The 57671-nt window shown below is 65.2% G+C and carries 49 protein-coding genes and 1 pseudogene (2 of these 50 only partly in view); 28 read left to right on the plus strand and 22 right to left on the minus strand.

The genetic code is table 11. The features are described 5' to 3' along the window. Nucleotides 1-504, minus strand: partial view of a sugar porter family MFS transporter gene (locus F8197_RS03710; protein ID WP_227012045.1) — the 5' end (the start) only. 924 nt of this gene lie to the left of the window's left edge; 504 of the gene's 1428 nt are visible here — the first part of the coding sequence; the start codon lies at nt 502-504; its stop codon lies off the left edge, out of view. Between the two features lie 31 nt (nt 505-535). On the opposite strand from F8197_RS03710, the gene F8197_RS03715 reads away from it, so the two are divergent. Continuing rightward, nucleotides 536-1522 carry a hypothetical protein gene (locus tag F8197_RS03715; protein ID WP_373996776.1) on the plus strand — a complete coding sequence of 329 codons (987 nt, stop codon included), beginning with the start codon at nt 536-538 and terminating at the stop codon, nt 1520-1522. Here F8197_RS03715 and F8197_RS03720 read toward each other — a convergent pair. Further along, nucleotides 1519-2478, minus strand: a complete 960-nt coding sequence (locus tag F8197_RS03720; RefSeq protein WP_373996777.1) for a LysR family transcriptional regulator — start codon at nt 2476-2478, stop codon at nt 1519-1521. The genes F8197_RS03715 and F8197_RS03720 overlap by 4 nt on opposite strands. 176 nt (nt 2479-2654) lie before the next feature. Here F8197_RS03720 and F8197_RS03725 point away from each other — a divergent pair, with 176 nt between their 5' ends. Together F8197_RS03725 and F8197_RS03730 are read left to right on the plus strand one after the other, a co-directional pair. Next, nucleotides 2655-3428: an SDR family oxidoreductase gene (locus F8197_RS03725; protein ID WP_152880053.1), complete on the plus strand. Its 774-nt coding sequence runs from the start codon at nt 2655-2657 to the stop codon at nt 3426-3428. Between the two features lie 97 nt (nt 3429-3525). Beyond that, nucleotides 3526-5982, plus strand: coding sequence for a beta-galactosidase (locus tag F8197_RS03730; protein ID WP_152880055.1), 2457 nt, complete (start codon nt 3526-3528; stop codon nt 5980-5982). Here the strand turns inward: F8197_RS03730 and F8197_RS03735 are convergent. Next, nucleotides 5969-7114, minus strand: a complete 1146-nt coding sequence (locus F8197_RS03735; protein WP_227012046.1) for a sensor domain-containing diguanylate cyclase — start codon at nt 7112-7114, stop codon at nt 5969-5971. The two genes, F8197_RS03730 and F8197_RS03735, sit on opposite strands and share 14 nt — an antisense overlap. Nucleotides 7115-7374: 260 nt before the next feature. On the opposite strand from F8197_RS03735, the gene F8197_RS03740 reads away from it, so the two are divergent. After that, on the plus strand, nt 7375-12951 hold the full coding sequence (locus tag F8197_RS03740) for a DUF4011 domain-containing protein (protein ID WP_373996778.1): 5577 nt from the start codon (nt 7375-7377) through the stop codon (nt 12949-12951). 81 nt (nt 12952-13032) lie between these two features. Here F8197_RS03740 and F8197_RS03745 read toward each other — a convergent pair whose 3' ends face one another. Then, nucleotides 13033-14040: an aldo/keto reductase gene (locus F8197_RS03745; protein ID WP_152880057.1), complete on the minus strand. Its 1008-nt coding sequence runs from the start codon at nt 14038-14040 to the stop codon at nt 13033-13035. 206 nt (nt 14041-14246) lie between these two features. Here F8197_RS03745 and F8197_RS03750 point away from each other — a divergent pair, with 206 nt between their 5' ends. Next, the gene (locus F8197_RS03750; protein ID WP_227012048.1) at nt 14247-15860 is read left to right on the plus strand and encodes a mechanosensitive ion channel family protein; all 1614 of its coding nucleotides are present in this window, start codon (nt 14247-14249) and stop codon (nt 15858-15860) included. Here F8197_RS03750 and F8197_RS03755 read toward each other — a convergent pair whose 3' ends face one another. Both F8197_RS03755 and F8197_RS03760 read right to left on the minus strand, forming a co-directional pair. Further along, a complete protein-coding gene (locus F8197_RS03755; protein ID WP_152880059.1) occupies nt 15861-16283 on the minus strand; it encodes a DUF4019 domain-containing protein in 423 nt (140 codons plus the stop codon). A 72-nt stretch (nt 16284-16355) separates the two neighbouring features. Further along, nucleotides 16356-18563, minus strand: a complete 2208-nt coding sequence (locus F8197_RS03760; RefSeq protein WP_152880061.1) for an ATP-binding protein — start codon at nt 18561-18563, stop codon at nt 16356-16358. 185 nt (nt 18564-18748) lie between these two features. Between F8197_RS03760 and lldD the strand changes: the two genes are divergently transcribed. Next, the gene (lldD, locus tag F8197_RS03765; RefSeq protein ID WP_152880063.1) at nt 18749-19879 is read left to right on the plus strand and encodes an FMN-dependent L-lactate dehydrogenase LldD; all 1131 of its coding nucleotides are present in this window, start codon (nt 18749-18751) and stop codon (nt 19877-19879) included. A gap of 25 nt (nt 19880-19904) precedes the next feature. Further along, nucleotides 19905-20753: a MipA/OmpV family protein gene (locus F8197_RS03770; RefSeq protein WP_152880065.1), complete on the plus strand. Its 849-nt coding sequence runs from the start codon at nt 19905-19907 to the stop codon at nt 20751-20753. A gap of 22 nt (nt 20754-20775) precedes the next feature. Here F8197_RS03770 and F8197_RS03775 read toward each other — a convergent pair whose 3' ends face one another. Further along, on the minus strand, nt 20776-22074 hold the full coding sequence (locus F8197_RS03775; protein WP_152880067.1) for an MFS family transporter: 1299 nt from the start codon (nt 22072-22074) through the stop codon (nt 20776-20778). Between the two features lie 209 nt (nt 22075-22283). Between F8197_RS03775 and F8197_RS03780 the strand changes: the two genes are divergently transcribed. Next, nucleotides 22284-22571 (plus strand): hypothetical protein, encoded by a 288-nt coding sequence (locus F8197_RS03780; protein ID WP_152880069.1) that lies wholly within the window; start codon nt 22284-22286, stop codon nt 22569-22571. A gap of 16 nt (nt 22572-22587) precedes the next feature. Here F8197_RS03780 and F8197_RS03785 read toward each other — a convergent pair whose 3' ends face one another. From F8197_RS03785 to F8197_RS03795, 4 genes are all read right to left on the minus strand, one after another. Then, nucleotides 22588-24462, minus strand: a complete 1875-nt coding sequence (locus F8197_RS03785; protein WP_227012112.1) for a TonB-dependent siderophore receptor — start codon at nt 24460-24462, stop codon at nt 22588-22590. A gap of 9 nt (nt 24463-24471) precedes the next feature. Continuing rightward, on the minus strand, nt 24472-25047 hold the full coding sequence (locus F8197_RS28805) for an STN domain-containing protein (protein ID WP_227012049.1): 576 nt from the start codon (nt 25045-25047) through the stop codon (nt 24472-24474). Between the two features lie 92 nt (nt 25048-25139). After that, complete coding sequence (locus tag F8197_RS03790; RefSeq protein WP_152880071.1) at nt 25140-26111, minus strand: FecR domain-containing protein; 972 nt, start codon at nt 26109-26111, stop codon at nt 25140-25142. Beyond that, entirely contained in the window at nt 26112-26618 is a 507-nt protein-coding gene (locus tag F8197_RS03795) for a sigma-70 family RNA polymerase sigma factor (protein ID WP_152880073.1), read from the minus strand. A gap of 108 nt (nt 26619-26726) precedes the next feature. Here F8197_RS03795 and F8197_RS03800 point away from each other — a divergent pair, with 108 nt between their 5' ends. Both F8197_RS03800 and F8197_RS03805 read left to right on the plus strand, forming a co-directional pair. Then, nucleotides 26727-28190 (plus strand): pilus assembly protein TadE, encoded by a 1464-nt coding sequence (locus F8197_RS03800; RefSeq protein WP_152880075.1) that lies wholly within the window; start codon nt 26727-26729, stop codon nt 28188-28190. Then, nucleotides 28187-28762: a TadE family protein gene (locus tag F8197_RS03805; protein ID WP_373996779.1), complete on the plus strand. Its 576-nt coding sequence runs from the start codon at nt 28187-28189 to the stop codon at nt 28760-28762. Before F8197_RS03800 ends, F8197_RS03805 begins: the two co-directional genes overlap by 4 nt. Nucleotides 28763-28768: 6 nt before the next feature. Here the strand turns inward: F8197_RS03805 and F8197_RS03810 are convergent, their stop codons facing one another. Next, nucleotides 28769-29767: a GlxA family transcriptional regulator gene (locus tag F8197_RS03810; protein WP_152880077.1), complete on the minus strand. Its 999-nt coding sequence runs from the start codon at nt 29765-29767 to the stop codon at nt 28769-28771. 125 nt (nt 29768-29892) lie between these two features. Here F8197_RS03810 and F8197_RS03815 point away from each other — a divergent pair, with 125 nt between their 5' ends. After that, nucleotides 29893-30999, plus strand: a complete 1107-nt coding sequence (locus F8197_RS03815; protein WP_152880079.1) for an S-(hydroxymethyl)glutathione dehydrogenase/class III alcohol dehydrogenase — start codon at nt 29893-29895, stop codon at nt 30997-30999. On the opposite strand, the pseudogene F8197_RS03820 reads toward F8197_RS03815, so the two are convergent. The 3 genes and pseudogenes from F8197_RS03820 to F8197_RS03830 all read right to left on the minus strand — a co-directional run. Further along, a pseudogene (locus tag F8197_RS03820) lies at nt 30996-31142 on the minus strand (endoribonuclease L-PSP); the annotation flags it as partial. The gene F8197_RS03815 and the pseudogene F8197_RS03820 sit on opposite strands and share 4 nt — an antisense overlap. Before the next feature lie 11 nt (nt 31143-31153). Continuing rightward, complete coding sequence (locus tag F8197_RS03825) at nt 31154-31852, minus strand: hypothetical protein (RefSeq protein ID WP_152880082.1); 699 nt, start codon at nt 31850-31852, stop codon at nt 31154-31156. A 66-nt stretch (nt 31853-31918) separates the two neighbouring features. After that, nucleotides 31919-33289 (minus strand): acetylxylan esterase, encoded by a 1371-nt coding sequence (locus F8197_RS03830; protein WP_152880084.1) that lies wholly within the window; start codon nt 33287-33289, stop codon nt 31919-31921. A gap of 184 nt (nt 33290-33473) precedes the next feature. Here F8197_RS03830 and F8197_RS03835 point away from each other — a divergent pair, with 184 nt between their 5' ends. From F8197_RS03835 to F8197_RS03855, 5 genes are all read left to right on the plus strand, one after another. After that, nucleotides 33474-34283 carry an ABC transporter ATP-binding protein gene (locus F8197_RS03835; protein WP_152880086.1) on the plus strand — a complete coding sequence of 270 codons (810 nt, stop codon included), beginning with the start codon at nt 33474-33476 and terminating at the stop codon, nt 34281-34283. 14 nt (nt 34284-34297) lie between these two features. Next, nucleotides 34298-35722, plus strand: a complete 1425-nt coding sequence (locus tag F8197_RS03840; protein WP_227012050.1) for a DUF3526 domain-containing protein — start codon at nt 34298-34300, stop codon at nt 35720-35722. Further along, entirely contained in the window at nt 35719-37095 is a 1377-nt protein-coding gene (locus tag F8197_RS03845) for a DUF3526 domain-containing protein (RefSeq protein ID WP_152880090.1), read from the plus strand. Before F8197_RS03840 ends, F8197_RS03845 begins: the two co-directional genes overlap by 4 nt. Nucleotides 37096-37159: 64 nt before the next feature. Continuing rightward, complete coding sequence (locus F8197_RS03850; protein WP_152880092.1) at nt 37160-38740, plus strand: aminotransferase class V-fold PLP-dependent enzyme; 1581 nt, start codon at nt 37160-37162, stop codon at nt 38738-38740. A gap of 91 nt (nt 38741-38831) precedes the next feature. Continuing rightward, nucleotides 38832-41105, plus strand: coding sequence for a bifunctional diguanylate cyclase/phosphodiesterase (locus F8197_RS03855; protein WP_152880093.1), 2274 nt, complete (start codon nt 38832-38834; stop codon nt 41103-41105). 111 nt (nt 41106-41216) lie between these two features. Here the strand turns inward: F8197_RS03855 and F8197_RS03860 are convergent, their stop codons facing one another. Both F8197_RS03860 and F8197_RS03865 read right to left on the minus strand, forming a co-directional pair. Then, the gene (locus tag F8197_RS03860) at nt 41217-41945 is read right to left on the minus strand and encodes a carbon-nitrogen hydrolase family protein (RefSeq protein ID WP_152880095.1); all 729 of its coding nucleotides are present in this window, start codon (nt 41943-41945) and stop codon (nt 41217-41219) included. Between the two features lie 76 nt (nt 41946-42021). Then, nucleotides 42022-42879, minus strand: coding sequence for a hypothetical protein (locus F8197_RS03865; RefSeq protein ID WP_152880097.1), 858 nt, complete (start codon nt 42877-42879; stop codon nt 42022-42024). Between the two features lie 162 nt (nt 42880-43041). Here F8197_RS03865 and F8197_RS03870 point away from each other — a divergent pair, with 162 nt between their 5' ends. Next, on the plus strand, nt 43042-44334 hold the full coding sequence (locus F8197_RS03870) for a type II toxin-antitoxin system HipA family toxin (protein ID WP_152880099.1): 1293 nt from the start codon (nt 43042-43044) through the stop codon (nt 44332-44334). Next, nucleotides 44334-44624, plus strand: a complete 291-nt coding sequence (locus tag F8197_RS03875) for a helix-turn-helix domain-containing protein (RefSeq protein ID WP_152880100.1) — start codon at nt 44334-44336, stop codon at nt 44622-44624. The genes F8197_RS03870 and F8197_RS03875 overlap by 1 nt, the downstream gene beginning before the upstream one ends. On the opposite strand, the gene F8197_RS03880 is transcribed toward F8197_RS03875, so the two are convergent. Further along, nucleotides 44621-45592, minus strand: a complete 972-nt coding sequence (locus tag F8197_RS03880) for a YihY/virulence factor BrkB family protein (protein ID WP_152880102.1) — start codon at nt 45590-45592, stop codon at nt 44621-44623. The two genes, F8197_RS03875 and F8197_RS03880, sit on opposite strands and share 4 nt — an antisense overlap. 138 nt (nt 45593-45730) lie before the next feature. On the opposite strand from F8197_RS03880, the gene F8197_RS03885 reads away from it, so the two are divergent. The 10 genes from F8197_RS03885 to F8197_RS03930 all read left to right on the plus strand — a co-directional run bounded on the left by F8197_RS03885 (nt 45731) and on the right by F8197_RS03930 (nt 55173). Next, entirely contained in the window at nt 45731-48028 is a 2298-nt protein-coding gene (locus F8197_RS03885; protein WP_152880103.1) for an FdhF/YdeP family oxidoreductase, read from the plus strand. A 79-nt stretch (nt 48029-48107) separates the two neighbouring features. Then, nucleotides 48108-50798: an EAL domain-containing protein gene (locus tag F8197_RS03890; RefSeq protein ID WP_152880105.1), complete on the plus strand. Its 2691-nt coding sequence runs from the start codon at nt 48108-48110 to the stop codon at nt 50796-50798. Nucleotides 50799-50883: 85 nt separating this feature from the next. Beyond that, complete coding sequence (locus tag F8197_RS03895; protein ID WP_373996780.1) at nt 50884-52104, plus strand: SpoIIE family protein phosphatase; 1221 nt, start codon at nt 50884-50886, stop codon at nt 52102-52104. Between the two features lie 11 nt (nt 52105-52115). Continuing rightward, nucleotides 52116-52673, plus strand: coding sequence for a SiaB family protein kinase (locus F8197_RS03900; protein WP_373996781.1), 558 nt, complete (start codon nt 52116-52118; stop codon nt 52671-52673). Nucleotides 52674-52678: 5 nt separating this feature from the next. Next, complete coding sequence (locus F8197_RS03905) at nt 52679-53059, plus strand: DUF1987 domain-containing protein (RefSeq protein ID WP_056145803.1); 381 nt, start codon at nt 52679-52681, stop codon at nt 53057-53059. Next, nucleotides 53056-53790 (plus strand): GGDEF domain-containing protein, encoded by a 735-nt coding sequence (locus F8197_RS03910; RefSeq protein ID WP_152880107.1) that lies wholly within the window; start codon nt 53056-53058, stop codon nt 53788-53790. The genes F8197_RS03905 and F8197_RS03910 overlap by 4 nt, the downstream gene beginning before the upstream one ends. Before the next feature lie 13 nt (nt 53791-53803). Beyond that, the gene (locus F8197_RS03915) at nt 53804-54085 is read left to right on the plus strand and encodes a hypothetical protein (protein ID WP_152880109.1); all 282 of its coding nucleotides are present in this window, start codon (nt 53804-53806) and stop codon (nt 54083-54085) included. A 92-nt stretch (nt 54086-54177) separates the two neighbouring features. Next, complete coding sequence (locus F8197_RS03920; RefSeq protein ID WP_152880111.1) at nt 54178-54450, plus strand: CopG family ribbon-helix-helix protein; 273 nt, start codon at nt 54178-54180, stop codon at nt 54448-54450. Next, nucleotides 54450-54725: a type II toxin-antitoxin system RelE/ParE family toxin gene (locus F8197_RS03925; RefSeq protein WP_152880851.1), complete on the plus strand. Its 276-nt coding sequence runs from the start codon at nt 54450-54452 to the stop codon at nt 54723-54725. Before F8197_RS03920 ends, F8197_RS03925 begins: the two co-directional genes overlap by 1 nt. Nucleotides 54726-54972: 247 nt before the next feature. Next, nucleotides 54973-55173: a hypothetical protein gene (locus tag F8197_RS03930; protein WP_152880113.1), complete on the plus strand. Its 201-nt coding sequence runs from the start codon at nt 54973-54975 to the stop codon at nt 55171-55173. 49 nt (nt 55174-55222) lie between these two features. Here the strand turns inward: F8197_RS03930 and F8197_RS03935 are convergent, their stop codons facing one another. The 4 genes in view from F8197_RS03935 to F8197_RS03950 are tightly spaced (each overlapping or abutting the next) and all read right to left on the minus strand, a layout consistent with a single transcriptional unit that may run on beyond the window. After that, complete coding sequence (locus F8197_RS03935) at nt 55223-56185, minus strand: class I SAM-dependent methyltransferase (protein WP_152880115.1); 963 nt, start codon at nt 56183-56185, stop codon at nt 55223-55225. After that, a complete protein-coding gene (locus F8197_RS03940; protein ID WP_227012051.1) occupies nt 56182-56946 on the minus strand; it encodes a glycosyltransferase family 2 protein in 765 nt (254 codons plus the stop codon). The genes F8197_RS03935 and F8197_RS03940 overlap by 4 nt, the downstream gene beginning before the upstream one ends. After that, nucleotides 56943-57569: a bifunctional 2-polyprenyl-6-hydroxyphenol methylase/3-demethylubiquinol 3-O-methyltransferase UbiG gene (locus tag F8197_RS03945; protein WP_152880117.1), complete on the minus strand. Its 627-nt coding sequence runs from the start codon at nt 57567-57569 to the stop codon at nt 56943-56945. Before F8197_RS03945 ends, F8197_RS03940 begins: the two co-directional genes overlap by 4 nt. After that, nucleotides 57566-57671, minus strand: partial view of a PIG-L family deacetylase gene (locus F8197_RS03950; protein WP_152880852.1) — the final stretch only. 698 nt of this gene lie beyond the right edge of the window; 106 of the gene's 804 nt are visible here — the last part of the coding sequence; its start codon lies beyond the right edge, outside the window; its stop codon occupies nt 57566-57568. Before F8197_RS03950 ends, F8197_RS03945 begins: the two co-directional genes overlap by 4 nt.

Consider the following 57671-nt stretch of genomic DNA (forward strand, 5'->3'; position numbering starts at 1 on the left):
CGCGCCGAGAATGCCAAGCACGATGGCGATCTGGTTCAGGCACACCATCCTGCCGCGGATCGCTGCGGGCGCAATCTCGGCGATGTACACCGGTGACAGCCCGGCTGCCAGGCCGATGGCCACGCCGCCGATCATGCGCCAGGCGATAAAGCCGTCGAACGAGCCGGCCCAGCCGGTGCCCACCGACGACACGGCAAAAATCACCGCTGCAATCAACAGGCCGCGCCGGCGGCCCAGGCGGTCGCTGATCCAGCCCGAGCCGATCGCGCCCACCAGGCAGCCGACCAGCGCGCAACTGACGGCCCATGCTTGCTGCGCTGGCGACACCAGCTGGAACCACGCCTCGTAAAATGGCTTGGCGCCGCCGATCACGACCCAGTCGTAGCCGAACAGCAGCCCGCCCAGGGCAGATACGGCCGCCGCCAGCCACAAGGTGGTGGTGGAGGCGGGCGGTGTGGCGGTGGTCGTGCTGCCGGCAGCCGGCTGTTCTATTCCATGCATCATTCCTCTGTCCTTTGCTGTTTGTCTCTTTATTGTGGGAATTGTCGTCGTCTGCGATTTTACAAAGGAAAGCGGGGCAGCAGCGACCCTCGGCCATGCCATTCCTGCTGCGAAGCATGACAAAGCAGCATGGCTCGCGGCCCGATGCCGACCGTATAATCGACCGATCCCCCATTATTCGAAAGGTTTTGTCCTGGAAGCGATCGAACTCCACTGCGGCGACAGTACCGCGCTCTTGTTTCCCGGTCATGGTGCGGCCATCGGCGCCTGGCAATGGCGTGGCGACGCGCTGCTGCATGCGCCCGACGGCCAGATCGCGTGTTTTCCCATGGTGCCGTACGCCAACCGCATCGCTCACGGCCGCTTGCCGGGGGAAGAACCGTTGCCGCCGCACCCGGGCGAGGCCCACAGCTTGCACGGCGTGGGCTGGCGGCGGCCCTGGCGCGTGATCGAACAACATACCGCGCATGTCGTGCTGGGCTTGCAGCACCAGGCCGACCGGCACTGGCCGTTCGATTTTGCCGCCACGCTGTCGATCGCGCTCGGCGACAACTGGCTCACGCAAACGCTGTGGGTGACCAATACCGGCATGCGCACCATGCCGCTCGGGATGGGTTTTCACCCGTTTTTTCACAGCGCGGGTGCGACGCTGAGCGGCAACTGGGCGGGCCGCTGGGGCGTGTCGGCCGACCATTTGCCTACCGGCGTGGCGCCGCAGCCAGTCGCGCCGGGGCCGCTGGCCGTGGGGCCGTGGCAAGTCAACAATTGCTATACAGGCTGGGATGGCAAGGCGGTGCTCAGCTACCCCGATTACGCGCTGCTGCTCAGTGCCGATCCGCTGTGCAGTTTCATGCAGTGTTACCGGCCCGGGGCGGACAGTGATTTTGTTGCTATCGAGCCCGTCACCCAGATTCCCAACGCCCACCAGTTGCGGGCCGAAGGCGTGGCCAGCACGGGCCTGCGCGACCTGGCGCCGGGCGCTGTCATGTCCACCTGGATGACCTTGCAGGTCTTGGGTTAGGGGACTTGGCGCAGCTTGCGGCTGGCCGCCAGTTCGACTGCCGCCGCTTCGCGCAGCGCATCGACCAGGATTTCAGCGCCTGGCGACAGCACGTGGCCCTGGCGCGTGATGATGCCGTACACGTCCATGCGCAGTTTCAGGTCGAACGGCAGCGCCACCAGTTCGCCCGCTGCAAGCTGCGCCTGCACCAGCTCTTTCGGCAGTGCCACCAGCATGTCGGTATTGGTCACCAGCGACACCACCAGCGGCACCGACAGGGTTTCCACGGTTTCCACCGGCGGATCGAGGCCCTCGGACAGGAACAGCGCCGTCAGCCGGTCGCGCAGGATGCTGCCGGCCGGCGGTACGATCCACGACTGCTCCACCAGCTCGGCCAGTTGCAGGTCGGCGCGGCCCACCAGCGGGTGGGTGGCCCGCACGATCAGGTGGTGGACTTCGTCGGTGATCGGTTCGAAATTGAGCAGTGGCACGGTCGAGGTATCGAGGATGCGGCCAAGCACCATGTCGAGCTGGCCGTCGAGCAGGCGCTCCACCATCGACTTGCTGGTGCTGAAATCGACCACCAGGCTGGCCTTTTGCGACCGCGCCTTGAACAGCTTGATGGCCTGCATCAGGATATTGGTCGCCGGTGTGAGCACGCTGCCAATCGCCACCCGGCCACCGATACCGGACAGCAGGGTGGAAATTTCGAAGTGCGCCGCATCCATCTCGGCCAGCGCCACGCCGGCGCGGCGGATCAGCATCTTGCCGGCCCAGGTCGGTACCACGCCGCGCGCCATGCGTTCGAACAGTTGGATGCCAAGCACGTGTTCGAGGTCGCTGATCAGGCGCGACGCGGACGGCTGCGTCAGGCGCGCGGCGGCGGCGGCATTGGCGATCGACGCGTGGCGGCCCAGCTCGACCAGCAGGATCAGGTGCCGCATCTTGAGATGGCTGCGCACAAAACGGTCGGACACGGTATGACTCATGAATGATGGCAAGAAAGATGGTCGTCGGATTATACCCGCCCCGTTTTTTCGGTCCGGCAGGCGGTCAGCCATGCCAAATCCGGTCATTGCTATGCCAAATCAGGATAGCCGCGCCGGCCTTACCCGTAAGACAATGTAGCAAAAACCTGCAAGGAATGGAGACTATGGCAGACAGAGTAAAAGACAAGGTGGTGATCGTCACCGGTTCGACCATGGGCATCGGCCGCGCAGTAGCCGCGCTGTTGCTGGAAGAGGGCGCCCAGGTGGTGCTCAACAGCCACCAGGACGATGCCCACGCGGCGTCCGTGCGCGATGAATTGGGTGGCCCGAACAGCCTGTACGTGCAGGCCGACATCGCCGACCGCGCCCAGGTGGAGGCGCTGGTGGCGCAAACCCTGGCCCGCTTCGGGCGCGTCGATGCAGTCATCAACAACGCCGGCATGAACGTGTTCACCGATCCGCTGGAAATGACGGCCAGCGACTGGCAGCGCTGCTTCGCGGTGGACCTGGAAGGCGCGTGGAACGTGATCCGCGCGGTGCTGCCGTCGATGCTCGAACGCAGCTACGGCAATATCGTCAATATCGCCTCGGTCCACGGGCACAAGATCATCCCCGGCTGCTTTCCGTACCCGGTGGCCAAGCATGCGCTGATCGGCCTGACCAAGTCGCTCGGCATCGAATATGCTGCGCGCGGCATCCGCGTCAACTCCATTTCACCGGGGCTGATCCTGACCGAGAGCGCCGAAGCCTGGCTGGCCTCGTGCCCCGATCCGGCCGCCGAACGCGCGCGCCAGGAACAGTTGCTCCCGGTGCGCCGCATCGGCACGCCGCGCGAAGTGGCCTACACGGCGCTGTTCCTGGCCAGCGACGAAGCCCGCTTCATCAACGCCACCGATATCCTGATCGATGGCGGACGTTCGCAGCTGTATTGCGATTAGATGCTGCCGGCCGCACTGCGGCCGGATAATTGCGACCGGTTCGCAGCAGCTTCGACCCGCTGCCACCGGAATTCTCTATCTCTTGCACAAATAAAAAATGACCGAGACCTTCCTGCGCGCGGCCCTGGCTGCGCTGATCTTTCCTGCCACCCTGGCGCAAGCCGACACCGTGCTGAGAATCGACGCCACCGCGCCGGTGGCCGCACCGCTGCTGGGCCACCTCAAGCAGGGCACGGCCGTATCGCCGGCCGGCGTGCGCCTGGGCGCCAACAACCAGTACCTCACGCGCGACGGCCAGCCGTGGTTTCCGGTCATGGGCGAATTCCACTACACGCGCTCGCCCGCCAGCGACTGGGAACTGGAACTCCGCAAGATGAAGGCGGCCGGTATCACGGTCGTCGCCAGCTACCTCATCTGGAACCACCACGAGGAGCAGGCCGGCAAGTTCGACTGGAGCGAGCGCCGCGATTTGCGCCGCTTCCTGCAACTGTGCAAAAAAGTCGGACTGGAAGCAGTGGTGCGGATCGGCCCCTGGGCCCACGCCGAGGTGCGCTTCGGCGGCGTGCCGGACTGGGTGGTGTACGCCATGCCCACGCGTGGCAACGATCCGCAGTATTTGCACTACGTCGAACGCTTTTACGCGCAGATCGGCCGGCAACTGAAGGGATTGATGTTCAAGGACGGCGGCCCGGTGATCGGCGTGCAGCTGGAAAACGAATACAACCTGCGCGGTCCGGGCAAGGGCGCGGAACACATCAGCACGCTCAAGCGGCTGGCGCTCAAGGCAGGGCTCGATGCGCCGCTGTACACCGTCACCGGCTGGGACGGCGCGGTGTATCCTCCCGGTGAAGTGACGCCGGTTTTCGGCGGCTACGTCGATGAACCGTGGGCCACCAGTACGCGCGAACTGGCGCCGAAAGAAACCTACGCGTTCCGCTTCGATACCCGCGTCAGTGGCGACCTTGGTGCGCAGACCGTGACGCACGAGCGCGGCACGGCCGATGACGAAATCGGCAAAACGCCGTTCTTCGGCGCGGAGTACGGACCCGGCGTGCCGTTCATGTACCGCCGCCGTCCCGTGATCGGCGCCGACGATGTCGCCTCGATGGTGCCCGTGCAGCTCGGTTCCGGTGTGAACCTGCTTGGCTACTACATGTTCCACGGCGGCCGCAACCCGGCCGGCCGCACCTGGCTGCAGGAGAGCACCGGCAGCGGCGGCTACAACGATGTCCCGCTGATCAATTACGACTTCCAGGCGCCGCTGGGCCCGGACGGCCAGCAGCGGCAAGTGCTCACGCGCCTGCGGCCGTACCACTGGTTCCTGCAGGATTTCGGCGCACGCCTGGCCACGATGACCGTGCGCAAGCCGGCCGCCGTGCCCGATAACGCCGCCGATCTGAAAACCCCGCGCTACGCAGCGCGCAGCAACGGCGACAGCGGTTTTGTCTTCGTCAACAACCACGTTCGCCAGTATGCAATGGCCGCACATCAGAACGTGCGCTTCGAAATTGCGCTGCCCGGCGGCAAACTGACTTTCCCGAGTACGCCGGTGGATATCGCCGATGGCGATTATTTCATCTGGCCCTATAACTTCGACCTTGACGGCACGGTGCTGAAATCGGCCACCGCGCAACCGCTGGCGCGGCTCGACCTGGGCGCCGAAGGCGTGGTGTACGTATTTGCCGCGCACAAGCGGATTCCCGTCGAACTGGCGTTTGACCGCGCCATTGCACCGCAATTGCAGGCCGCTGGCGCGCGCGTGGCCGAGCGCGACGGCAAGCTGGTGATCGATCAGCTGCAGCCCGGCACCGGCGCTGCCGTCACCATCGCCCGCAGCAAGGGCGGACCGGTGCGCGTGGTAGTGTTGACCGCTAGCCAGGCCGAACAACTGACCATTGCCGACGTGGCCGGCAAGCGGCGCCTGCTGTTGAGCGAACAGCAACTGGTGGTCGATGGCGGCGCGCTGCAACTGCGCTCGGTGGGCAGCAGCGCCTTCCGCGTAGCCGTGTTCCCGGCGCTGACCAAGGCGCCGACCGCTGCCGGTACCGTGCAAAAAGGGACTGACGGCATTTTCCAGACCTTCGCGGCCACGCTGCCCGAACGCCAGCTGACTGCCAGCATCGCGCCGTTGCGCGCGGCGCAAGCGGTACCGCCGCTGCTGATCGGCGGCAACGCCAAGGCAGCCCAGGAGCCGGGCCCGGAAACTTTTGGCGCAGCGGCCTCGTGGCAGGTGACGGTGCCGCCGGCCCAGCTCAAGGGCCTTGACGACGCCTTGCTCAATATCGATTTCGTCGGCGACATCGGCCGCCTGTATGCGGGCGTGGAGATGCTCGACGACTGGTATTACAGCGGCTATGGCTGGCAGTTCGGTCTGCGCCACATCGGCGAGCGCCTGGCGCAGCCGCTGACAGTATCGGTGCTGCCGCTGCGCGCGGACGCACCGATCTACCTCGACAGCAAGGCCCGGCCCGACTTCGGCGGCCAGGCCCAGCTTGCGCAACTGCGCGCAGTGACGGTGACGCCGGTGTACCTGCTCAGGCTCAAGGTGAAGTAAGCGGCCGCTGGAAGATCTCGAACGATCCATCGCCGCGCGCCTTGGCCGCATACATGGCGCTGTCGGCGTCTTGCAGCATGCCGGCCGTGGTGGCTGCGCCGCCCCGGGCCAGGCTGATGCCGACGGCGGCGCCCACGTTGACCAGCGTGCCATGCACGCGGAACGGCGCTTTCAGCGCGTCGATCAGGCGCAGGGCGATGGCGCGGGCGTCGGCGCTGTCGCTGCAGACGGCGGCCACCACGAATTCATCGCCGCCCAGCCGGGCCACCGCGTCGTCGGGCCGCATGCAGTGCTTCAGGCGCGCGCTCACCAGTTGCAGCAGCACGTCGCCGGCCGCGTGTCCCATCGTATCGTTGACTTCCTTGAAGCCGTTGAGGTCCATGAACAGGATGGCGGTCAGGCTGTCGCCTGTGTTTGCCGCCAGCAGCCGGTCCACGTGCTGGTTCAGCCAGGCGCGGTTGGGCAGGCCGGTCAGGGCGTCGTGCGTGGCCCGCTCCTCGAAGTCGCGCAGCATTTCCTTGTCGCGCGTGATGTCGCGCGAGACCATGACGGCGCCCACGCACTGGCCGGTCACCGGATCGATGATGGCGCTGGCCTTGGTGCCCAGCACGATGTAGTGGCCGTCGCGGTGCCGCTTGCGTACCTCCACCACGTTGGGCAGCACACCGCCGCCGAGCACGCTGGACAAGGCGGCGGCCGAGTGCTGCCGGTCGTCCGGGTGCAGGAACGCGATCACGGGCTGGCCCACCACGCTGGCCGGATTCCATCCCATCATCGATTCATATGACGGCGAAATCGACAGGTAATTGCCGGCGGTGTCGGCATGGGCGATCAGATCCGTGGTGTTTTCGATCAGCAGGCGGTATTCCCCGGCTTCGCGGCGGGCGCTGGCGAGCGCCTCGTGGTGAGCGCTGAGGTCGGTGATGAAGCCGTGATAGCAGCCCGGCGCTGCAGGCAGCCCCGACAGGCGCACCTGGCGCGTGACGCCGTCGCGGCACCGCAGCGCAAACTCGGCCTGGAACGGCGCGCCGAGGCCGATGGCGGTGGCGATGGCTTCCCGGTCATGCGCCATATCGCCGGCGTGCACCGTTGCCACCCAATCGGGCAGGGACAGTCGTGCGGGGACCGCCAACACCGCGTCCGGGACGAGTTGTAAAATAGCAAAAGTGCCCGACTGGTCGGTGGACGAGAGAGCGGAAAGCGGAAATTGGCTGGCGATGTGCATGGACCGGCCGCACAGCGGGTGGCGCTGGCGGACTTTGGCGAAATGTAAAGGGGGTCTTCTGGGGACCACGCTAAACTGCTCGGCATGGGCCATCGGGCGCAGTATAACGCGATGATTGAATGATTGTCGCACAGCATCACTATTATGTTAATAGCATGGGAAAACAAGTGGAATCAGTCGCAGCACCGGCAATCGATGCCGCCATCAACCCGGTCGACGTCGCATTGCATGTGGCGCATGGCAGCAAGCTCAATCTCGCCGACTTCCAGAATTCGGTGCCGCTGCTGCGGGAACTGGCGGTGGTCAACGACAGTGCGCATGAGCTCGTCGATTTGCAGCTGCGCCTGACGTCGTTTCCACCGTTCCTTAAAGCCAAGACCTGGCTGATCGACGCCAGCGGCCCTCATTCCCGCTACGGCATCGTCGATTGCGACGTCCAGCTGGACGGCATGTTGCTCGGCAAACTGACCGAAGCCGAAACCTCGACCATCACGTTTACGCTGGTGACCAAAGCCGGCACCGGGCACGAGCGCGTGCTGGCCACGTTGGAGCGCCAGGTCGAGCTGCTGCCGCGTAACCAGTGGGGCGGCTTGTCCCATCTGCCCGACCTGGTCGCAGCTTTCGTGCAGCCGAACGAGCCGGCCATCGATCGCCTGCTCAAGCAGGCTGCCGAGGTGCTGCGCCAGGCCGGCAAGAATCCTTCGCTCGACGGTTACGAAGGCGGCGCCCGCCGCGCCTGGGAACTGACGTCCGCGCTGTGGACGGCCGTGGCCGGGCTGGGCATCGATTACGCCTTGCCGCCGGCGAGTTTCGAACACCGTGGCCAGAAGGTGCGCAGCGCGTCGCAGTTGATGGATGGCCGCATTGCCACATGCCTCGACCTGACCTTGCTGTTTTGCTCGGCGCTGGAGCAGGCCGGCCTCAATCCCGTCATCGTGTTCACCAAGGGGCATGCGTTTGCCGGCGTCTGGCTGCGCCAGGAAGAGTTTTCCACGGTGGTGGTCGATGATGTGACAGCCATCCGCAAGCGCCTGCGCTTGCAGGAACTGGTGTTGTTCGAGACCACGCTGGCCGCCGCCCGGCCGGCGCCCGCGTTTACCCATGCGACGCAGATTGCCGCCGGCCAGCTGGCCGAAGCGGTGCAGGACCAGTTCGAACTGCTGGTCGATATCCGCCGCGCGCGCATGCAGCGCATCAAGCCGCTGGCCAGCGCGGAAAGCCACAGCTTTGCGGCGCCAGACGGCAACGCCATGCAGGCGACTGCCGCCACCTTCGACGACGGCGCCCCCGATCTGCCCGACGATGCGCCGCAAGATGCCCCCGCGCTCGACCCCAGGGACCGGCTGGCGCGCTGGCAGCGCAAGCTGCTCGACCTGTCGCTGCGCAACAACCTGCTCAATTTCAAGAGCGGCAAAAAGACCCTGCGGCTCGACGCGCCCGAACCGGCCGCGCTGGAAGACGCGCTGTCGGAAGGCGCGCCGATCCGGCTGGTGCCCCGGCCCGACTTGATGGAAGGCAGCGATCCGCGCAACCAGGCCTTGCACGAGCAGCGCTCGCGCGAGGACGTGCGGCGCGAACATGCGCTCGATGCGCTGGCGCGGCGCGAAGTGTTCGTCAGCGTCGATGCCCCGGAACTCGAGGTGCGGCTGGTGGAGCTGTATCGCAGTGCCCGCACCACCTTGCAGGAGGGCGGCGCCAACACCCTGTTCCTGGCGCTGGGCTTTTTGAACTGGACCCGCGACGACAAGGCGGGGCAGGTGTACAAGGCGCCGCTGATCCTGGTGCCGGTGTCGTTGCAGCGCAAAAGCGCGCGCTCGGGTTTCACGGTGAGCCTGCACGAGGACGAGCCGCGCTTCAATCCCACCCTGGTCGAGATGCTGCGGCAGGACTTCCAGCTCAACCTGGGCGTGCTCGATGGCGCGCTGCCGCGCGATGGCGCCGGGCTCGACGTGGCGCAGATCTGGCGCACCGTCTCGCACGCGGTGCGCGACATCAAGGGCTGGGAAATCTCGGACGAAGTGGTGCTGGCGCCGTTCTCGTTCGCCAAGTACCTGATGTGGGTGGACCTGGCGCAGCGCACCGACCAGTTGCGCGAGAGCCCCGTGGTGCGCCACCTGATCGATACGCCGCGCGAGCCGTATCAATCTGGCGCGCAGTCCACCCTGGCGTTTCCATTGCCCAGGCGGCTCGATGCGGACTACGCGCCCGAGCAGACCTTCTGCCCGCTGCCGGCCGACTCGTCGCAACTGTCGGCCGTGATGGCCGGCGCCAAGGGCAAGGACTTCGTGCTGATCGGCCCGCCCGGAACCGGCAAGAGCCAGACCATCGCCAACCTGATCGCCCAGTGCCTGGCCGAAGGCAAACGGGTGCTGTTCGTGTCGGAAAAGATTGCCGCGCTCGACGTGGTATATCGCCGCCTGCGCGAAGTGGGGCTGGGCGAGTTCTGCCTGGAACTGCATTCGAGCAAGGCGCGTAAACTCGACGTGATCAACCAGTTGCACCGCGCATGGGATGCGCAGGGCGATGTCGATCCCGAGGTATGGCGCGCCCAGGCGTTGAAACTCAAACGACTGCGCGATGAGCTGAACCAGTACGTCGAACGGCTGCACCAGCGCCATCGCAACGGCCTGACGATATTCCAGGCCATCGGCAACGTGGTCGATGGCGATGCCGATGCTGTACCCCGGGTCGAACTGAGCTGGCCAGATGCCGACGCCCACGACCAGGCCCAGCTTGACGCCCTGCGCGAGCTGACCGAACGCCTCAAAGTGAACGCCGCAGCCGTGGGCCAGCAACATTTGCAGGGCGGCCCGCTGATGGCGATCGGCCAGACCGACTGGACGCCGTCATGGCAGCAGACCCTGATCGGCGCCGTGCGCGCCACGGCAACCGCAGCCGAGGCAGCGCAACAAGCGCTGTCTCAGGTGGAAAACGTGACAGGCCTGGCCGGTTTGCCGACCGGCCGCCGCGCCAGATCGGCGCTTGCCGACCTGGTGCAGGTGCTGCCGCAGGCATTTGGTCACCAGTGGAGTTTCGTGTTTCTGCCGGAAGCACGCGCGGCGCTTGGACGCTTGCGGCAAGCGATGGCGGCGTTTTCCCAAGCGCCTAAGCCGGCTGGCGCCGCGCATGCAACGATGCCAGCGATGGCGCTGGGTACCCAAGCGTCCCCGCAAGCGCGCGGTTCGACATCCCGCAGCAACCCCGCCTGGCTGCAGGCGATCATCGCCCGCAGCCGCAAGGCGCAGGTGCTGCTGACCGAACGCGTGGCGTTGCTGAACGCGCTGGGCAAGCCGTGGGCGGTCGACATCGTGGCCGAACTGGAACGGGGCTTGCAACTGCTGGACGAACTCAAGTCCAGCGAGAGCGCCTTGTCCGTGCGCTACGACGAGCAGATAGAACAACTCGACGTACGGCAACTGCACCGGGCGTGGAACGACGCCGAAGCCAGCATCTGGCCGCTGTCGTGGAATCGCAAGCGCCAGCTGACCAGAACGCTGACGGACTGCATCTCCGGCGACACCGAACCGGACGTCGCCAGGGATCTCGGCCTGCTGGTGCGCATGCGAGAGCTGCGCGCCGCCATCGACGATGCCTGGACCGAGCTGGATAACAGCGAGGCAACGGTGCTCCGCGTGCTGGCGTTCGAGGCGGCAGTGTCAAACGCGATTGCCGATCTGGCCGAGAGCGAAGACGACGCCGCCGTGCTGCGCCAGGCATTCGACATGCTGGCGGGCGACGGCAATACGCAACTGGCGCCGGGCGGGGCGGTCGTTACCGCCGGCAACCGCTACCTGGCCGCCATTGGCACCCTGCAGGCCGCGCTGGAGCACCTGGCGCAGGCCGGCATGTTCAGCGTGGGCGTGGCGATGCAGTTCGACGAACTGGCGCTCAGCGACCTGGCCGCGCGTTGCGCCCGCATCATGGCGGCCGAGCCGCGCCTGAAGTCGTGGTGCGCCTGGCGCAAGGTGCGCGCCGAAGCGCAGGCGCAAGCGCTGGGGCTGCTGGTCGGCGCCATCGAAACCGGCCTGGTGGCGCCGGTGCAGGCGTTGCGCACCTTCGAGATCAACTATAGCCGCTGGTGGCTCAACCGCGCGGTGGACAACGAGGATGTGATCCGTAACTTCGTTTCGGCCGAGCACGAAAAGCGCATCGGCGACTTCCGCGCGCTCGACCGCCAGTTCACCGACGTCACCCGCGCCTGGGTGCGAGCACAGCTGTGCGCCGGCATGCCGCGCGCCGACGAGGTCACCCGCAATTCCGAATGGGGTGTGCTGCGCCACGAGATCGGCAAGAAAAAGCAGCACATGCCGCTGCGCGAACTGATGCACAGCATCCCGACCGCGCTGGCCAGGCTGGCGCCATGCTTGTTGATGAGCCCGTTGTCGATCGCCCAGTACCTGGCGGCGGACACCAGCGCCTTCGACCTGGTGGTGTTCGATGAAGCATCGCAAATTCCCGTGTGGGATGCCATTGGCGCCATGGCGCGCGGCAAGCAGGTGGTGATGGTGGGCGACCCCAAGCAGTTGCCACCAACGTCGTTCTTCGACCGCGCCGATGCCTCCGAAGACGACGAGGACGTCGAAATCGACCTCGAAAGCATCCTCGACGAATGCATGGGCGCCAACCTGCCCACCATGAACCTGTCGTGGCACTACCGCAGCCGCAACGAATCGCTGATCGCGTTTTCCAACCACCGCTACTATGGTGGCGCCCTGGTGACGTTCCCGTCGCCGGTGGCCGAAGACAAGGCGGTCAGCTTCCACCACGTGGCGGGCGTGTACGACAAGGGCGGGGCACGCATCAACCAGCTGGAGGCCAAAGCGCTGGTCGCGGACATCGTCGCCAAGCTCCGGTCGCCGGGCTTTCGCGAGTCGAAGCTGACCATCGGCGTGGTCACCTTCAATACCGAGCAGATGCACCTGATCGAAGACTTGCTCGACGAGGAGCGGCGCAAGGACCCGGCGCTGGAACCGTATTTCCTCGAATCGGAACTGGAGCCGCTGTTCGTGAAAAACCTGGAATCGGTGCAGGGCGACGAGCGCGACATCATTTATTTCTCGGTTACCTACGGTCCCGACCAGGGCGGCGGCGTCTCGATGAATTTCGGCCCGATGAACCGCGATGGCGGCGAGCGTCGCCTGAACGTGGCGATCACGCGTGCACGCCAGGAGTTGCGGGTGTTCTCCAGCCTGAAAGCGGAACAGTTCGACCTGTCGCGCACCCACGCCGCCGGCGTGCGCGATCTCAAGCACTTCCTGGCATTTGCCGAACGCGGCCCGCGCGCGCTGGCCGAAGCCACCAAGGGCAGCCTCGGCGGTTTCGAGAGCCCGTTCGAGGCAGCGGTGGCCAGCGCCCTGGCCGCGCGCGGCTGGCAGGTGCACACGCAGATCGGCGCGTCGTCGTTCCGGGTGGACCTGGCCATCGTCCATCCCGATGCGCCCGGCGTCTATTTGTGCGGCGTGGAATGCGACGGCGCCACCTACCACCGCTCGGCGACGGCCCGCGACCGCGACCTGCTGCGCGAACAGGTGATGCGCGGACTGGGCTGGGAGATACTGCGGATCTGGTCGACCGACTGGTGGATCGACCGGGAGGGGACGTCGGACAAGGTGCATGAGGCGCTGGAGCGACTGCTGGAAACCAGCCGGCAGCAGCGCGGCGAGACGGAACAGCGTGCCGAAGCCGCTGCCAGCGAGGCAAACGCTGCTACAGCCGCCGCTGCGCAAGCATCGCCACAACCTTAACTGTGCAGCGGCGTTGCCGCTCTGCACGCATGGCGCCGTCGTCCGCGTCCGCGCTTGACGGCGCCGCTCTGGGGCGCTAGGTCACGCCACTGGCCGCACCGGCGTGCCCTCGGCCCACGCCACCGACAAGCGCGGCGCGGCAGTAGGATCCAGACTACTTACCGTATCAAGCCGGGCGATCTGCTCGGCCGTCAACACCAGCGCCACTGCGCCCAGGTTGTCCGCCAACTGTTGCAGCGAGCGTGGTCCCAGGATCGGCACCGCGCCATGGGTGCCGGCCCAGGCGATGGCCACCTGGCCCGGCGTGGCGCCCAGTTCTTCTGCGACCGCGACCACGGTATCGAGAATGCGGCTGCGCTGTGCCGAGTCTTCGGCCTGGAATACCTTGCCGCCCAGCGCCTCCGCGCGTCCCGTTTGTCCTTGCCGGTATTTGCCGGTCAACATGCCGCCGCCCAGCGGCGACCACGTGACCACGCCCAGTCCCAGCGCGTGCGCAGCGGGCAGCAGGTCCGCTTCGTGCTGGCGGTGGACCAGGCTGTGTTCGAACTGGGCGGCGGCGATCGGCACCGCGCGGGTCAGCTCGGCCATGGTGGCGGCGCGGGCCAGGCGCCAGGCCGGAAAATTCGACAGTCCCGCATACAGGATCTTGCCGGCGCGGGCCAGGTCGTCGAAGCCGCGCACCAGTTCGTCCAGCGGCGTGTTGGCGTCGGGGTGGTGGGCCCATAACAGGTCGATGCGGTCGGTGTTGAGGCGCTTCAGGCTCGCTTCCACCGACGCCACCATGGCCTTGCGGCTGTTGCCGGTGACCAGGCGGTTGGCATTCGGTACGGCGCCATTGGTGTACTTGGTAGCCAGCAGGAAATCCTCGCGCCGTCCTTGCAGCAGCGTGCCCAGCAGTTCTTCGGACTGGCCGAACTGGTAGATGTCGGCCGTGTCGATGAAATTACCGCCGGCTTCGGCATAGGCGTTGAAGACAGCGGCACTGGCGTCGGCATCGGCGCCATGGCCCCAACCGGTGCCGAAATTGGCCGTGCCGAGGGCGACCTGGGAAACCATCAAGCCGGTCGTGCCGAATGCGCTGTATTTCATCGTGCTCTCCAAAGTATGCGGTCAGGGATTTATATGATGATCGTCATCATATTGCTTGTCAATGGTTTTTATGATGATCGACATGAATATTTGAGGAATGGATTCTCGTCAACAGTGCGTGGTCGGGGCAGCCCGAATGCTAGACTTTGCAGCCTAACTCAACGTGCCAACGTGCTGTTGCGCCCCCACTCAGCAAAGAGGTTCATTTGCCCAAGCGATTCTTCCAATCTATCCTGCTGTGCCTGATGCTGGCGATGAGCATGCCCGCAGTCATGGCCGCCGCACCCAAGGCGCCAGCGCCGGCGGCGGAAACCCCTACCGACAACCTGGGACGCGAAACGCCGCGTTCGGCCGTGGCCGGCCTGATCGGCGCCTTGGCCGAGCTCGACTACGACCGGGCCGCACAGTATTTCGATGTGCCCGATCCGGCCAACAACCGCCAGCAACTGGCGGTCGCCACCCAGGCCCGCACCTTCCACGCCATGCTCGACGACAGCGGTTCGCTCAAGCCGTTTGCGACGCTGTCGAACCAGGAGACCGGCAAGCTCGACGATGAGCTCGATGCCGACAAGGAAGACATCGGTGAAGTCACCCTGCAAGAAAAGAAAATCCCGATCGTGATGACGCGCAGCGCCGACGGCGAGCCCAGGATCTGGCGCATCTCGAAAGAGACGCTGAGCCAGATCTCGGCGGCGGCCCGCCGCGTGCCGGTCCCGGCCGCCCCGGCGGAAAACGAGGTGCTCATCGGCGGGGCGCCGCTCAAGGACTGGGCCACGCTGCTGGGTCTGGGCGTGGCGATTTTCGGTGGCTTGTGGCTGCTCTCGGTGGTGCTGGTGGTCGGCACCCGCCGCTTGCTGTCCGATCCGGCAGCCAGCAGCCCGTTCCGCTTCTTCGAGGCAGCGTTGCCGCCGTTCAGCCTGCTCGTGGGCGTGTTCGTGTTCTACAACTGGGCTGATCAGTTGCCGGTGTCGATTGTGGCGCGCCAGACCTTGCTGCGCTACACCGGCATCGTTACAGCCATCGCGGTGGTGTGGTTCAGCCTGCGGCTGGTCGATGGCATCGCCGACCTGGCCATTACGCGCATGCAGCGCCACCAGCGCCGTCAAGTTGTTTCCGTGATTATCCTGGTGCGGCGCGCCGTAAAATTCCTGCTGCTGGCGTTTTCCGTCATCGCCATCCTCGACACCTTCGGCATCGATGTCACGACCGGTATCGCCGCGCTTGGTATCGGAGGTATCGCGCTGGCGCTGGGCGCCCAGAAGACCGTGGAAAACCTGGTGGGTAGCGTGACCCTGATCGCCGACCGGCCGCTGCAGGTGGGCGACTTCGTCAAGGTGGGCGACGTGGTGGGCACGGTCGAAGACGTGGGCATCCGTTCTACCCGCATCCGCACCGGCGAGCGCACCGTGGTGACGGTCCCCAACGGCGACCTGTCGGCGCGTCAGATCGAAAACTACGCCGACCGCGACCGCTTCCTGTTCAACCCGATCATCGCGATTGCCTACAGCACGCCGTCGGCCAAGCTGCGCGAGGCGATATCGATCGTGCAGCAGATCATTTCCGGTAATGTGAACATGGCCGAAGGCGGCCGCGCGCGGCTGGGCAATATCAGCGACCGCTCGTTCAATATTGAAGTTTTTTCCTACATCAACGTGAAGGAATTCGACACCCAGGTCATTATCCGCGAGGAGCTGCTGCTGACTATCTACGAGCAGCTCGAAGCGGCCGGCATCGAGTTGGCATTCCCGACCCAGACTGTGGTGTATCTGAGCAAGAACCCGGAAGAGGGCGACGACGCGCCGGTGCTGGTGCGCCCCTGATTACCGTTTGACGAAGTAACCCGATACACGCCACGTCCCGTCCGCGTCCAGCATCGGCGTCACGGTCTCGACCACGCCGGTCTTGTTGGTGTACTCGCTGGTGTAGCGGATCACCACGTACTCACCCTTGGGGGCGCCGGGCAGGCTTTGGGTGTAGTCGGCGGCGGCGACAGTACGGCTTTTCAGCGGGCCGAGCGGGCTGCGTACCGACTTCAGACCATTTTCCCACTGCGCCTTGGTGACAGCCTTCTTGAAGGCGCTGGCGCTTTCCTCCCAGTTCTTGTCGTACTGGCCGGCATCGGCTGAAGCCAGCCATTGCTCTGCCGCGCTTTTCGCTTTCGATACCGCGTCGGTATTGTCGGCGTGGACTGGCGCGCAGAGCAGGGCGGAAGCGACGATGAATAGCGGGGCCAGGTGACGCATGGAAAGTCCTTGTTGAAAAGTAAGTAATCAGCAAGCTTAGCATATCGGCATGGCGCAAAAATGCGCGCTTTGTCACCGTGGTGCGTGGCTGCTAACGGCAATATCCGCCAGCGTTTGCCCGAGCTCCTGCCGCAGCGCCGCCAGGTGCTGATCTATGGCCTCCGTTGCACCCGCGTCGGCCAGTTGTTCGACCAGGTGGCAGCGTTGCGACAGCGCGGCGGCGCCCAGGAAGGCGGCGGCGCCGCGCAGGCTGTGGGCCGCCAGCGCCACCGCTGCCGTATCGCCTTGCGCCAGGCCCTGCTCGATGATCTGCAACAGGCGTGGACCTTCGGCCTGGAACGCGGCGCGCAGGGCGCGCTGCAAGGTATCGTCGGCTGGCGCCAGGTCGGTCACGCCGAACATCGTGTCCAGTTCCCGCCGCCGGTCGGTTGCGGTTTGTGCGCCAGCCAGGGGCTTGCCCAAGGACAGTAACGTCGCCAGCTGGCGCGCGATTTCGGCGTGCAGGTCGGCCTCGTCCACCGGCTTGGCCAGGAAGCCGTTGGCGCCTGCCGCCAGGAAGTTCCGGCGTTCTTCCACCGTGGCGTTGGCTGTCAGCGCGATCACCGGCACCTGCGAATCGCGCACGCCGTCCATGCCGGCGCGCAGGCGCCTTAAAGCGGCAATGCCGTCCATGCGCGGCATGCGCCCGTCCATGATCACCAGGTCGTAATCGCGCGCGGCCAGTTGCTCCAGCGCTGCCACGCCGTCCTCGGCAATGGTGATCGCGTGGCCCATTTCGCCCAGCAGTTCGCGCAGGATGATCTGATTGGTGCTGCCGTCTTCGGCGCACAGTACCGCCAGGCGGGCGCCATGCGGCGTGCGTGGCGCGACGGCCGATTGCGGCGCCGGTGTGCCGGGGGCCAGCGGCAGGTAGACGCGGAACACGCTGCCCACGCCGGGCTCGCTGCCGGCTTCGATGCGACCGCCCATGGCGGCGGCGATATTCTTGCAGATCGCCAGGCCCAGGCCGGTGCCGCCGTACCTGCGGGCGGTGCCGGCGTCGGCTTGCGCGAATTTCTGGAACAGGCGGTCGAGGGCGTCGGCGGCAATGCCGATGCCGCTGTCGCGCACGCTGAGCACTATCCCTTCGCTATCGGCGGCGGCGCCCAGGCGCACCTCGCCGTGGTCGGTGAACTTGATGCCGTTGCCCACCAGGTTGACCACGATCTGGCGCACCCGCGTCGGGTCGCCGCGCCACCAGGCGGGCAAGCCGGGGTCGAGATCGGCGATCAGCGAAATGCCCTTGGCCTCGGCACGGTCGGCCAACAGGTCCACCACGTCGTGCAGCAGGGCCGGCAGGTCGAAGTCGAGCGTTTCGAGCGGCATCTTGCCCGCTTCCAGCCGCGAGAAATCAAGGATGTCATTGATGATTTGCAGCAGTACTTCGGCATTGCTGAGACCTACGCGCAGCTTGCCGACGGTGTCAGACGGCAGTCCCGCATCCTTCAGCGCCGAGCGCAGCATGCCGATCACACCGCCCAGCGGGGTGCGGATCTCGTGGCTGATCATGGCCAGGAAATCGCTTTTAAGCTGGTTCGAGACTTCGGCCGCCCGCTGCGCAGCCAGCGATTCGGCCTGGCGCACTTGCGAGGCCTGCAGGTCGGCTTCGCGCTGCTGCAGGGCGAGGATGTGGGCACGCTGGCGCGCCAATGCACCGTCGAGCCCGTGGAGCAGGTAGGTACAGGAAATGGTCAGCACGGCGGCGACCAGCAAGAAGTTAATTGTAAGCAGGATCCAGTGCGCCAGCGGGCTGATCACCAGAACGGCCACGCCGGTTTCGATGCCGCCGGCCACGCCGGCCACGAACAGGGTGGCGCTGCACCACAGCAAGGCGCAGATGGCTGCCCGGCTGCCGATCAGCACCGTGCACAGCACCGGCACCGCCAACAGGTAAATCTGCGACAGCGGGCCGATGGAAAACAGCACTGCCACCGCAATCAGGTAGGCGATCGCCAGCAGCGAGCCGGCGCGCCAGTGGTAGGACAGTCCACGCCGGAAATTGAGCACGGCCATGCCGGTGACGGCAACGATGTCGGCCACGACCAGCGTCCAGTGGCCCTGCCTGGCGCCGCCCCACATGCTGGGCAGCATGACCAGCAAACCGAGCCAGAAAGCAGCGCTGCACAGGCCGTCCAGCAGACGGGCGCGCCAGCCGTGCAGGTCAAGGTCGCCCTGGTCGAGCGCCGCCACGCGCCGTTGCAGGGCGTTGCGCAGGGCGCGTGCCGGAAAACTGTCTAACAAGGGGAACTCGCGTATTGAGGTGGTCAGCGGGGAATTCTACTACTTTTTACGCATGGAAATTAACAGCTGATAACCGGTAACACCATGAGTAATGCGCATCTTGGTGATTGATGCTGATTGCCAACGATTGCAAAAGAGTAGCAATGATACAATCGGGCAACCCCCGCCAACCCGTCTGCCAGCTCATGATCGTTTCATCCGCAACCGATTTCCGCGCCGTCGCGCAACGCAAGCTTCCTCCCTTCCTGTTCCATTACCTCGACGGCGGCGCCGGCGCCGAGCAGACCTTGCGCGCCAATGTCGATGACCTGCAACAGATCAACCTGCGCCAGCGCATCCTGCAAGGGTCGGAAGACCTGGACCTGACCACCGAGTGGTTCGGCAACACCTACGGCATGCCGATCGCGCTGGCGCCGGTGGGCCTGACCGGCATGTATGCGCGCCGGGGCGAGGTGCAGGCTGCGCGCGCAGCCAGTGCGCGCGGCATTCCGTTCATCCAGTCCACCGTCTCGGTGTGCCCGCTGGCCGAGGTGGCCAAGGCGATCGACAAGCCGCTGTGGTTCCAGCTCTATGTACTCAAGGACCGCGCCTTCATGCGCGACGTCTTGCAACGCGCCAAGGCGCTGGGCGCCACCACGCTGGTATTCACCGTCGATATGCCGGTCCCGGGCGCACGCTACCGCGATGCCCACAGCGGCATGAGCGGCCCCAACGCCGCACTGCGTCGCATGCTGCAGGCAGTCACGCACCCGGGCTGGGCCTGGGACGTGGGCCTGCACGGCCGCCCGCACGATCTGGGCAATATCTCGGCTTATCGTGGCCAGGTGACCGGACTGGCCGACTATATCGGCTGGCTGGGTAACAATTTCGATCCGGCTATCGGCTGGAGCGACTTACAGTGGATCCGCGACGAGTGGGACGGCCCGATGGTGATCAAGGGCATCCTGGAAGCGGACGATGCGCGCGCCGCGCTGTCGTTCGGTGCGGACGGCATCGTGGTCTCGAATCACGGCGGCCGCCAGCTCGACGGCGCGCTGTCCACCGCGCGCGCGCTGCCGGCGATTGCCGAGGCAGTTAAAGGCCAGATGACCATCTTTGCCGACGGCGGCGCCCGTACCGGCACCGACATCTTCCGCCTGCTGGCGCTGGGAGCGGACGGGGTGCTGCTGGGCCGGGCGTTCGTGTATGCGCTGGCGGCGCAGGGCCAGGCTGGCGTGGACAAGCTGCTGGCCATCCTGGAAAAAGATATCCGGACCACCATGGTGCTCACGGGCGTAAAATCGGTGCGCGAGATTGGCCCGCACTTGTTGGCCTGAAACCGGGCCTGAACCTGGAGTATTAATGAAGGTACGTTTGTGGACCGTGGTGGTGATGTCTGCGGTGGCAGCCCCGGCCGTCGCCCAGCGGCTGGAACCAGTCCCGGTTCCAGCTTCAGCGCCGGACTTGCCGCTATGGGAAGTCGGCCTGTTCGGCGGCGCGGCCAGCACGCCGGCCTATCCGGGCGCCGATGACCGTTCGCAGCGGGCACTGGTGCTGCCGATGGTGATTTATCGCGGCAAGGTGCTGCGCGCCGACCGTTCCGGCATCGGTGCGCGGTTGCTCAACACCGACCGGGTGGAACTCGACGTCGGCTTCGCCTTGTCGCTGCCGGCCAAGTCGGACGACGTGGGCGCGCGCGCCGGCATGCCCGACCTCAATTCGTTACTGGAATTCGGCCCACGCCTGAAAGTGCGCCTGGCCGAGACCCAGATGTCGCGCCTGCGGCTGGAGTTGCCGCTGCGGGTGCCGCTGGAACTGGGCAATGGCTTCAAACGCCAGGGCCTGGTGTTCGAGCCGCGCCTGGTGGCAGAGACCGGCGACCGCGGCGGCCTGTGGCAAGCCGACGCCAACCTCGGCATGGTCTTCGGTAACGCCCGCTTGAACCAGTACTTTTACGACGTGGCGCCGCAATACGCCACCGCCGAGCGACCCGCCTACCAGGCGGGCGCCGGCCTGATGATGACCCGGCTGGGTGTGAGCCTGTCGCGCCGCGTATCACCCGACTGGCGCCTGTTCGGCTTTACCCGCTACGACAACCTGAGCCACGCGGCCAACCGCGACAGCCCCTTGCTGCGCAAGAACAGCGGCTGGTCGGCCGGTATCGGCTTTACGTGGACCATCCACCGGTCGGCGGCGCGGGCCTGGGAGTAAATCGCAGGCCCGGCGCTGCCGGTCAGTGATCGGTATGCAGGTACGACGGCGTCTTCGGCAACCTGGTACTGAAGATAAAGGCAACCACCATCATCACGGTGACGTACACGAAGAACCAGTTTTCGTGGCCCAGGTTCTTGAAGGTCAGGCCCACGAATTCGGCCGAGCCGCCGAAGATGGCGTTGGCGATCGCGTACGAGAAGCCCACGCCCAGCGCGCGCACTTCTGGCGGGAACATTTCCGCTTTCACCAGGCCGCCGATCGACGTGTACAGGCTGACGATGGCCAGGGCCAGCGTGATCAGCAGGAACGCCAGCACCGGGCTGTCGTTACCGCGCAGCATGGCCAGGATCGGGAAGGTGGCGATCGCGCCCAGCGCGCCGAACAGCATCATCGAGTTGCGGCGGCCGATGCGGTCGGCCAGCATGCCGAACAGCGGCTGCATGCACATGTAGAGGAACAGCGCGCCGGTCATGACGATACTGGCGGTCTTGGCCGGCATGCCGGCGCTGTTGACCAGGTATTTTTGCATGTACGTGGTGAAGGTGTAGAAGATCAGCGAGCCGCCGGCCGTGTAGCCGATCACGGTAATAAAAGCGGCGCGGTGGTGCTTGAAGATGTAGGCCAGGGTGCCGGCTTCCTTGTTGTTCATGTCGGCGGCCTTGCTGGTTTCGTGCAGGGTGCGGCGCAGCAGCAGCGACACCACGGCGGCAATCGCGCCGATCACGAACGGAATGCGCCAGCCCCAGGCTTTCAGTTCGGCTTCGGTCAGGAACACTTCCAGGATCACCACGGTCAACACGGCCAGCAACTGGCCGCCGATCAGGGTCACGTACTGGAACGACGAGAAGAAGCCGCGCTGGCCGCGCAGCGCCACTTCGCTCATATAGGTGGCGGTGGTGCCGTACTCGCCGCCCACCGACAGGCCCTGGAACATGCGCACGATCAGCAGCAGGATCGGCGCCGCGACGCCAATGGTGGCGTAGGTCGGCAACACGGCAATCGCCAGCGAGCCGCCGCACATCATCATCACCGAGATCATCATCGATTTCTTGCGGCCCACGCGGTCGGCAATGCGGCCGAACAGCCAGCCGCCGATCGGACGCATCAGGAAGCCGACCGCGAACACGGCGGCGGACTTCAGGAACTCGGTGGTGGGGTTACCGCTGGGGAAAAACTGGCTGGCAAAATAAATCGAAGCAAACGAATAAACGTAAAAGTCGAACCATTCGACCAGGTTGCCGGAGGAGGCGCTAATGATGGCAAACACGCGTTTGCGTTTTTCCTCGGCGGTGTAATGGGGTTGTGTTGTGGCGGTCATGCTGCTCCCGTTGCTGTAAGTAGATATCACGTTCCTGAAGATGTTTCATTCATGAACAATGTTTCTGATTGTAAAGCATCTTCGACAACAAGGTGTGCCGCGTTGGTCAAGCCTGCTCTTTCAGACAGTGTGGCCAGGGTTAGTAAGCGCACGTTGAACGGGCTCCTGCGCGTGTATCTTTTAACAAAACCAACCGAAGGAGCATTGCCATGAATTTGGATAAGCCTGTCAACAAGCCCGTCGCCAACCCCGACCTGGTCACAGACCACGAGCCGACTTTTGTTGACAACCTGCCGCAGCGCGTCAAGCAACTGCTCGATCAAACCAGCTCCAGGCTGGCCCACAACGAACTGCGCGAGTGGGGCAAGCTGCTGCTGACGCAGGCGCCGGCCATCCAGGCCGGCATCGCCCGCCGGGTGGACAAGCGCACGGTCAAGAAGACCGCGATTGCGGCGGTGGCGCTGGGCGTGGGCTACTATCTGTTCAAGCGCCGCTAACACCACCGCCTGCTGATTACAGATCGAACTGCGCGGACAGCAGCAGGGTGCGCGCAGCGGCAGCCGTGCTCACCGTCAGCAGGGTGCTGCTCGACAGCCAGTAGTTCTTGTTGAACACGTTCTCCACGCTGGCGCGCAGCGCCACCGGTTTGCCCATGATCACGGTGTGGTAGCGGGCGCCCAGGTCCACCCGGGTCCACGACGGCAGTGCCAGCGTGTTGGCCACGTCATACGGCGTGGCCGACGTGTAGATCGCCCGCGCATTCACGCTCAGGCCGGTTGCGCCCGGCACATCCCAGTCGGCGCCCGCGTTGTAGGTGCGCTTGGGGACGCCGATTGCATCCTTGCCCTGGTTGACGGCGCTGGCCGAACGCTGCAGCGTGGCGTCGTAAAACGTTGCGCTGGCCATCAGGCGCAGGTCGCGCGCCGCTTCCCCCACGGCCGACAGTTCCAGGCCGCGATTGCGCTGGGTGCCATCCATGCTGTAGATATTGGTGGCCAGATCGGTAATTGCATTCGGGCGGTCGATCTGGAAGATCGATACGCCGGTGATCACCTGGTTGCGGTCCACTTTCACACCCAGTTCGTATTGCTTGGACTTGAACGGCGGGAAGATGTCGCCGCGATTGGCCGTGCCCACCGGCGCCTCGGAGCCGCGCGTCAGGCCCGAGGTGAAGTTGCCGTACACGGACACGTCAGCCAGCGGCCGCACTACCACGCCGGCAATCGGCGACACCGCGCTTTCGCTGTACGACGGCGTGACGGCGCCATTCGCGCCGATGTTGCCTGCTTGTACGATCTGCTTGCGCAGGCCGCCAGTGAGCATCACGCGGTCGTCGGCGAACGACACGGTGTCCGTCAGCGCAACGCTGGTCAGGCGGGTGCGCGACGTATCGGTCGGCGAACGGCGGTCGCCCGTCATCTGGTACACCGGTACCGGGTGATAAATATTCGAGTCGACGATGGCGCCGGCGGGCGCGGCCAGGTAGAAGCTGCCATTGACCTGTTGCAGGCGCGAAGCCGACAAACTCATCAGGTGCTTGACGCCGGCCGTTTCAAACCGCGCGCGGGCGCCCACTTCGCCGGTCTTGCTGCGCGAGGCGGCATCGTACCAGGCGCTGCTGACGCGGATATTGCCCTGCTCGTCCATGGCGTCGTTGGTGCGCGCCGAAGGGAAGTCCTGCTCGCTGGCGCCGTAGTGATAGCCGCCCGCCGCGTACACCATGATATTCGATGACAGGTCGTATTCGAGGCGCGTGGCCAGGGTGGAATCGCGGATGGTCAGATCGGCGCCTTTATAAATGGCGCGGTGGCCCGACGGGGCGGCCGGCAGGCGCGTGATGTTCGGACGGAAGCCGGTCTGGGCGCGGAAATTGTCGGTGTCTTCGCGCTGGGCAAAGGCATCCACCGACCAGCGCAGCGTGGCCGAGCGGTAGTCGAGCGCCAGCGCCGCCGTGCCGAATTCCTGCTTGCCTTCGTCGATATTGGTGTCGCCTTTGCGGTACAGACCGTTAAAGCGCAGGCCCCAGGCGTTGTCGGTGCCGAAGCGGCGGCCCACGTCGAGCTGGCCGCCGAACAGCGCCTTGCTCTCGTAGGTGGTGGTCAAACGCGTGATCGGCTGATCCCTGGCGCGCTTGGTCACCACGTTGATGTTGCCGCCGATGCTGCCGCTCGGGCTGATGCCGTACATCAGCGTGCCCGGTCCCTTCAATACTTCCACCCGCTCCATGAAGGCGGTGGGCATGCGGTTCGAGGAGGTCAGTCCATACAGGCCGTTCAGGCCCACGTCGCCGCTGGTGACGTTGAAACCGCGGATCTGGAAGTCTTCCGAAAAGCCGCCGGTGGAGGTCATGGTGCGCACCGAGGCTTCGTTGACCACCACGTCGGCCAGCGTGCGCGCCTACTGGTCTTCGAGGATTTGCGCGGTGTAGTTGGTGGTGCTGAACGGCGTGTCCATCACGTCCGCAAAGCCCAGCACGCCGAGGCCGCCGGCGCGCGCCACGCGGCCGCCTGCCAGCGTGTTGTCACCCTTGGCGCCGGTGATGATCACGCGGCCCACGCCCGGCGTTTCCGCCTCGCTGGTCACCACCACTTCCGGCAGCGCACTTGCCTGCACGGGAATGGCCTTGCGCAAGGCATAGCCGCCGTCGGGTTGCGCTACCGCTTCCAGGCCGCTGCCGGCGAGCAAAGCAGCCAGCGCTTCCTGGCGCGTGTAATCGCCGTTGATGCCGCTACTGGTTTTGCCGGCGGTGAGCTTGCCGTCGATGGCAAGCAGGATGCCGGTGCTGCTGGCAAAGCGGTTGAGGGCGCCATCGAGGGTGCCGGCGGCGATTTCAACGTGGCGGCGGGCGTCGGTCGGTGCGGCCGACTGGGCCAGCGACCAGCCGGCATTAAGTGCCAGGCCGGCCAGCAAAACGGCTTGCGCCATGCGGCGGCGGCGGAACGGCAGGGTTGCAGGCGAGATCGAATACGACATGGGCGGTGTTTCCTTTTCAGTTCAAATCAGGGAGTGATATTGGTATCCCGAACGAAAAGCAAAAAGCGCTACTCAATATGCAAAATATTTTTTCAGCGCGGCTGTATCTGCACCCAGTAACGGGTCAGATAGCTGACCCGCAGCGGCAGCGCGCGGGCCAGCGCGGCCAGCACCTTGTCGGTATCGGCCAGCGGATAAATGCCCGACACCCGTTCGCCGGCCAGCGCCGCATCGCAGTGGATCACGCCACGGCGGTAGCGCGCCAGCTCGGCCAAAAAATCGGGCAACGGCATTTGTTCTGCTTCCAGCACGCCGCGCACCCAGGCCGGACCGTCGGCCGCCAGCGCGTAGACCGGCGCGGCATTGTTGGCGTCGAAGCGGGCGGCGTTGCCGGCGGCCAGGCGGCGCGCCGGCGCTGTGGCGCGGCGCGGCTGCACTTCCACCGCGCCCTCGTACACCGCCACTTCGGTGCGTTGATCGTGCTGGTACACCGAAAACCGCGTGCCCAGCGCGCGCGCCGCGCCGTGCACCGTGTGGACCACGAACGGGCGGTAAGGCGCGCCATGGTCCTTGCCGGTGGCGATCATGATTTCGCCGCGATGCAAATCGATGCGGCGCTGGCCGGCGGTAAACCGCACATCGAGCGCGGTGGCCGTGTTCATGACCAGGCGGGTGCCGTCGTCCAGCACCAGTTCGCGGCGCTCGCCGGTGGCGGTGGCATATTGGGCAGTGGCCGCCAGCCACGGTTCGGTATCGCGCACCAGGTGCATGGCCAGTCCGGTGCCACCGGCCAGCGCCAGGCCGCGCAGTACGGCGCGGCGGCTGCGCTGCTTGCTACCGGTTGCGGTGCGCAGCACCTGGCTGGCGGTAGCTGCGGGCACATGGCGCAGGCGCTGGTCCATCTGCTGCACGGCCAGCCATGCCTGTTCGTGGGCGCCCGACTGCTGGCGCCATGCTTGCAGGGCACGCTGCGCGTCGGCCGAGACCTCGCCCGACCACATGGTGACAAGCCAGTCCAGTGCCTGTTCATGCAGGTCGCCGGAGGTTTCGGGCAGCGGCTTCACTCAGGCGGCCATCACGGCAAAACACGCTTGCGCCGCTTGCAGCATGTATTTGCGCACCGAGCCGAGCGACACGCCCATGCGGTCGGCAATCGCCTGGTAAGTCAGGCCGTCGAACTGCGACAGCAAAAACGCCTCGCGCACGCGTACCGGCAGGCGGTCGAGGGCGGCGTCGATCTGGACCAGGGTTTGCAGCGCGATGGCGCGCTCTTCCACCGATGGCAAGTGCGCATCCGGCAGCAGCGCCAGCGCCTCCGTGTACGCGTATTCGAGGCGCCGGCGCCGGTGCAGGTCCACCACCAGATGCCTGGCAATGCGGGCCAGGTAGGCGCGCGATTGTTCCGCTTGCTCCGGCAGGCGGCCGGTATCGATCACCCGCACATAGGTGTCCTGAGCGATGTCGGCGGCGTCGAACGCATTGCCCAATTTGCCACGCAGCCAGCCCAGCAGCCAGCCATGGTTATGCCGGTACAAGTCGGAAATACGGGTGGATGCACTGCCTGCGGCCATGAGGAGGGAGCTGAATTCGAGCTTTGATTGAGAATTATTCTCATTATTGTACCAAAGCTCATTGAGTTGTCGCAATCCCGTATATTTCCCGTGATCTACAATTTCGCAATGGAAATATTTATCGCCTTTTCTCGTCGTCGCCAGGGCGGCGTTACCGCGCTCATGTTCATCATGATGGTGCTGGGCCTGCTGGTGTTCAGCGGCATGGCGCTCGACCTGGCGCTGGTGCAGTATCGCCGCCAGGAGCTCGATCTCGCCGCGCGCACGGTGGCGGTGGCCGCTGCCCAGCAGCTCAATGGCAAGGCCGGCGGCATCGACAATGCCTTGGCCAAGGGCGCGGAGGCGCTGGCCGACCTGCACTATCGCTATGGCTCGCGCACGCTGGCGTGGCGCGACGACATGCTGTTGTTCGGCGCCACGCCAACCGGCGGCTGGCAGAGCGCGGATGCGGCCAGGGCGGCGGCGGCGGGACTGCTGTTCGTGCGCGCCGATACCGGCCAGCTCGATGCGGCGGTCGGTTCGGTCACGCTGTTCATCATCAGGATGCTCCACTCTTCCATGCAATCGGTGGCAGTGGCCGCCACCGCCGTGGCGGGCCGCTCCGGCATCGACGTCATGCCGCTGGCGGTGTGTGCGATGTCCGGGGTGGCCGGTGCCAAGCGCGTCAATGCCGGTCCGCCGGCCACCGAGGAGCTGGTGGAATACGGCTTCCGGCGCGGCGTCGCCTACGATCTCATGCAACTCAATCCGGACGGCGTCGCTCCCGTCAGCTTCGTGATTCATCCCACGCTCGCAGCGGGGCAAGCCGGCGGCTCTGGCGTTGCCCCCGGACTGAGCGATGCCGTGGTGGGGCCGCACGTATGTACCGGCCAGCTGGGCATCATCACACTGCAGGGCGGCAAGGTGATGGTGGCGCAGCCGTTTCCGCTGGCAGCGTTGTATCGCCAGCTCAACTCGCGTTTCTCCCAGTACGAAAACAACCTGTGCACGGCCACGACAGCGGTGGTGGACCGTAACTCGCGGCCGTATCTGCGCGACGGCGGCGTGCCGTGGATGGCCGCCACGCCCAATGAGCAAGGCGCGCAGGTCACCACCACCGGCGGCAAGCGCCGCACCATTGCCGACCTGTCGCCAGCGCCCGCCGGCACCGATCCTAAAGCATACGGGCCGTTGTGGGCCTATGCCAGGGCGGTGCCGTTCAGCGAATGGAAGGAGGGCGTCGATGAACCGGCGGCCGGTTACGCGACCTTTGGCGCCGGCGACTGGGCCAGCCTGTACGCACCGGGCGCACCCGCAGCCAAGAACTATCCCGGCACCATCCCCTACCAAAGCACGAGCGGGACCAATTTCCAGGCGCCGCCGGTGACCCAAAAGGGCGTGACCAATCGCCGGGTGCTCAACGTGCCCTTGCTGGCCTGCCCGGTGGCGACCGGCGGCCCCGAGCCGGCCACCGTGCTGGCCATCGGCAAATTCCTGATGACGGTACCGGCCACGCCCACCGCGCTGTATGCGGAGTTTGGCGGCCTGGCGCCCGAGCATACCCTGGGCGGCCCGGTGGAGTTGTACCGGTGAGCGCCGTGCGCAGGGCGGGCGGCCTGGTGACGGCGGAGTTTTCGCTGGTGCTGGTGGTATTCCTGACCATCGCCTGCGGGGTGCTGGAAGTGGGACGCGCCATGTACCTGTACAACGCCTTGTACATGGTGACGCAGCGCGCGGCGATTGCCGCTGCCAGCGCCGATTTCTCCAACCCGCAAGCGATGGCGGCGGTGCGCCAGCGTGCGGTGCTGCGCACCGTGCCCGGCAACCTGATCATGGGCGCGCCGGTCGGCGATGCCCATGTGCGCATCGACTACATGTCGTTGTCTGGCGCAGGAACGGAGGTGATGCAGCCGATCGCCGCCGGCAACATGCCAGCGTGCCCGGTGAACAACCGCATCGCCTGCATGAAGGATCCCAACAGCGCCGCGTGCATCCGGCTGGTGCGGGTGCGGATCTGCGATCCCGCCGTCACCGCCGAGTGCGAGCTGACCGCCTATCGCGCCATGTTCCCGCTGGTGAAGCTGCCTCTGCAACTGCCGATGTCCACCACGATTACCCCTGCGGAGACCCTGGGAGCCGCGCCGGGTGACGGGCCTTGTCCGTAACGCGTTTCAGCCATCGACCCCTGTGGTAGCGAACCGCTCGCGGTACACGCGCGGCGTGATGCCGAGCTTTTTCATGAATACGCGCCGCATATGGGCTTCGTCCGTGAAGCAGGCGCGCGCCGCCACCGTCTTGAGCGGCAGCGCCAGGTCGGCCAGCAGTTGGGTGGCGCGCTCGAACCGGCATAGCTCGATGAACTCTTGCGTGCTCAGGCCCACCTCCTGCTGGAACACACGGGCGAAATGGCGCTCGCTCATCATCGCGCGCTGTGCCAGTTGTGCCACGGTGAGCTTCTCGTCCAGGTGCTCGAGGATCCAGTTTTGCAGTTCGCGGATGGTGGGGCGGGTGGTACGCTCGCTGAGCAGGTGGGCGCTGAACTGCGACTGTCCGCCCGGGCGTTTCAGATACACGACCATCTCGGTGGCCACTTCCAGCGCCAGATCGCGGCCATAGTCTTCCTCCACCAGCGCCAGCGCCAGGTCGATGCCGGCGGTGACGCCGGCCGACGTCCACACATTGCCGGAGCGCAGAAAGATCGCGTCGGCATCGACTTCGATGGCCGGGTACTCGGCTTGCAGCCGCTCGGCCACGCTCCAGTGGGTAGTGGCGCGCTTGCCATCGAGGACGCCGGCGGCGGCCAGGAAAAAGGCGCCCGAGCACAGCGCGGTCAACGCCTTGATGCGCGGCGCCACTGCCGCCACCCAGGCGATGATGGCGGCGCTGTCCACCAGCGCTTCCCGGATGTGGCGCGCGCCGACGATGATGGCGTTGTCTGGCAATGCCAGCGGATCGAGGGCCTTGGTGGCGTCGAGCGACATCAGGGTATCGGAACGTACCGGGCCGGCCTGGCACGAGGCGATGCGCACGTCGTAGCCGGGCGGGTGGCCGCGCCGCTGCAAATGCAGGTTGGCGTACTCGAAAACGGACATGGGGCCGACGGCTTCCATGGCCTTGAAGCCGGGGTAGACCACGATGTCGATGGTGATTGCTGCGGGTGTGACTGTCATGAAGCGCTGGTGTCAGGAGAAAATCCGGTCATTATTGCACCAAATCCTGCCATTCTCCGCGGCGCCGCCCCACGCGCAGGCTTGCGGGTGCCAGAATCGCGCATCTTCAAGCAAAGGGAAACACCATGAAAACCAAAGCAGCCGTAGCCTGGCGCGCAGGCGCGCCGCTCACCATCGAGGAAGTGGACCTGCAAGGCCCGCGCGCCGGCGAGGTGCTGATCGAACTGAAAGCCACCGGCATCTGCCATACCGACTACTACACGTTGTCCGGCGCCGACCCGGAAGGCATTTTCCCGGCGATTCTTGGCCACGAAGGCGCAGGCATCGTGGTCGATGTCGGCCCCGGCGTGACCACGCTGAAAAAAGACGACCACGTCATCCCGCTGTACACCCCTGAATGCCGCCAGTGCAAATTCTGCCTGTCGCGCAAGACCAACCTGTGCCAGGCCATCCGGTCCACGCAAGGCCGGGGCCTGATGCCTGATGCGACCAGCCGCTTCTCCCTGGACGGCAAGCCGCTGTTTCACTACATGGGTACCTCGACCTTCTCGAACTACATCGTGGTGCCGGAAATCGCACTGGCGAAAATCCGCGAAGACGCGCCGTTCGATAAAGTTTGCTACATCGGTTGCGGCGTCACCACCGGCGTGGGCGCCGTGGTGTTCTCGGCCAAGGTGGAAGCGGGCGCCAACGTGGTGGTGTTCGGCCTGGGCGGCATCGGCCTGAACGTGATCCAGGCGGCCAAGATGGTTGGCGCCGATAAAATCATCGGTGTCGATATCAACCCGAACCGCCAGGAAATGGCGCGCAAGTTCGGCATGACCCATTTCATCAACCCGAAAGACACGCCGAACGTGGTTGACCACATCGTGCAACTGACTGACGGCGGCGCCGATTACAGCTTCGAGTGCGTGGGCAACACGCAACTGATGCGCGAAGCGCTCGAGTGCACCCACAAGGGTTGGGGCCAGTCGTTCATCATCGGCGTGGCGGCGGCGGGCCAGGAAATCTCGACCCGGCCGTTCCAGCTGGTGACGGGCCGCGAGTGGAAAGGTTCCGCTTTTGGTGGCGCCCGTGGCCGTACCGACGTACCGAAGATCGTTGACTGGTACATGGACGGCAAGCTCAATATCGACGACCTGATCACGCACCGCCTGCCGCTCGAGCGTATCAACGAGGGCTTCGACTTGATGAAGTCCGGCGAGTCGATCCGCTCGGTCGTGCTGTATTAACTGGCGACGGGTAGCTTCGCGATCACCTTGATCTCGAACTGAAACCCGTACAACCACGTCACACCCACGCCCGTCAGGGTCGGGTGTGGCGCCTCGCCCCAGTACTCCGGTACCACCTGCCACACCTTCTCAAAATTCTCTTCCATACAAACGTTTATTCAATACACGAATCAATTGTATGTTGTCGAAAAAAATCAAACCACCTGTTGGATTTTTTGATCAGACGCTCCACCTCCAACCAATTCACAAAAGATTCTCCCAACTTATTTTTTCTGGAAAAATTATCATTCTCTTCCGAATAACCCACCTCGTATTGACAAAAACTTATTCCAGGCGCATCTGCTAACCACTGGCCACCAAACTGCTTTCCCGCATCTATATCAAAAGGAAAAACAAGAGGAGAATTTGCCGATACATAAAAACCACTTCTGAACCTGCACCTGGCCGAGTAGCTCTCAGATGGACTCATTGCACTATCAAAGTTTGAAAAAATAAGGTTCTGCTCATCTGTCGTTCGATATTTGACAAAAGCCAGATAATTCTTTCCGGGAGAAAATAAACCAACTCTTGATGGCATAAAAAAATTAAAATTATCGGAACCACCCTTGAATGACTGAATGACTTTTGCACCATACAGAAACCCGCAAGCAGGCTTTTCCTTTAAAGCTTCATCCAAAACAGGAGAAATTGAGGTAACCTGTATTTTCGCCACAATCGATGATTTCGTCACAGCCTGCCTCAGTGTGGACAGGCCGGATACTAAATGGATCTGTATCAAATCTTCAGCATGAGATTGAAAAGACAGAAACAAAAACGCGGCCAGATAAAGACTCTTGGCGCTGACCCTTACCATTTCTTTCCCCCATCAATTTAGTTAGTCGCATTTGTGTCGAACTTTATTGTTCGACTACGGTAACACCTACGGCTTTGCCCCAACCTGTTGCGCCAGCCAGCGCTCGATGGTGGCTCGATGCTCCGGCGTAGTCAAGTGTACCTGCTGCGGATCGAGCACCAGTTCGCGCGGCGCGGTGATCACGTTGAACACCGCCAGCGTGGACGTAGGCGGCGTCACCATGTCGTTGAAACCGGCGTAGTACAGCACCGGCGCGCGCAGGCGGCGGGCGAAGTTGACGGTGTCGTAGTAGGCGCTGGTCGTCACCTTGGCGTCCACCGGCTGGTCCTGCACGCGGCCCTGGGCATCTTGCCGGAACAGTCCCGGCCAGCCGCCCGCGCGCCCGTGCAGGTAGCCGGTGACATCGCTGTAGGCCGGGTACGACGCGACGGTGGCGGTCACGCGCGCATCGAGCGCGCTGGCCATGATCGCCAGCTGGCCGCCCTGGCTGCCGCCTTGCGCCACCAGGTTCCTGCCGTCCCACTTCGGATGCTGGGCCAGGTAATCGAGCGCGCGCAAGGCGCCCAGGTACACGCGGCGATAATAATAAGCGTTGGGGTTGTCGAGGTTGTAGCGGTTGTAGCTTTCCAGCGCGCCGAAGTTGAGCTGCTCGTACAACTCGTCGGGCAGGTTGACGGGAATGCCGTGGATGCCGATCTGCAGCGTGATGTAACCCTTGGCCGCCATCTCCGCCGTGCCCTTGTAGCCGCGCACCCCGGCGCCCGGCACTTGCAGCACGGCCGGATACAGCCCGGCGCCGCGCGGCACCGACAGCACGCCATAGATGCGCGTGGGGCGCCCGCCCGGCGGCTGCGCCACGTTCTGGAAAGTCAGGTACGACACTTCCACCTGATCGGTCGACAGTGCTGGCGCCGCCGTGAGCGTGAACTGCGGCGGGACGGCGGCCAGCGCGCGCTTCTGCGCCTGCCAGAACTGGTCGAAGTCCGCCGGCTCCCTTTGCACCGGCACGATGTTCTGCGGACTGAACGCGGCCGTGGCCCGGCCTTCCTGCACCTTGTCCTGCACCGTGGCCTTGACCAGCAGCCGTACGAAACCCGGTTGCGCGAGCGCTGGCGCAGGCAGACTCAAACCCTGTTCCGGCACGGTCGCAGTACGCTCGGCGCCTTCCAGCATGTCCGGCCCCAGGCGATAGGTAATGGCGACGCCATCGACCGGGTAGGGCGTGAGATTGAATTTGACGCGAAACGTCGCAGCCTGCCCGACCGCGTAAGTCCAGTCCGCACGGTCGAGACTCACTTGCAGCACCGCGTCGGACGGGGCCACGGCGACCGTGCCGATTTTGGCGGGAGCACCGGCCAACGCCGGTGCGGCCATGGCTAGGTGGGCGAGCGCCAGCAACGTGGCGGCGAGGGGCTTGGTAAAGGTCAGAAGTTTCATGCCGAAATAGTAGCGGGTGCTCGCACTACGCTTGCCTGAGCGACGATAACAATCACCACTTTGAGCACAACCCGGCACATCTTTGGACTGGCATAACAATGCGCTAATGAGATATTATTCTCATTAATAAACGCAACCATGTTGCGATTGCAGTGTTTCTACCCCATCCGACCAGGAGAATTGCTTGACCATCGACAGTCTTCACCCGCCCGTGCAGGGCATTCAACCGGGCGGCCGCCCCGTGCTTGACGCCACCGCCGTGGTGGCCGGTTATGGCGGGAAGATCATTTTGCAGCAGCTCGATTTGCAGGTGCGCGCTGGCGAGATCTATGCGCTGCTGGGCGCCAATGGCGCCGGCAAGACTACCAGCGTCAGCCTGTTCCTCGGCTTTGTCGCGCCCACTGCCGGCACGGTCAAGGTGAATGGCTTCGATCCCGTGAGCGAACCGGCGCAGGCGCGCCGCCACCTCGCTTATATCCCGGAGAACGTCGCCCTGTACGAACATTTGAGCGCGCGCGAAAACGTCGGCTACCTGCTGCACCTGGCCGGCCAGCACGAAGACGCTGCCGCCATCGACCAGGCCCTGGGCGCAGCCGGCCTCGATGCGGCGGCGTTCGACCGCCGCGTGGCCGGTTTCTCGAAGGGCATGCGGCAGAAAGTGGCGATCGCGCTGGCCCTGGCGCGCAAGGTGCCGGCGCTGCTGCTCGACGAACCGACGTCCGGCCTCGATCCGCAAGCGATCTCCGAATTCAATCGCCTGCTGGGCGTGTTGCGCGCCCAGGGCGTGGCGATCCTGATGGTGACCCACGATCTGCTCAGCGCCGCCGACGTGGCCGACCGCATCGGCTTCCTGGAGGCAGGCCGCCTGCGCGAGGAGGTGGCCGCCACCGGCGCCGACCGCTTCGACGTGCGCGCGCTGCACCGGCGCTATGCCGCCCAAGCTGCACCAGCCGCACCAGCCGCACCAGCGGCGCAATCCGGCCGGGCAGCGTGACCATGGCCGCTTCCATGACCAAACGCATCGCCTTCGAGGAATGGCGCGCACTGGCGCGCGACCGCGCCGCCGTGGTCGGCCTGCTGCTATTGACGGTGCTGATGCTGGTGGCCGCGCTGACCGCGTACGAACAGCAGCGCGGCGCCAACGCCGAACGGGCGCGCTACCAGGCGCAGTCGAACCACGAATTCCAGGCCCAGCCCGACCGCCATCCGCACCGCATGGTCCACTACGGCCATTTTCTGTTCCGGCCCGTGAACCCGCTGGCGGCGTTCGATCCGGGTATCGACGGTTACACCGGCAGCACACTGTTCGTCGAAGGGCACCAGCAGAACAGCGCCAACTTCGGTGACGTGCGCCAGACCTCATTGTTGCTGCGCTTCGGCCAGTTGACGCCAGCGTTCGTGCTGCAAGTACTGGCGCCGCTGCTGCTGGTGTTCTTCGGCCACGCGGCCGTGGCGCGCGAACGCGAATCGGGCACCTTGCGGGTGCTGCTGGCGCAAGGCGTGGCCAGCCGCCAGCTGGTGCTGGGCAAGCTGCTGGCGTTGTGCGGCTTTACCGCATTGATGCTGCTGCCGGCGCTGGCCGGCCTGGCCTGGATGGCGGCCAGCGGCCACGCGCCGTGGCTGCCGGTGCTGCTGCTGGCGGGCGGTTATACCGGCTGGCTGCTGCTGTGGTCCGTGGGCGTGGTGCTGGTCTCGACCTTGTTCGCGCGGGGCCGCGATGCCTTGCTGGTGTTGCTGGCGGTGTGGACGGTAGCGGTGATCCTGCTGCCGCGCTGGATTCCTGATCTGGCCAGCAACGCCGTGGCGCTGCCCACCCGTTACGAAAACGTCATCAACGTCCAGCGCGACTACCTGGCGCTGGGCGACTCGCACAACCCGCAGGATCCCAAGTTCGCCGCCTTCCGCGACGGCCTGCTCAAGCAGTACAACGTCACCCGCGTGGAAGACCTGCCGGTCAACCTGAAAGGGCTGGTGAGCATGGAAGGCGAACGCCGCTCGACGGAACTGTTCAACCGCTACGCTGCCGCCGGCATGGACCGCCAGCAGGAGCAAAGCCGCCTGATCGATCACGCCGGCTGGCTCAGTCCCGCGCTGGCGCTGCGGCGCCTGTCGATGACAGCCTCCGGCACCGACCTGGCCAGCTTCCGCAGCTTCATCGAGCAGGGCGAAGCCTATCGCTACGCGCTGATCCAGGGTCTGAATAAACTGCATGCGGAAGAAGTGCACTACGCCGACGAAGGCAAGGCCGGCAAGGAGAACCGCATCTCGAACAGCCACTGGCAGGGCTTCCCGCCATTCCATTACCGCCAGGCGCAGGTCGATGAAATCCTGCTGCGCGCGGCGCCCGCCGGCGCCGCGCTGATCCTGTGGATACTGGCCCTGACGGGGCTCACCTGGTGGCTGGGCGGCCGTTTGGGGAGGGCCGTGCGATGAATTATTCCATACATTGGCTCATTTTCGAATGGCGCCTGATCGCCCGCTCCCGGCTGTCGGTGGTGGCCTTGCTGCTGTTGCTGGTGTTATCCACGCTCTCGGTGTGGTCCGGCGTGCAGGAAGTGGCGCGCCAGCGCGACACCATCGCCCAACTGGCGGCCTTGCAGGCGCAGGACGCCGCAGTGGCGACCACGCGCAATGCCACCGGCGGCAACGCCGGCAGCGCCGCCTACTACACCTTCCACCACACCTGGGACGCGCCGACGGACGCCGCCTTCCTGGCGCTGGGCCTGCGCGACGTGGCGCCATACGCGCTGCGCATCCGCGCGCTCGGCCTGCAGGCGCAGCTCTACGAAGGCGAGACCTTCAACCCCGAGGTGGCGCTGCCGGGCCGCTTCGACTTTGCCTTCGTGCTGATTTACCTGTCGCCGCTGTTCGTGATCGCGCTGCTGCACGACCTGGTGTCGAGCGAGCGGCAGTCCGGTCGGTTGCGTATGCTGGCGGCCATGCCCGATGGCGGCCGCCTGTGGCGCCGCCGGGTGGCGCTGCGCTTTGCGCTGCTGCTGGCCTGCCTGGTCTTGCCGGTGCTGGCTGGCGCCGGGTGGACCGGGCTTGACATGGGGGCGAGCGTGATCGTGCTGGTGGTGGCGGCCAGCTACCTGGCGTTCTGGATCGGCGTGTCGCTGCTGGTCGGGGCGCACGGCCGGCGCTCGGTCACCAATGCCACGGCGTTGATGGGCGTGTGGGCGGTGCTCACGCTGGTGTTGCCCACGCTGGCCAACGTGGCGCTCACCCGCGCCATTCCCGTGCACCAGGGCGTGGACCTGATGCTGGCGCAGCGCCAGGTGGTACACGGCGCCTGGGAAGTGCCGCGCGACGAGACCATGCGCAAGTTTTATCTCGGCCACCCGCAATGGCAGCACAGCGCGCCGCTGCCGGAGGGGTTCCACTGGAAGTGGTATTTCGCGTTCCACCAGCTGGGCGACGAGAGCGTGGCCGGGCAGGTGCAGCAATACCGTGCCGGGCTTCTGGCGCGCCAGGCCTGGACCGACCGCCTGGGCTGGGTGCTGCCCGGCGTCGGTGTGCAGGCGGTGCTGCACCGGCTGGCCGCCACCGACCTGCCGGCGCAACTGGCGTACCAGCAGCGCATCAGCAGCTTCCACGAGGCGCTGCGCAATTTCTATTATGGCTACCTGTTTACCGACCTGCCGTTCGGACCGGCGCAGGCGGCCCAGCAGCCGGTATTCGCGCCGGCGCCAGGCGCGGCGCCGGCCCCGTGGCGTGCGGCAGCAGCGGTATGCCTGCTGGCCTGGCTGGTATTTGCGGCCGGTGCGTGGCGGCTGGCGCGCCTAAAAGGCGGTGGCGAACGCTGATCTGAAGCACTTTTTTGCCACTTTGTTTTATACTGCCACCCCGCATTGGGTTGAAGGGTAGCAGATGAGTGACAGCGACTTGCGCGAATTGCTGAATCGGCATTTCGCGGTCGAACAGGTGGATGCGGACGTGCTGCAGCAAATGGCAGGCATGGTGCGCGACTGGCTGACGCCCGAGGGCAAGTCGCCGTATCCGGTCACGCCCATCGACCAGTTGCTGCCGCTGTTCGCCGAGCTGGCGCCGCCCCCGGACGGCATGGCGCCCGCCCGGGTGCTGGAAGAGCTGCAACGCAAGCTGCTGCCCCATACCGCGCGCCTGAACCACCCCAAGTTTATCGGCCACATGACCCAGGCGCTGCCCTGGATGACCGTGCTGGTGGAAGCGCTCACCGCCGCCCTGAACCAGAACCAGGTCAAGATCGAAACCGCCTACGCGTCCACGCTGGTGGAAAAACAGGTGCTCGGCTGGATGCACCGCATGGTCTATCGCGCGCCCGACGCCCTGTACGCGGACGCCATGCGCGCCAAAAACCACGCGCTGGGCAATGTCGTCAACGGCGGCACCATGGGCAACCTGACCGCGCTGGCGGTGGCCCTCGAGCGTACGCTGCCCGGCGTGCGCAAGCACGGCATTTACGCGGCGATGCAGCAGTCCGGTCATCGCGGCCTGGCGGTGATCGCCTCGGCGCGCGCCCACTATTCGCTGAAAAAGGCGCTGGGCACGCTGGGCCTGGGCGAGGACGCGCTGCACCGCATCCCGGTCGATGCCGACAACCGCATCGACCTGGCCGCCCTCGAAGACACCATTGCCGCGCTCAAGCGCGACCGCATCCGCATCGTTGCCATCGTCGGCATTGCCGGCACCACCGAGACCGGCGCCATCGATCCGCTGGCGCAACTGGCTGCCATCGCGCAGCGCGAGCAAGCCTGGTTCCACGTCGATGCCGCCTGGGGCGGGGCGCTGCTGATGGCCGAGCGCTTCCGGCCGCTGTATGCCGGCATCGAAGCGGCCGATTCGGTGGTGATCGATGGCCACAAGCTGTTCTGGGTGCCAATGGCGCAGGGCATGGTGCTGTTCCGCGACCCGGCCAGTCTCGACCTGCTCAAGCACAACGCCAACTACATCATCCGCAGCAATTCGGGCGACCTGGGACAGACTTCGCTGGAAGGCTCGCGCCGTTTCGATGCATTGAAGCTGTGGGTGTCGTTCAAGCTGCTGGGGGAGGGCGGATACGCCACGCTGCTCGGCCACGCCGCCAGCCTGACTGCCGCCATGCGTGAGCTGATCGCTGGCCAGCCCGATTTCGAACTGACCAGTAATTCGGACAATTTCATCCTCACTTACCGCTACCTGCCGCCGGCACTGGGGCAGCGCCTGGCGCAATTGCTGGCTGCCGGCCGCGTGGATGAGGCGACCATCGTCAACCGCCACGTTAACGAGCTCAATGCGCGCTTGCAGGAGCGGCAAAAGGCCAATGGCCACAGCTTTGTATCGCGCACGGTGCTCGAACGCGCGCCATTTGCCGATGGCATCACGGTGCTGCGCGTGGTGCTCAGCAATGTCCACACCACGCCGGCGCACCTGCGCGAAATCATCGCCGAGCAGCGGCAATTGGGCGTGTCGCTCGATCAGTCGCAACCGTGATTAATCCTGCTTTTGGGAAATAAAATTAACACCAAGTTCATAGTGTGATTTACAATCGTTTGCGCTAACCACCACGCGAACCGGCGTCCAGATGAATGTAGATTCACAGATTTTTATCCTCTTTTCGCTCGGAGTCGATCTCGTCCTGTGCATGGTGCTGGTGTTTTTGTGGTGGCGCCACAACGATGAAAAGCACGCGCTGGCGTGGGCCGTCGGCCAGTTTGCGCTGTCGTTCGGCATCGTGTGCTGGAGCCTCGGCCCCGATTACCTGCCCAAGACTGCCCTGGCCGCGCTCACGCTGACCGTCAGCGTGGCCGGTTTCTGGGCCGGTACCGAAGCCTTTCTTGGCACCTTGAACCCGGCACGGCTGAGGCGGGCGGCCGCTGTGTCCGTCGGGCTCGGTTTTGCCTGCTATGGCGTTTTTATCGCCATCGGTGTTCCCTGGTCGATTGCATCGGTGACCGCCGGCCTTTACGGCCTCACTTTCCTGTGGATCGGCTGGCGTCTGTTAAGCCAACGTACCGGCTACCACTTGCTGGCGGTGATATTCGTGCTGCGTGGCGTGTTCAACCTGGCCAATGGCATGTACCTGGTGCCGCAGCTGATCGAGCTGTGGCTGATCTGGTCGCTCCTGGTCAAATCGGCCTCGATGCTGTGCCTGATCCACGCGGTGCAGGACAAGATCCAGCGGCGCTACACCCACGCCATCGACAGCCTGGGCAAAGGCTTCCTGGTTTATGACCGCGACGGCGTGATCCGTACCGCCAATGAACGCTGCGTGCAGTTGCTGGGCGCACCCGGCATGCGGCAACTGATCGGCAGCAATATCGGCGACTGGATGACCGGCGTCACCCGCACCACGGTGGCCGGCCATTTCCAGCGCTTTGCCAGCGCCGCGACCTATCCCTACGTGGAGACCACGGTATTCCGCGCCGGCACCGAAGTCGAGCTGCCGGTGGAGCTGATCGCCTCGCCACACTACGAGCGCGGCCAGCTGTTTTGCATGATGCTGGTGATGGACATCACCGACCGCAAGAAAAAGGACGACCAGCTCTACCGCGCCGCCCACTACGACAATGTCACCGGCACCCTCAACCGTCACGGCCTGGGCATCGAGCTGGACAAGGCATTGGCCCGCGCCCGCGACGCCGGCCAGCAGTGCGCGGTGCTGTTCATCGACGTCGACAAGTTCAAACGCATCAACGATTCGTTCGGCCACGCCACCGGCGACCAGTTGCTGCGCCAGCTGGCGGCGCGGCTGCGCAGTTGCGTGGGTGAGGGCGATTTGCTGGGCCGTTTCGGCGGCGACGAATTCGTGGTAGTGCTGCCGGGACTGGCCGCCGGCATGGCGCCGACGCAGGCCGCTGCCTGTGGCGAGCGGGTGCTGCGCGCGCTGGGCGTCAGCTTCGAGCTGGCGCCGCACGCCATCACGGTTTCGGCCAGCATCGGCGTGGCCTGCCAGGGCAGCGACGGCGACGAGGCCGATACCCTGGTGCGCAATGCCGATATCGCCATGCACGACGTCAAGAAGTCGGGACGGGGCGCGTTGCGCTTCTTCGACGCCGGCATGAGCGCCTACGCACGCGAAGCGCTGGTGATCGACGGCGCGCTGCGCGGGGCGATTCCCGCCGGTGAGCTTCGGCTGGTCTATCAACCGATCATCGATGCCCGCACCGGCCGCATGGACAAGGTCGAAGCATTGCTGCGTTGGCATAGCGCCACCCTGGGGCACGTGGGTCCCGATCGCTTCATCCCGGTAGCCGAGGACAGCGGTCTGATCATCGACCTCGGCGCCTGGGTGCTGGCCGAAGCGTGCCGCCAGCTGGGCGCCTGGCGCGACCAATTGCCGCACCTGGCGGTCAGCATCAATGTCTCGGCCCGGCAGTTGCTCGATCCGGCGTTCCTGGTGCTGGTGGAGCAGGCGCTGGCCGAACACGGCCTGGCGCCGCAGCGGCTGGAACTGGAGCTGACCGAGCGGGTACTGATCGGTAACGGCGAACAGGTACGCGCGGCGCTGGGGCGGCTGCGCGAGCTGGGCGTGAGCATTTCGCTCGACGACTTCGGGACCGGCTATTCGTCGCTCAGCTATCTGACCCAGTTCGAGATCAACACCCTCAAGATCGACCGCGGTTTTGTGACCGGCATGGTGGACAGCCCGCGCAGCCACGCGCTGGTGGCAACCATCGTCGCCATGGGGCAGAGCCTGGGCCTGCAACTGGTGGCGGAGGGCGTGGAGACCGCCGGCCAGGCCGACGCGCTCGATGCGATGGGCTGCCACTACCTGCAGGGCTACCATATCTCGCGGCCGGTGGCAGCCGCCGACCTGCTGCGGTTTGCGGCGGTGCGCCGCGAGAGCGACCGCTAATAACCGTCCGCGATGGCACTGGCAACCGGTTTGGCGGCAGTCCTTGTCATCCACGTGGAGGTAAGAGGTGGAAACGGGGAAGGGGGCGCCGCCATCGTAACGCACAACGAGCTATAACGCGACCAATTCACCTGAGCCGGTTATAAAATTATAAATCAGCAGTGCCTCGCCGGTCGCCTCTGCGCTAATGACCAGTTCACCGGCGGTATTCCAGATACCCGATTGTCCGGCACCCACGAAGTTATCGGCCGGGCCCACGCAATTGGCCATGCATACCGTCATCGCGTGCTGCCTGGCGATAGCCGGATAATGGGCATACGCGGCAGCCACGCCGCGTGCGGACTTGGCCACGCTGGCGAAATAGATGTGCGCGCCCGCGTCTGCCGCCTGCTGTGCATGGTTCGGTTGCAACGATTCGTAGCAGATGGCCGGCGCCAATAACTGGTCACCGCAAGAGAATATCTGCTGCCGCGCGCCCGGAATGAAAAATGGCAGTTCATCGGCATGCAATAGCTGCTTGGCATAGACGCGGCGCGCCACGCCCGGTTGAAAGGCGATCATGCCGATCTCGATGCCGTCGTTGCCGCGCATGGGCGCGCCGACGGCAATCAGCATGCCGAGGCGGTCGCTCAGGCGCTGAAATTCATCGAGGCGCGGGTCGGACGGCAGCATCGCCAGCATTTCGGCCAGCCCGGGCTCATAGCCGGTCAGCGACAGCTCCGGAAAATAAATGCCATTGGCGCCGTGGTCGGCAGCGCGTTCGACCAATTGCACATGCTTGACCATATTTTGATCGATATCGCCAGCCATCGACGCGATTTGTGCAGCAACGAGCTTCATAAGGAGTCCTCTGTATCCGGTTCGACGACGTTGCTGCCGCGCGGGCCATGCATCCGTCTATAGACGTGGAAATGAATCACGGTGCGACGGTTGAAGATTGTGCCAGCTTCCAGCGTCGGCTCGGATAATCGATGGTAATCACCCGGTCCCCCAACGGCTTCAAACCGAGCACGCCGATCAGCCGCACTGGCGCGTCAAACCCCTGGTTCACGCAATACGCGGCCGTTACCGCGCCCACCGCCACGGCACCCACGATAAAGTCGCCATCGGCCCCGGTCTCGTAGCAATCGACCTCGCGGCCCCAGCTCTTGACCGAGTATTTGCGCACCTTGTCGCTGGCCTGCAGCGGCGCGTTGCCGGTGAGCGCGGCCCATTCTTCGGCCCTGGTGGCGGTAAGGCCGAAGCGGGTGGCGCCGGTGTCGAGCAGGGCGTAGCCGGGTGGCCGGCCGTGCTGCGCGACCTCGACCAGCGGATGGCCGCCGGTGCCGGTCCAGCGCGCATAGAACAGCGGCTGGGCGCTGGCGTCGTTCGCCAGCAGCGGTTGCGGCGCATAGGCCAGGCGGGCGCCGCCCAGGTCGAGCGTGAGCGTGCCTTGTTCAAAAAAGGCGTTGCCCAGGCTGGCGATCACGGTCTGTTTGCAGAGCGCGGTGGTCAAGCGCGCCAGGATGGCCGGTTCGGCACTGGCATATGCGCGGGCGCCCGCGATTTCCACCAGCACCTTGCGTGCCTCGGCAGCGGCCGGCGCCTGAGCGGCGTCCGGCTGCGCGTGCCAGATCACGCCACCATTGGCGCCCGTATCGAGCTGGGCGTAGCAGTCGATGCCGTCGATGGTGACCGGCAGCACCACGCCCAGCCGCTCCACCGGCCCACCTTGCAGGCTGCCCATTTGCCAGTGGAATGCTTGCCAGTCGGTGGCGCGGGCGGGCAATAGCATGCAGGACAGCAGCAGGGGGAGAGCAAGGCGCATAGACGGGATCTACAGATAAAGGACGATGTTAGCAGCTATTTATCTCGGCCACCCAATACGGTCATTTGGGAGCTTTAATAGCCTGATTATGCTTGAAATTGCGCTTATTAATGCTACTCTTCTGCCTATATGAAGCCCACGTGTAACCTCGAACTCTACCTTGACGGCGCCTGGCGCGATGCCGCCGCAGTCGATCTGACCGGCGACGCTGGCCGCGGCATCGACACGTCCACCGTGCTGGCCTACACGTCCGCCCACGCCATCGGCTGCCTGGACAGGCGCGACGCGGCCGCCTTGTCGGCCGCGCTGCCAGTGAGCCTCACGCTCGACACATTGCCCGGCTGGCCGGCCTTCCTGGTGGACTTGCTGCCGCAAGGCCATGGCCGGCGCGAGGTGCTGAAACAATTGCAGCGTCCCGAGTATGCCGAGCGCGAAGCCGACTGGGCGCTGTTGTTGGCTGGCGCCGGCAACCCGGTAGGCAATGTACGGGTGCGCGAGGCGCACCACTGGGCCATGCAGCGTACCGGGGAAAACCCGCGCGGCTTTACCATGGACGAGGTGGCGCGCCGCGCGGGCGACTTCAACGAATACCTGGCGCAGCACGGGCTGTTCCTGGCGGGTTCGTCGGGCGTGCAGGGCGAGTGGCCGAAGATACTGCTCACCCGCGCCCGCGACGGCCTGTTTTATCTCGATCACACTTTGCCGGACCACGAGGCCGACGAACATTTCATCGTCAAGTTTGGCCGCGGCGACGATCCGCGCCTGGCCGATATCCTGCGCCTGGAAGCGCCGTACATGCAGTTGGCCGCCATGCTGGGCCTGAATGTGCACCGGCCGTTGACGCTGGTGGACCGGGCGTTGTTCATTCCGCGCTTCGACCGTGCGGTAGCTGATGGCATCGTGCTGCGCCACGGCCAGGAAAGCGTGGCGGCGTTCTGCGAACTAACCGGATTCGGTGTGGCGCCCACCCATAACGAGGTGTGTCGCCGGCTGGGACTGTGGGCCACCGACCCGCTGGCAGACGTCATCGAATACGTCCGCCGCGACCTTGCCAATATCGCGCTGGGCAACAAGGACAACCACGGCCGCAACACGGCAATTCAGCGCCGCCAGGATGGTACGGTGGTGCTGGCGCCGCTGTTCGACTTCGCGCCGATGTGGCTGCACCCGGACGGTATCGCGCGCAAAATGCGCTGGGAACGGGACGATGGCGGCTCGCCGCAATGGGCCAGCGCCATTGCCCAGGCGGCGCAGGCGGCCGGTCTCGATGAGGCGGCGGTGAGGCAGGGTGTGCGCACCCTGGCCGAGCCGCTGGCCCGGGTGTATCAGGCCGCACTGGACCTTGGCATCGATGAACAGGCTTTTCTGAAGCCGATCGAAAAATTGCTGCTGCACGTGCGTGCGCAGCTGGAGGCGTTGTAATGGACAAGCGCTACCTTCCGCACAGCCCTTCCGAGCAACTGGCGCAGCGGCGCGCGCTGGCCGCGGAACTGGCGCAGCAGCCGGCCATGCCGATCCCGGACGTGCTGCGCAAAACCCGCACTGCCTTGCGCCTGACGATTGCCGAATACGCGGGCCTGTGCGGCGTCTCGAGCCGCACGCTGGCCGATATCGAACGCGGGCACACCAGTCCCACCCTGTCCAGCGTGGAAAAGCTGCTGCGTCCGGTGGGGTTGACGGTGGGGGCGGTGACCGCGCCTAAAAATCTTTAGCGCACGCCCGAACCGCCATCCTTGCCCGGCCCGCCGTCGATGCGGCGGCTGCCCAGCGTGGTCGCGTATTCGTGGGTGAACAGGGCGCCGAAAAAGAAGATCTGCGCCGAATAGTAAATCCACGTGATCAGCGCGACGATGGAGCCGGCCGCACCGTACGAGCTGCTGAAGTCACCGTGGCCGAGGTACAGGCCGATCAACACTTTACCGACCAAAAACAGCAGCGCGGTCAGGATGGCGCCGACGATCACGTCGCCCCAGGCGATGCGGGTGGCGGGCAGGTACTTGTACACGAACGCGAACACCACGGTGATGATGATCATCGACAACGCCGAAAAAGCGTACTGCAAGATCTTGCCGGGATCGGTGGGATCGGCCCAGCTGCTCTGGAATGCCGCCAGGCCGGCATTGATCGACAGCGACATCATCAGCATCAGCGCCAGCACCATCAACAGGCCGAACGACAGGAAGCGTTCGCGGATGAACAGCCACACGCCCGAGCCTTGCGAAGGTGGAATCTGCCACAGCTCGTCCAGGCTTTCCTTGAGTTCCGCAAACGCGCTGGTGGCCGTGACCAGCACGATCACGCCGGAGATGATGCTGGCCGCCAGGCTGCCATCGGCCTGGCGCGCGCCGGCAATGATCACCTTTAGTGCCTCGCTGCCCTGGGTGCCCGTCAGGCCGCCCAGTTCCGTCAGCAATGCGGTGCGCACCACGTCTTCGTCAAAAAACAGGCTGGCCAGCGCCACCACCAGCATCAGCATCGGCGCCAGCGAAAACAGCACATACAAAGTCAGAGCCGCCCCCTTGCTGGCGGCGCGGCGGTCGAGCCAGGCCATGGCAGCCGACTTGGCCATCTGCGCGACCGCGTACAGCCACGCAGACAGGCCACCCTGCTTGACACGCAGGGCGATCTGGCGGCGGTTGCGGGCGACGGGGTCATCCTGATCGATGGTGGTAGTGGTCATGGATTTAACAATTGGTGGCAATAAGCGCATCGTCGCCGCCAGCGCATTCTGTGGTCGGTGCGCACGCGCACGGAAGCGGAAAGGGCGGTACAGCACACTGAAGTCCAACCCAAGCCGACCACCATGCCAGGAACCCCGATGACCAAAGTAACTCAAGCCGAACCCTATCCCCATCCCGCCGGCGGCTGGGGCTCCGTCAAGGAGGTCGGCACCATACTGCTTGAAGAAGGCGTGCTGCTCAAGGGCGGCAACATCATGCTGCACCAGAACAAGACCGAAGGCTATGCCTGCGTGGGCTGCGCCTGGGCCAAGCCGGCCAATCCGCACCCGTTTGAATTTTGCGAAAGCGGCGCCAAGGCCACGGCCTGGGAAATCACCAGCAAAAGCATCGGCATTGATTTCTTCCACCGGCATACGCTGACCGAACTGCGCACCTGGTCCGACCATCAGCTCGAAGCCGTGGGCCGATTGACCGTGCCGCTGCGCTGGGACCCGGCCAGCGACCGTTACGTGGAAGTGGCGTGGGAATCGGCCTTCGATGAAATCGGCCGTGAGTTACAGGCGCTCGATCCGAAGAGCACGGTGTTTTACGCGTCCGGCCGCGCCTCGCTGGAAACCTCGTATATGTACCAGCTGGCCGCGCGCCTGTACGGCAACAACAACCTGCCGGACAGCTCGAATATGTGCCACGAGAGCACGTCGGTGGCGCTACCGAAGACCATCGGCGTACCGATCGGCACGGTCAATCTCGACGATTTCGAACAGACCGACTGCATCCTGTTCTTCGGCCAGAACGTGGGCACCAACAGCCCGCGCATGCTGCACCAGTTGCAGGCCGCGCGCAAACAGGGCGTGCCCGTGATTACCTTCAATCCCTTGCGCGAGACCGGCCTGCTGTCGTTCGCCAACCCGAAATCGCCGGCCGAGATGCTGAGCACTGCCGAAACGCAGATCAGCACCCAGTACCTGCAAGTGAAAGCTGGCGGCGACAGCGCTGCGTTGATGGGCCTGTGCAAGGTGCTGATCGAGCGCGATGACGCGGCGCAGGCAACCGGCGGCGCGCGCGTGCTCGATGCCGCGTTCATCGCCGAACACACGGCCGGCCTCGACGAATTTGCGGACAAGGTACGCGCCACGTCGTGGGCCGCCATCGAGAGCGAGTCGGGCCTGACGCGCGCGGCGCTGGAAGAAGCGGCAGCCACCTATGCCGCTGCCAAGCGTGTGATCGCGGTCTATGGCATGGGACTCACCCAGCACCGGCACGGTGTGCAGAACGTCGAGATGGTATCGAACCTGCTGCTCTTGCGCGGCAATATCGGCAAACCGGGCGCCGGCATCTGCCCGGTGCGCGGCCACTCCAATGTGCAGGGCCAGCGCACGGTGGGCATCACCGAGAAACCGAAGCTGGCGCCGCTCGATCAGCTGGAAAAACAGTACGGCTTTGCGCCGCCGCGTGACGAGGGCTTGAATACCGTGACCGCCTGTCGCGGCATGATGGATGGTACTGTCAAGGCGTTCATCGGCCTGGGCGGCAATTTCCTGCGCGCCGCACCCGATACCGACCGTCTGGAACCGGCCTGGTCGAAGCTGCGCCTGAACGTGCAGATTGCCACCAAGCTCAATCGCAGCCACGTGGTGCCGGGCGCCGTCAATTACCTGCTGCCATGCCTGGGCCGTATCGAGATCGACCGGCAGGCTGGTGGCGAGCAGTCGGTGGCGGTGGAGGACAGCACCGGTTATATGCACGGCTCGCGCGGCCGCGCCGAACCGGCTGCCGGCACGCTGTGGTCAGAACCGGCCATCGTGGCCGGACTGGCGCAAGCGATGCTGCCGCCCGAACGCGCCGCGCTGGTGCCGTGGGCCGACTGGGTGGCCGATTACAGCCGCATCCGCGACGCCATCGCCGTCACCTTCCCCGACATCTTCAAGGATTTCAACGCGCGCATGTGGGAGCCGGGCGGCTTCCGGCGTCCGGTGCCGGCCGCGCACCGCGAGTGGAAAACTCCGAACGGCCGCGCCAACTTCATCGCCCCGGCCACGCTGGACGAAGACCCGGACCAGCCGCCAATTGACGGCGATGTGCTGCGCCTGTTTACCATCCGCAGCGACAGCCAGTTCAACACCACCGTGTACAACGAGGACGACCGCTTCCGCGGCATTTATGGCGGCCGCAAGGTCTTGCTGGTCAACCTGGCAGACCTCGCTCGCCTGGGCCTGGCGGAAGGAGATATGGTGGACGTGCACGGCGTGACCGACGACGGCGTGGTCCGCACCGTGCCGGGCCTGAAGCTGGTCGCCTACGACGTGCCGCCGGGCTGCATCGCCGGCTATTACCCGGAATGCAATCCGTTGCTGCCGCTTGAACATCATGCACTGGAAAGCATGGTGCCCGCTGCCAAGGCGATTTCCGTCCGGTTGATGGCAGCGGCGGGATAACCGTCGCAAAATCACACAATGTCACGCGGCTGACATACTGCTGCGATAACATCAGGAAACTTTTGTTCCCCTGGATGTTATGTTGCGCTCGTTCGCCTCCCGATATTGGCCCTGGGCCTGGCTGTTGCTGGCCTTGCTGGCAGCGGCCGCCTGCTGGAATCACGCCGTGGTCAGCGCCGAACGCACCCGCCGCGACGTCGAGCAGACCGCGCGGCGCGAGCTGGCCGCCCACGTCGATGCGTTCGAGCACTACCTAACCCGCAGCATCGCCCAGATGGACCAGGTCACCATGCAGCTCAAGCATGGCTGGGAGCAGAGCGGCGGTACCCTGCAGCTCGATGCCTTGTACCGCGACGGCATGTTTACCGATCCCGCGTTTGCCGAGGTCGCCATCTACGACGCCAACGGCCGCCTGCTTAGCCGCGCCGGGCGTCGCCGAGCCGGACGCACCCACAGCGCCCAGGGCCGCGTGCCGGCCTCATTCCCTTTTCATCAGACCAATAATTCATCGGCGCTGCGCATCATCGTGCCGGACGGAACCTTGCAAGCCAACCAGGAATTCGTCCAGTTCACGCGCCGCCTGGACCAGCGCGACGATGGTTTTGCCGGCGTGCTGGCACTCACGCTCGACGCCCACTACCTGACCTCGTTCTACAACCAGCGCCTGCTGGGAGGCAATGGCGTGGTTGCCGTGCTGGGCGACGCCAGCACCTTGCGCATGGAAGAACATGGCAATACGTTGACGCTGGCGCCCGGCGCTTCGCTGTTTGCCACGGCGCCCGAACTGGGGAACGGCGTTGGCACCCGCCTGATGCCGGGCGCCGCCTTTTACGATCACGCCGAACGGCTGGTGAGCTGGCGCCACTCCAGCGCCTACCCAGTGCTGGCGGTGGCCGGCATGACCTCGCTCGAAGCGCTGGCGCCGGCCGCCACCGACTGGACCCGGCGCCGTAACCGTGCGTTCTGGCTCGGCTTGCTGACTCTCCTGCTGGGCGCGCTGGCCACGCACTACAGCCGCGGCATCCAGCGCCAACGCGTGCGCCGCAAGGCTGCGCACCAGGCCTACCGCATGGCCACCGAGCACGGCAGCGACGGCTTTTACCTGGCTGCTGCCGTGCGCGACGGCGCCGGCGCGGTCATCGATTTCGACATCATCGACTGCAACGCGCGCGGCGCCTATTTCTATGGGCTCGAACGCGACCAACTGATCGGCCGCCGCATCTCCGCCCTCGACCAGGGCGTGTTCGGCACGACGCTGCTGCCGGTCTATCTGAAGGCGCTACAGGACGGCAACTACGAAGACGAGCGGCAGATGGCCGGCGATGGCCGCCTGAATATCTGCTGGGGCCGGCGCCGCATCGTGCGCGTGGGCGATTGCCTGGCCATCACCTTGCAGGACGTGAGCGAGCGCAAGCTGCACGAACGCGACATCGAACACCTGGCGCTGCACGATCCGCTCACCGGCTTGCCCAACCGGCAATGGCTGGTGCGCGAGCTGCCGCGCCGCCTGGCTGCCACGTCCGACCGCTACGGCGCGCTGGCGGTGCTGCTGGTGGACCTGGACGACTTCAAGCATGTCAACGACACCCTAGGCCACGGCGTGGGCGACCAGTTGCTGCAAGTGGCGGCGCAACGCCTGGCGGCCCTGATGCGCACCGGCGACCGCGTGGTGCGCATGGGCGGCGACGAATTCCTGTTGCTGGTGGATCCTGCTGGCGAAGGCAACGACCTCGCCGAGCTGGCCCTGCTGGCCGAACGCGTGTTGGCCGTGCTGGCCGAGCCGGTATCGTTGGGCGTGGAATCGCACCGCATCGAAGCGTCGATCGGCATCAGCTGCTATCCACGCTATTCCGGCGAAAGCGCCGACCACGAAGCCCTGCTGCGCCATGCCGACATTGCCCTGTTTTCCGCCAAGAGCGAGCAAAAAGGCCATTACCGCTTCTTCGACGCATCGCAATACGTGCTGCTCAGCGCCCGCGCCCATCTGAAACACAGCCTGGCCAAGGCCATCGACGCCGGCCAGTTGAGCTTGCACTACCAGGCCCGCGTGGACGTGGTCAGCGGCCAGCCGGTGAGCATGGAAGCGCTGCTGCGCTGGCAGCATCCCACGCTGGGCATGGTGCCGCCGGTGCAATTCATTCCGCTGGCCGAGGCGAGCGGCTTGATCAACCGCCTGGGCGAGCTGGTGATGCGCCAGTCCTGCGCACAATTGGCTGCCTGGCGCGACCAGGGGCTGCCGCTGGTGCCGGTGTCGATCAATGTATCGCCGCGCCAGTTCAGTTACGGCAGCGTGGCCGCCCAGCTGGCGCGCCACCTGACGCAGTACGAACTCGAGGCCGACCTGCTGGAAGTGGAAATCACCGAATCGGCGATGGTGGCCGACCAGGTCGATGTGCAGGCCGAGCTGACCGCGATCCGGGCGCTGGGCGTGCGCGTGTTTGTCGATGATTTCGGCACCGGCTACTCGTCGCTGTCGCAATTGCAACGGCTGCGGCTCGACGGCCTCAAGGTCGATAAAGCGTTTACGCGCGAACTCGACCGTTCGCATGAGGGCCGGGTGTTCTTCCAGGCCATCGTCTCGATGGCGCGCGCGCTGGGCATGACGGTCGTGGCGGAGGGCGTGGAAACCCCGGCCCAGATGGCCTTGCTGCGCGAGCTCGGTTGCCACCAGGCCCAGGGCTATCTGCTGGGTCGGCCGGTGGCGGCAGCAGCCATGGCGGTCACGCTGAAAGAGATCGGATACCACAGCGCGCTTTCCTTGGTGCACTAGCAATAACAGTGTTGTCACAATGGCGTCATATTGGGTTACTACAATACCGATTGCTACTTTGCATTGTTATTTGATTGGGTGAACTGTGGAATTCGACGCCTCCCGCCAGCATTTGCCACGTTACCGCCAGTCGACTGCGGCCGATCTGTGCCGCGAGTCGGTATCGATTGCGGCAGAAGCGTGCAACGCCGACGTGCACGCGCTGTTCACCGAGCGCCGCGACCTGATGAGTTTACCCGTGCTGGACGGCGGCCGCCCGATCGGCCTGATCAGCCGTAACATCTTCATGTCGCAAATGTCCAAGCCGTTCTACCAGGAGCTGTACGGCAAGAAGAGCTGTATCGCCTTCATGGACAAGGAACCGCTGATCGTCGAATGCGACGTCAGCATCGAAGACCTGACCTTCCGCGCCGTCGCCTCCGGCGAAAAAGCGCTGGCCGACGGCTTCATCATCACCCGCGAAGGCGAACTGGCCGGCGTGGGCTTCGGCCTGCAACTGATGAACGTGGTGGCCAATATGCAGGCCGAGCGCAACCGCCAGATCATGCACAGCATCGAGTACGCCAGCGTGATCCAGCGCGCGGTCCTGAAACCGTCGCGCGACGCGCTGGCCAAACTCGCCGACGCCCACCTCGAATGGCAGCCGCGCGACCTGGTCGGCGGCGATTTTTACCTGGTCGAGCAGCATGAAGACGGCTGGTTCGTGGCGCTGGGCGATTGTACCGGTCACGGCGTGCCGGGCGCCTTCATGACGCTGATCGCCTCGCAGGTGCTCAGCGGCGCCCTGCTGCGCGTGGGACCGCGCACGCCGGGCCGGCTGCTGCAGGAGGTCAGCGGCGGCGTCAAGGCGCTGCTGGGCCAGACCACCGAGCAGCGCGCCGTGGCCGAATCGGACGACGGCCTCGATGCCGCCTTCCTGTGGTTCGAACCGCGTACCCGGCGCCTGTATTTTGCCGGCGCCCGCATCGCGCTGCACCTGCTGGCGCCGGGCGAACCGCTGCTGGTGGTCGAAGGCGAGCGCGCCGGCCTCGGTTATGTCGATACCGATCCCGCCCAGGAATGGCCGACCCACGTGGTGGAGCTGACGCCGGGTACGCTGCTGTTTGTCACTACCGACGGCCTGATCGACCAGATCGGCGGGCCGAAATCGATCGCCTTCGGCAAGCGCCGCGTGCGCGAACTGCTGTCCGAAAACGCCGACGCCAGCGCCCCGGCGCTGTCCGGCGTCGTGCTCGAGGCGCTGGCTGCGTGGCAAGGACCACAGCCGCGCCGCGACGATCTCACTTTCTTTTGTTGCCGTCCCTAAGGAGTAGCACCGTGTTGTACGAGGAATTCGACGAACTATGGCAAGTGGCGCAAAAGCGCCAGGTCATCTTCTTTTATGCCGGCTATTTTTCGCAGCCGGTGGTGGCCGCCATCTCCGAAACCATACGCGCGCGCATGGACAGCGCCGGCGCGGCCGGTCCCACGCGGCGCCGCATCTTCTCGGCGTTTGTCGAGATGTCGCAAAACATCATGCACTATTCGTCCGAGGCGCTTACGCCGGCCGACCAGCGCGACTCCCAGATGCGGCGCGGCTCGTTCTGCATCGGCACCAGCGGCGACCATTTCTTCCTGCTGTGCGCCAATCCGGTATCGACCGACCGCGTGCCGGGACTGCGCAGCCGCCTGGAAGGGCTGCGCACCATGACCGTCGACGAAATCAAGGCCGCCTACAAGCAGGCGCTGCGCGCCGAGGTGCCGGCCGACAGCAAGGGCGCCGGCCTGGGGTTTCTGACCATGGCGCGCGAAGCGAGCGAGCCGCTGGAATTCGAGTTTGCGCCGTCACCGAACGAGCCGGACACCACCATTTTCTGCATCAAAGCCATCATCTGACCGCCATGGACGCCTTATTTATAGCAGCAACTCCCACCTCGCCCGAAGTGGATTTCCGCTTCCCCGAGCACACGCTTTCGCTCAAGGGCGAGTCGTACCCGGAAAACGCCGCCGCCTTTTATGGCCCGGTGATCGAGCGCCTGCGCCGCTACCTGGAAGACTGCCGTGAACAAACCATCACGGTCCACGTCTCGCTGGCGTATTTCAACAGCTCATCGACCAAGATGCTGTTCGCGCTGTTCGAAGCGCTGAACGACGCCGCCCTGGCGGGCAATGAAGTGCTGCTTAACTGGTACCGCGACGAAGAGGATGACACCATCATGGAATTCGGCGAAGAACTGCGCGACGATTTCGCTGCGCTGCATTTTACCGACCGGCCGATATGACAGCGCCGGTGCCGATCTTCGGCGCAGTGGCCGACGCCGAACCCGACCTGTTCGCGGCCGAGCAGCTCGCGCTGGAACAGGCCCGCCGTGCCGCCGCGCATGAAGACAACCACCAGTGCGCGCTGCGCGAACTGGTGGCGCACTACGAACGGCTGCTGCGCGAAAGCCGGCGCCTGGTCCAGCGCAGCGACCGCGCCGAACGCCAGATGAACCAGCTCAACGCCCGCCTGCAGGAGATGGCAACCCAGCTCGAATACCGCGCCACCCACGACCCGCTGACCGGCGCCTTGAATCGCGGCGCCGTGATCGAACACGCGCGCAGCTGCCTGCTGCTGCACGACATCGTACTGGTCGTGCTCGATATCGACTTCTTCAAGCAGGTCAACGACACCTATGGCCACCCTGCCGGCGACACCGTGATCCAGGCCGTGGTGGCCTGCCTGACCGAGATGGTTGAAGGCCAGGCCTTTATCGGCCGCGTGGGCGGCGAGGAATTCTCGGTGGTGTGGCCGGGTCTGAACCAGGTGCAGGGCCTGGCCCTGGGCGAACGGCTGCGCCAGGCCATCGCCAACACCGAATGGCCGGCGCCGATCACGGCCCCGGTCACGGCCAGCGTGGGCGTGAGCTGGAGCGCGCGCGGCAGCACCTTCGAACAAGCGTACTTCCGCGCCGACCAGGCGCTGTACCGCGCCAAACGCAGCGGACGCAATTGCGTGCGCATGGCTGATTAATCAGGAGAACAGCATGACAGAAACCGTAGCCGAACCGACCATCGACCGCCGCCAGCCGGCCGGTGTTTTGCCGCCAGCAGAGCACAGCCTGGAAAACGACGTGCGCAAGGCCGTAGCGCTGCGCCAGCAGGTAGGCGTCATCGCCGCCATCGAATACCTGAAAACCGTGGGCGCAGACCGCGAGCTGATCGAGCGGGTGGTGTTCGAGGAGGCGGTCAGGGCAGGGGACCGCGAAGTGGGGCCGAGGGTGGGGAATACGTCGCGGCGGTGGTCGTTGAGGGGGGCGGCGGTTTGATTAAGTTTGATTAAGTTTGATTAAGACTGATTGACTCTGAAACTTCGGCATGGGATCATTGGTCCGTTCCAACCTGTCCCGAGGTATCTCCCATGGTAACCGAAACCAAAGTATTGACGACTCATGTACCCTTGCCGTTGGCCGACAAGGTTGACATGTTGGCAGCGCGGCTCGAGCGTTCTCGTGGTTGGGTGGTTAAGCAGGCGCTCAGTGCATGGGTCGATCAGGAGGAGGAGCGCAGCCGGCTGACGCGCGAGGCAATGGCGGACGTTCAAGCCGGCAATGTCATCGATCATCAAGCGGTGCAGGCCTGGGCTGAAAGTCTCGAGAGTGACACCCCGCTACCCGTACCCTCCGTGCGATGATGCGCGTGCAGTGGACCAGCAAGGCGCTGTCCGACCTGGCGCGTTTGCACGAGTTTCTGGCCACGGTCAACAGGCCCGCTGCTGCACGCGTTGTCAAGTCATTGGTGAGTGCGCCGTCAGGGCTTGCAACGAATCCGCGTATCGGCGAAAAGCTGGATGAATTCGCACCAGCAGAAGTCCGCCGCATCCTAGTCGGTCAGTACGAGATGAGGTACGAAATCAAGGGATCGACGGTTTTCGTGCTCAGATTGTGGCATACGAGGGAGCAGCGATAACGTGGCCCCGGCGCCAATCCAACCAGCGCCGGGGTCTCGCACGTAAAACATACCTTCGAGGTCACGTCGGCAGCAATGAGCCGACCAATTCACCAAGTTATTCCAGCGCGAGGTGGGCATGGTGCCAGGCGCGTTCAGGGCGCAGTACCGTCAAAAATAGTCTTGGTTGGAAGCGTGGGTGAGGCTGCGTACAGTCGGCGCCAGGCCAAGGGCGTAAATTGTAACTTTACGCAACCGCGAGTTCACCATGCCACTCTCAGACCGCCGCAAACCAACCGCCACCGCCGCCATCATCGACGAGGCCAAGCAATTGTTGCCAGCGATGGGCATCGATCCCGCCGCAGAATACGCGATGAGCCGCGGCATTCCGCGATTTATTGCCTACAAGGTGCTGCGCGCGCCAGAAGCGCAACAGCGCGTGGCGCCGCGCCGCAAGGATGCCGCCTGATTCTATCTCGGCAGCGAGGCGGTATAGCGCGTGTTTTTCTGCCAGATTGCTAAATTGCCGGACGCGTGGCCACCAGCGCAATGGCGGCGATGCGATCGGTATCGCGATGGATGTCGTCACCGAGTTCGCCACCGATGACATCGGGGTCGATTTCACGATATTCGTAGTGGATGCCTGCCGCCAGCAGGCGCGCGCCGGCCTGCTGGCGGAACGGATCGGCGCCATCGATGATGGCCACGCAGGTATAAAGCACCAACCGGCCGCCCGGCGCCAGGCGCGCGATGGCGCTGTCCACGATCGCATGCGACAGGCCTTCGCCCAGCGCGCCGCCGCCGTGGCAATACGTGCGCTGGTCATCATCGACCATGAACGGCGGATTGGCCACGATGAGGTCGAAGTGTCCGTCCACTCCCTTGAGCACATCGCTGTGCGCCGCCTGGATGTTGTCCAGCCGCGCCAGTTGCGCATTGAGTGCAGTGAGCGCCAGCGCTTTCGGATTCACATCTACCGCCCACACTTCAGCCTCGGGGCATGCTGCTGCCACCTTGATCGCTCCCGGTCCGGCGCCACTGCCGATATCGACCGCGCGCTGCACCGGCAGACCAGCCGCCAGCGCGGTGTCGATCACCTGTTCGTAGCGATAGGTGTCGGGGCCGAAGAATACCGAATCGACATCGCGGGTGGGATAGGCCGAGTGAAAGTACAGTTGGCCGCCAAGCGTGGAGGCGCGCAGCGCGCTGCGATACAGACGACCTTCGGTCAGCAGGATGCCCGCACGGTCCATCAGTTGCAGCATGTCCGGATGTATCACACTGCCGTCGAACGGGCGGTTCCAGCCGAAGACGCCACGCAAATCCTTGGCGGTCGCGTTGTGTTCGCGCGCATTCACGCGCCGGTGGCTTGGTGGCGAGGTCGTGGTAAATGCATAGCCGGCATCCTGCAGCAGGCGGCCCAGGCGCACCAGCGGATGGTCTTCGGTGGGCGCAGTTTGCCAGTCGTGGAGCAGTGTCATGGTATGACCGGTTTGAGCGGCAGTGAGGGGAGTGATGGAAGTGAAGGGAGCGCAGGCAGCGCAGCCTGGGTGGCGGCGGTGGCGAAGCGGATCAGCGTATCGCCAAAACCGCCGCGCGCCCGTGCATCGCGGCGGGCGCTGGTGGTCACGCGCGGCGCCGCGCTCCAGGCGATGCTGGCGCCGCAGTGCTCCAGTGCTTCGACCAGCGCCACGTCTTCGCTGCATGCCAGTGGCGCGAAGCCGCCCACGCAGCGATAGGCTTTGGCGCACACGCCCAGGTTGGCGCCGTGGATGTGGCGGTGGCCGTCGCTGTCGGTATAGGTCAGCTCGAAATGCTGGCGCAGCAGAGTCGGCTCTTCATGGTGTGCCGCCCAGTCATCGACACAGACGGTGCCGCACACGACGTCCACACCGAGGCGCAGTTGCGCCACCAGCCAGTCGGGCGCCACGCGGGTGTCGGCATCGGTAAAGGCCAGCCAGCGCGCGCCGTGCGCCAGCAGGCGTTCGGCGCCGGCGGCACGGGCGGCGCCAACGTTGCGGGCATCTACCTCGATTGCTTCCACCCGGTAGCCCGCGCCTTGCAGGGCGTGGGTATGGGCGAGGGCGATCGCGCGCGAACCGTCGCCGCAATGGTCGAGCACCACCACCACGTTGACCGATTCGCCGCGCAGATCGGGGTGGCGGCACGCCAGCCGGATGGCGTTCAGGCAGCCGTCAAGGTAGCGTTCTTCGTTGTGGGCCGGGATGACGATGCCGATCATGGCACCAGGCCCTCCAGCTGCGCGATGGACGACGGATTGGGCGACCAGATGTCGAGCAGGAAGTCGGCCTCGCTGTGCTGCATCAGGCGGTGCATGCCCGGCGTGCCGTCGAAGCGGGCGTGGATGTCGGCGCTGTCCATCTGGCGGTCGGCAAACGGCCAGCGCCAGTGGCACAGCACCAGTGTGCCATTGTCGGCGAGCGACGCCATGCAGCGATCGCGCAGATTGACCACTTCGTGCTCGGGCAGGTAATAGGCCATTTCGCTGATCACGATCAGGTCGAAGGTACTGTCCTCGGGCCAGTCCTGCGGCACGATCTGCTGGCGCACCGTCACGCGCGACGCGTCGCTCGGATGCTCCTTGTGGATGCGCTGCTGCGTCAGCCGAACTGCCTCGGGCGAGAGGTCGGTGGCCAGCACGTATTCGGCGCGATGGGCCAGGGCGGCGGTCAGTTCGCCGTTGCCGCAGGCCGGCTCGAACGCCCGGCGATAGCGTTGCAGCGGCAGGCACGCCATCAGCAGGCTGCGTTTTCGCTGCTCGTACCAGCGCTGGCGCACCTTCCACGGATCGGCGTCCTGGGTGTAGAGCTGCTGGAAATGGGTGTGCCGGTTGGTGATGGTCATAGGAAGCAGACTTCGTAAGGATGGGTAAGGCGCGCCAGCACGTGCGGCGGCAGAATGGCCGGCTGGCCGGTGCTGGGATCGGGATGGAGTTGGGTGGCGTAA

This window comes from Duganella sp. FT27W (assembly GCF_009295655.1).
In the GTDB taxonomy this organism is placed as follows: domain Bacteria; phylum Pseudomonadota; class Gammaproteobacteria; order Burkholderiales; family Burkholderiaceae_D; genus Rugamonas; species Rugamonas zoogloeoides.

What these genes read in the sequence shown, in the direction of transcription:
- F8197_RS03800 (WP_152880075.1), top strand. Translation starts at nt 26,727, where the DNA reads ATGGAAATATTTATCGCCTTTTCTCGTCGTCGCCAGGGCGGCGTTACC.
- F8197_RS03845 (WP_152880090.1), top strand. Translation starts at nt 35,719, where the DNA reads ATGAATTATTCCATACATTGGCTCATTTTCGAATGGCGCCTGATCGCC.
- F8197_RS03830 (WP_152880084.1), bottom strand. Translation starts at nt 33,289, where the DNA reads ATGAAACTTCTGACCTTTACCAAGCCCCTCGCCGCCACGTTGCTGGCG.
- F8197_RS03935 (WP_152880115.1), bottom strand. Translation starts at nt 56,185, where the DNA reads ATGACACTGCTCCACGACTGGCAAACTGCGCCCACCGAAGACCATCCG.
- F8197_RS03865 (WP_152880097.1), bottom strand. Translation starts at nt 42,879, where the DNA reads ATGCTATTGCCCGCCCGCGCCACCGACTGGCAAGCATTCCACTGGCAA.
- F8197_RS03860 (WP_152880095.1), bottom strand. Translation starts at nt 41,945, where the DNA reads ATGAAGCTCGTTGCTGCACAAATCGCGTCGATGGCTGGCGATATCGAT.
- F8197_RS28805 (WP_227012049.1), bottom strand. Translation starts at nt 25,047, where the DNA reads ATGTCGTATTCGATCTCGCCTGCAACCCTGCCGTTCCGCCGCCGCCGC.
- F8197_RS03755 (WP_152880059.1), bottom strand. Translation starts at nt 16,283, where the DNA reads ATGCGTCACCTGGCCCCGCTATTCATCGTCGCTTCCGCCCTGCTCTGC.
- F8197_RS03725 (WP_152880053.1), top strand. Translation starts at nt 2,655, where the DNA reads ATGGCAGACAGAGTAAAAGACAAGGTGGTGATCGTCACCGGTTCGACC.
- F8197_RS03940 (WP_227012051.1), bottom strand. Translation starts at nt 56,946, where the DNA reads ATGATCGGCATCGTCATCCCGGCCCACAACGAAGAACGCTACCTTGAC.
- F8197_RS03855 (WP_152880093.1), top strand. Translation starts at nt 38,832, where the DNA reads ATGAATGTAGATTCACAGATTTTTATCCTCTTTTCGCTCGGAGTCGAT.
- F8197_RS03730 (WP_152880055.1), top strand. Translation starts at nt 3,526, where the DNA reads ATGACCGAGACCTTCCTGCGCGCGGCCCTGGCTGCGCTGATCTTTCCT.
- F8197_RS03810 (WP_152880077.1), bottom strand. Translation starts at nt 29,767, where the DNA reads ATGACAGTCACACCCGCAGCAATCACCATCGACATCGTGGTCTACCCC.
- lldD (WP_152880063.1), top strand. Translation starts at nt 18,749, where the DNA reads ATGATCGTTTCATCCGCAACCGATTTCCGCGCCGTCGCGCAACGCAAG.
- F8197_RS03770 (WP_152880065.1), top strand. Translation starts at nt 19,905, where the DNA reads ATGAAGGTACGTTTGTGGACCGTGGTGGTGATGTCTGCGGTGGCAGCC.
- F8197_RS03840 (WP_227012050.1), top strand. Translation starts at nt 34,298, where the DNA reads ATGACCAAACGCATCGCCTTCGAGGAATGGCGCGCACTGGCGCGCGAC.
- F8197_RS03945 (WP_152880117.1), bottom strand. Translation starts at nt 57,569, where the DNA reads ATGACCATCACCAACCGGCACACCCATTTCCAGCAGCTCTACACCCAG.
- F8197_RS03745 (WP_152880057.1), bottom strand. Translation starts at nt 14,040, where the DNA reads ATGAAATACAGCGCATTCGGCACGACCGGCTTGATGGTTTCCCAGGTC.
- F8197_RS03875 (WP_152880100.1), top strand. Translation starts at nt 44,334, where the DNA reads ATGGACAAGCGCTACCTTCCGCACAGCCCTTCCGAGCAACTGGCGCAG.
- F8197_RS03880 (WP_152880102.1), bottom strand. Translation starts at nt 45,592, where the DNA reads ATGACCACTACCACCATCGATCAGGATGACCCCGTCGCCCGCAACCGC.
- F8197_RS03910 (WP_152880107.1), top strand. Translation starts at nt 53,056, where the DNA reads ATGACAGCGCCGGTGCCGATCTTCGGCGCAGTGGCCGACGCCGAACCC.
- F8197_RS03885 (WP_152880103.1), top strand. Translation starts at nt 45,731, where the DNA reads ATGACCAAAGTAACTCAAGCCGAACCCTATCCCCATCCCGCCGGCGGC.
- F8197_RS03905 (WP_056145803.1), top strand. Translation starts at nt 52,679, where the DNA reads ATGGACGCCTTATTTATAGCAGCAACTCCCACCTCGCCCGAAGTGGAT.
- F8197_RS03915 (WP_152880109.1), top strand. Translation starts at nt 53,804, where the DNA reads ATGACAGAAACCGTAGCCGAACCGACCATCGACCGCCGCCAGCCGGCC.
- F8197_RS03795 (WP_152880073.1), bottom strand. Translation starts at nt 26,618, where the DNA reads ATGGCCGCAGGCAGTGCATCCACCCGTATTTCCGACTTGTACCGGCAT.
- F8197_RS03925 (WP_152880851.1), top strand. Translation starts at nt 54,450, where the DNA reads ATGCGCGTGCAGTGGACCAGCAAGGCGCTGTCCGACCTGGCGCGTTTG.
- F8197_RS03775 (WP_152880067.1), bottom strand. Translation starts at nt 22,074, where the DNA reads ATGACCGCCACAACACAACCCCATTACACCGCCGAGGAAAAACGCAAA.
- F8197_RS03815 (WP_152880079.1), top strand. Translation starts at nt 29,893, where the DNA reads ATGAAAACCAAAGCAGCCGTAGCCTGGCGCGCAGGCGCGCCGCTCACC.
- F8197_RS03930 (WP_152880113.1), top strand. Translation starts at nt 54,973, where the DNA reads ATGCCACTCTCAGACCGCCGCAAACCAACCGCCACCGCCGCCATCATC.
- F8197_RS03780 (WP_152880069.1), top strand. Translation starts at nt 22,284, where the DNA reads ATGAATTTGGATAAGCCTGTCAACAAGCCCGTCGCCAACCCCGACCTG.
- F8197_RS03850 (WP_152880092.1), top strand. Translation starts at nt 37,160, where the DNA reads ATGAGTGACAGCGACTTGCGCGAATTGCTGAATCGGCATTTCGCGGTC.
- F8197_RS03870 (WP_152880099.1), top strand. Translation starts at nt 43,042, where the DNA reads ATGAAGCCCACGTGTAACCTCGAACTCTACCTTGACGGCGCCTGGCGC.
- F8197_RS03920 (WP_152880111.1), top strand. Translation starts at nt 54,178, where the DNA reads ATGGTAACCGAAACCAAAGTATTGACGACTCATGTACCCTTGCCGTTG.
- F8197_RS03890 (WP_152880105.1), top strand. Translation starts at nt 48,108, where the DNA reads ATGTTGCGCTCGTTCGCCTCCCGATATTGGCCCTGGGCCTGGCTGTTG.
- F8197_RS03825 (WP_152880082.1), bottom strand. Translation starts at nt 31,852, where the DNA reads ATGGTAAGGGTCAGCGCCAAGAGTCTTTATCTGGCCGCGTTTTTGTTT.